General features: G+C 52.1%; 50 protein-coding genes and 1 tRNA gene (1 of these 51 only partly in view). 27 read left to right on the plus strand and 24 right to left on the minus strand.

Features of this window, described 5'->3' with window-relative positions:
- Positions 1–98: 98 nt before the first annotated feature.
- From coaD to AC6I7T_RS21910, 6 genes are all read left to right on the plus strand, one after another.
- Entirely contained in the window at positions 99–584 is a 486-nt protein-coding gene (gene coaD / locus AC6I7T_RS21885; RefSeq protein WP_497789796.1) for a pantetheine-phosphate adenylyltransferase, read from the plus strand.
- 129 nt (positions 585–713) lie between these two features.
- On the plus strand, positions 714–1,910 hold the full coding sequence (locus AC6I7T_RS21890) for a pyridoxal phosphate-dependent aminotransferase (RefSeq protein WP_497789797.1): 1,197 nt from the start codon (positions 714–716) through the stop codon (positions 1,908–1,910).
- 108 nt (positions 1,911–2,018) lie between these two features.
- A complete protein-coding gene (locus tag AC6I7T_RS21895) occupies positions 2,019–3,128 on the plus strand; it encodes a mannose-1-phosphate guanylyltransferase (protein ID WP_497789798.1) in 1,110 nt (369 codons plus the stop codon).
- A gap of 125 nt (positions 3,129–3,253) precedes the next feature.
- Positions 3,254–4,681 carry a phosphoglucomutase/phosphomannomutase family protein gene (locus AC6I7T_RS21900; protein WP_497789799.1) on the plus strand — a complete coding sequence of 476 codons (1,428 nt, stop codon included), beginning with the start codon at positions 3,254–3,256 and terminating at the stop codon, positions 4,679–4,681.
- Between the two features lie 136 nt (positions 4,682–4,817).
- Positions 4,818–5,492, plus strand: a complete 675-nt coding sequence (locus AC6I7T_RS21905) for an HAD-IA family hydrolase (protein ID WP_497789800.1) — start codon at positions 4,818–4,820, stop codon at positions 5,490–5,492.
- A gap of 128 nt (positions 5,493–5,620) precedes the next feature.
- Complete coding sequence (locus AC6I7T_RS21910; protein WP_497789801.1) at positions 5,621–6,523, plus strand: alpha/beta fold hydrolase; 903 nt, start codon at positions 5,621–5,623, stop codon at positions 6,521–6,523.
- Between the two features lie 34 nt (positions 6,524–6,557).
- On the opposite strand, the gene AC6I7T_RS21915 is transcribed toward AC6I7T_RS21910, so the two are convergent.
- The 4 genes from AC6I7T_RS21915 to metG all read right to left on the minus strand — a co-directional run bounded on the left by AC6I7T_RS21915 (position 6,558) and on the right by metG (position 11,191).
- Complete coding sequence (locus AC6I7T_RS21915) at positions 6,558–7,547, minus strand: polyprenyl synthetase family protein (RefSeq protein ID WP_497789802.1); 990 nt, start codon at positions 7,545–7,547, stop codon at positions 6,558–6,560.
- Positions 7,548–7,609: 62 nt separating this feature from the next.
- Entirely contained in the window at positions 7,610–8,110 is a 501-nt protein-coding gene (locus AC6I7T_RS21920; protein ID WP_497789803.1) for a YajQ family cyclic di-GMP-binding protein, read from the minus strand.
- 44 nt (positions 8,111–8,154) lie between these two features.
- Positions 8,155–9,024 (minus strand): TatD family hydrolase, encoded by an 870-nt coding sequence (locus AC6I7T_RS21925; protein ID WP_497789804.1) that lies wholly within the window; start codon positions 9,022–9,024, stop codon positions 8,155–8,157.
- Positions 9,025–9,049: 25 nt separating this feature from the next.
- The gene (metG, locus tag AC6I7T_RS21930; RefSeq protein WP_497789805.1) at positions 9,050–11,191 is read right to left on the minus strand and encodes a methionine--tRNA ligase; all 2,142 of its coding nucleotides are present in this window, start codon (positions 11,189–11,191) and stop codon (positions 9,050–9,052) included.
- Between the two features lie 219 nt (positions 11,192–11,410).
- On the opposite strand from metG, the gene AC6I7T_RS21935 reads away from it, so the two are divergent.
- Positions 11,411–13,396: an arginine--tRNA ligase gene (locus tag AC6I7T_RS21935; protein ID WP_497789806.1), complete on the plus strand. Its 1,986-nt coding sequence runs from the start codon at positions 11,411–11,413 to the stop codon at positions 13,394–13,396.
- Positions 13,397–13,492: 96 nt separating this feature from the next.
- On the opposite strand, the gene pstS is transcribed toward AC6I7T_RS21935, so the two are convergent.
- Positions 13,493–14,563, minus strand: coding sequence for a phosphate ABC transporter substrate-binding protein PstS (gene pstS, locus AC6I7T_RS21940; RefSeq protein WP_497789808.1), 1,071 nt, complete (start codon positions 14,561–14,563; stop codon positions 13,493–13,495).
- A gap of 172 nt (positions 14,564–14,735) precedes the next feature.
- Between pstS and AC6I7T_RS21945 the strand changes: the two genes are divergently transcribed.
- Both AC6I7T_RS21945 and AC6I7T_RS21950 read left to right on the plus strand, forming a co-directional pair.
- The gene (locus AC6I7T_RS21945) at positions 14,736–15,056 is read left to right on the plus strand and encodes a DJ-1/PfpI family protein (RefSeq protein ID WP_497789809.1); all 321 of its coding nucleotides are present in this window, start codon (positions 14,736–14,738) and stop codon (positions 15,054–15,056) included.
- 13 nt (positions 15,057–15,069) lie between these two features.
- Positions 15,070–15,303: a DJ-1/PfpI family protein gene (locus tag AC6I7T_RS21950; RefSeq protein WP_497794636.1), complete on the plus strand. Its 234-nt coding sequence runs from the start codon at positions 15,070–15,072 to the stop codon at positions 15,301–15,303.
- Positions 15,304–15,413: 110 nt separating this feature from the next.
- Here AC6I7T_RS21950 and AC6I7T_RS21955 read toward each other — a convergent pair whose 3' ends face one another.
- A complete protein-coding gene (locus tag AC6I7T_RS21955; protein WP_497789811.1) occupies positions 15,414–16,919 on the minus strand; it encodes a leucyl aminopeptidase in 1,506 nt (501 codons plus the stop codon).
- 56 nt (positions 16,920–16,975) lie between these two features.
- The gene (gene smpB / locus AC6I7T_RS21960) at positions 16,976–17,512 is read right to left on the minus strand and encodes an SsrA-binding protein SmpB (RefSeq protein ID WP_497789812.1); all 537 of its coding nucleotides are present in this window, start codon (positions 17,510–17,512) and stop codon (positions 16,976–16,978) included.
- Between the two features lie 215 nt (positions 17,513–17,727).
- On the opposite strand from smpB, the gene AC6I7T_RS21965 reads away from it, so the two are divergent.
- Genes AC6I7T_RS21965 through AC6I7T_RS21975 form a run of 3 tightly spaced genes read left to right on the plus strand, consistent with a single transcriptional unit; the run spans position 17,728 to position 21,003 of the window.
- Positions 17,728–20,082, plus strand: a complete 2,355-nt coding sequence (locus tag AC6I7T_RS21965) for a secretin GspD/PilQ domain-containing protein (protein WP_497789814.1) — start codon at positions 17,728–17,730, stop codon at positions 20,080–20,082.
- A gap of 16 nt (positions 20,083–20,098) precedes the next feature.
- Entirely contained in the window at positions 20,099–20,575 is a 477-nt protein-coding gene (locus AC6I7T_RS21970) for a type II secretion system protein (protein WP_497789815.1), read from the plus strand.
- A gap of 8 nt (positions 20,576–20,583) precedes the next feature.
- The gene (locus AC6I7T_RS21975) at positions 20,584–21,003 is read left to right on the plus strand and encodes a type II secretion system protein (protein WP_497789817.1); all 420 of its coding nucleotides are present in this window, start codon (positions 20,584–20,586) and stop codon (positions 21,001–21,003) included.
- Positions 21,004–21,616: 613 nt separating this feature from the next.
- Here the strand turns inward: AC6I7T_RS21975 and AC6I7T_RS21980 are convergent.
- Positions 21,617–22,165 (minus strand): peroxiredoxin family protein, encoded by a 549-nt coding sequence (locus tag AC6I7T_RS21980; RefSeq protein ID WP_497789818.1) that lies wholly within the window; start codon positions 22,163–22,165, stop codon positions 21,617–21,619.
- Between the two features lie 1,869 nt (positions 22,166–24,034).
- Here AC6I7T_RS21980 and AC6I7T_RS21985 point away from each other — a divergent pair.
- Positions 24,035–24,883, plus strand: coding sequence for a flagellin (locus tag AC6I7T_RS21985; protein WP_497789820.1), 849 nt, complete (start codon positions 24,035–24,037; stop codon positions 24,881–24,883).
- A gap of 112 nt (positions 24,884–24,995) precedes the next feature.
- Here the strand turns inward: AC6I7T_RS21985 and AC6I7T_RS21990 are convergent, their stop codons facing one another.
- The 3 genes from AC6I7T_RS21990 to AC6I7T_RS22000 all read right to left on the minus strand — a co-directional run bounded on the left by AC6I7T_RS21990 (position 24,996) and on the right by AC6I7T_RS22000 (position 26,840).
- On the minus strand, positions 24,996–25,613 hold the full coding sequence (locus AC6I7T_RS21990; RefSeq protein ID WP_497789821.1) for an FMN-dependent NADH-azoreductase: 618 nt from the start codon (positions 25,611–25,613) through the stop codon (positions 24,996–24,998).
- 323 nt (positions 25,614–25,936) lie between these two features.
- Positions 25,937–26,686, minus strand: a complete 750-nt coding sequence (gene kdsB, locus AC6I7T_RS21995; RefSeq protein WP_497789823.1) for a 3-deoxy-manno-octulosonate cytidylyltransferase — start codon at positions 26,684–26,686, stop codon at positions 25,937–25,939.
- A 77-nt stretch (positions 26,687–26,763) separates the two neighbouring features.
- Positions 26,764–26,840, minus strand: a tRNA-Met gene (locus AC6I7T_RS22000).
- Between the two features lie 240 nt (positions 26,841–27,080).
- On the opposite strand from AC6I7T_RS22000, the gene AC6I7T_RS22005 reads away from it, so the two are divergent.
- The 4 genes from AC6I7T_RS22005 to AC6I7T_RS22020 all read left to right on the plus strand — a co-directional run bounded on the left by AC6I7T_RS22005 (position 27,081) and on the right by AC6I7T_RS22020 (position 34,263).
- Positions 27,081–28,049, plus strand: a complete 969-nt coding sequence (locus AC6I7T_RS22005; protein ID WP_497789824.1) for an ankyrin repeat domain-containing protein — start codon at positions 27,081–27,083, stop codon at positions 28,047–28,049.
- Between the two features lie 167 nt (positions 28,050–28,216).
- Complete coding sequence (locus tag AC6I7T_RS22010) at positions 28,217–29,443, plus strand: S41 family peptidase (protein ID WP_497789826.1); 1,227 nt, start codon at positions 28,217–28,219, stop codon at positions 29,441–29,443.
- A 253-nt stretch (positions 29,444–29,696) separates the two neighbouring features.
- A complete protein-coding gene (locus AC6I7T_RS22015) occupies positions 29,697–32,171 on the plus strand; it encodes a PBP1A family penicillin-binding protein (protein WP_497789828.1) in 2,475 nt (824 codons plus the stop codon).
- Positions 32,172–32,226: 55 nt separating this feature from the next.
- A complete protein-coding gene (locus AC6I7T_RS22020) occupies positions 32,227–34,263 on the plus strand; it encodes a fused MFS/spermidine synthase (RefSeq protein ID WP_497789830.1) in 2,037 nt (678 codons plus the stop codon).
- Positions 34,264–34,341: 78 nt separating this feature from the next.
- Here AC6I7T_RS22020 and AC6I7T_RS22025 read toward each other — a convergent pair whose 3' ends face one another.
- Genes AC6I7T_RS22025 through ygfZ form a run of 6 tightly spaced genes read right to left on the minus strand, consistent with a single transcriptional unit; the run spans position 34,342 to position 39,999 of the window.
- Entirely contained in the window at positions 34,342–35,484 is a 1,143-nt protein-coding gene (locus tag AC6I7T_RS22025) for a glycosyltransferase (protein ID WP_497789831.1), read from the minus strand.
- Between the two features lie 16 nt (positions 35,485–35,500).
- Positions 35,501–36,433, minus strand: a complete 933-nt coding sequence (locus AC6I7T_RS22030) for a DUF1186 domain-containing protein (protein ID WP_497789832.1) — start codon at positions 36,431–36,433, stop codon at positions 35,501–35,503.
- A 26-nt stretch (positions 36,434–36,459) separates the two neighbouring features.
- A complete protein-coding gene (locus tag AC6I7T_RS22035) occupies positions 36,460–37,419 on the minus strand; it encodes a bifunctional riboflavin kinase/FAD synthetase (protein WP_497789834.1) in 960 nt (319 codons plus the stop codon).
- The gene (locus AC6I7T_RS22040; protein ID WP_497789835.1) at positions 37,416–38,189 is read right to left on the minus strand and encodes an MBL fold metallo-hydrolase; all 774 of its coding nucleotides are present in this window, start codon (positions 38,187–38,189) and stop codon (positions 37,416–37,418) included. Before AC6I7T_RS22040 ends, AC6I7T_RS22035 begins: the two co-directional genes overlap by 4 nt.
- Before the next feature lie 5 nt (positions 38,190–38,194).
- Positions 38,195–38,863, minus strand: a complete 669-nt coding sequence (locus AC6I7T_RS22045; RefSeq protein ID WP_497789837.1) for a DUF1844 domain-containing protein — start codon at positions 38,861–38,863, stop codon at positions 38,195–38,197.
- 44 nt (positions 38,864–38,907) lie between these two features.
- A complete protein-coding gene (gene ygfZ, locus AC6I7T_RS22050) occupies positions 38,908–39,999 on the minus strand; it encodes a CAF17-like 4Fe-4S cluster assembly/insertion protein YgfZ (RefSeq protein WP_497789839.1) in 1,092 nt (363 codons plus the stop codon).
- Between the two features lie 74 nt (positions 40,000–40,073).
- Here ygfZ and AC6I7T_RS22055 point away from each other — a divergent pair, with 74 nt between their 5' ends.
- The 9 genes from AC6I7T_RS22055 to AC6I7T_RS22095 all read left to right on the plus strand — a co-directional run bounded on the left by AC6I7T_RS22055 (position 40,074) and on the right by AC6I7T_RS22095 (position 49,824).
- Positions 40,074–41,621 (plus strand): hypothetical protein, encoded by a 1,548-nt coding sequence (locus tag AC6I7T_RS22055; RefSeq protein ID WP_497789840.1) that lies wholly within the window; start codon positions 40,074–40,076, stop codon positions 41,619–41,621.
- 98 nt (positions 41,622–41,719) lie between these two features.
- Complete coding sequence (gene mtnP / locus AC6I7T_RS22060) at positions 41,720–42,586, plus strand: S-methyl-5'-thioadenosine phosphorylase (RefSeq protein ID WP_497789842.1); 867 nt, start codon at positions 41,720–41,722, stop codon at positions 42,584–42,586.
- Between the two features lie 15 nt (positions 42,587–42,601).
- A complete protein-coding gene (locus tag AC6I7T_RS22065) occupies positions 42,602–43,534 on the plus strand; it encodes a PfkB family carbohydrate kinase (RefSeq protein ID WP_497789844.1) in 933 nt (310 codons plus the stop codon).
- Complete coding sequence (locus AC6I7T_RS22070) at positions 43,527–45,170, plus strand: ArnT family glycosyltransferase (protein ID WP_497789845.1); 1,644 nt, start codon at positions 43,527–43,529, stop codon at positions 45,168–45,170. Before AC6I7T_RS22065 ends, AC6I7T_RS22070 begins: the two co-directional genes overlap by 8 nt.
- 17 nt (positions 45,171–45,187) lie before the next feature.
- Positions 45,188–45,916, plus strand: coding sequence for an MgtC/SapB family protein (locus AC6I7T_RS22075; RefSeq protein WP_497789846.1), 729 nt, complete (start codon positions 45,188–45,190; stop codon positions 45,914–45,916).
- Positions 45,913–46,725, plus strand: a complete 813-nt coding sequence (gene dapF / locus AC6I7T_RS22080) for a diaminopimelate epimerase (protein WP_497789847.1) — start codon at positions 45,913–45,915, stop codon at positions 46,723–46,725. Before AC6I7T_RS22075 ends, dapF begins: the two co-directional genes overlap by 4 nt.
- Entirely contained in the window at positions 46,726–47,661 is a 936-nt protein-coding gene (locus tag AC6I7T_RS22085; RefSeq protein ID WP_497789848.1) for a S66 peptidase family protein, read from the plus strand.
- Positions 47,655–49,076, plus strand: a complete 1,422-nt coding sequence (gene mpl, locus AC6I7T_RS22090) for a UDP-N-acetylmuramate:L-alanyl-gamma-D-glutamyl-meso-diaminopimelate ligase (protein ID WP_497789850.1) — start codon at positions 47,655–47,657, stop codon at positions 49,074–49,076. Before AC6I7T_RS22085 ends, mpl begins: the two co-directional genes overlap by 7 nt.
- Positions 49,077–49,092: 16 nt before the next feature.
- Positions 49,093–49,824: a lysophospholipid acyltransferase family protein gene (locus AC6I7T_RS22095; protein ID WP_497789851.1), complete on the plus strand. Its 732-nt coding sequence runs from the start codon at positions 49,093–49,095 to the stop codon at positions 49,822–49,824.
- Positions 49,825–49,901: 77 nt separating this feature from the next.
- Here the strand turns inward: AC6I7T_RS22095 and AC6I7T_RS22100 are convergent, their stop codons facing one another.
- The 7 genes from AC6I7T_RS22100 to AC6I7T_RS22130 form a co-directional block, all read right to left on the minus strand.
- The gene (locus AC6I7T_RS22100) at positions 49,902–50,666 is read right to left on the minus strand and encodes an SPOR domain-containing protein (RefSeq protein ID WP_497789853.1); all 765 of its coding nucleotides are present in this window, start codon (positions 50,664–50,666) and stop codon (positions 49,902–49,904) included.
- Positions 50,663–51,445 (minus strand): slipin family protein, encoded by a 783-nt coding sequence (locus AC6I7T_RS22105; RefSeq protein WP_497789854.1) that lies wholly within the window; start codon positions 51,443–51,445, stop codon positions 50,663–50,665. Before AC6I7T_RS22105 ends, AC6I7T_RS22100 begins: the two co-directional genes overlap by 4 nt.
- 58 nt (positions 51,446–51,503) lie before the next feature.
- On the minus strand, positions 51,504–52,856 hold the full coding sequence (locus AC6I7T_RS22110) for an NfeD family protein (protein ID WP_497789856.1): 1,353 nt from the start codon (positions 52,854–52,856) through the stop codon (positions 51,504–51,506).
- 77 nt (positions 52,857–52,933) lie between these two features.
- On the minus strand, positions 52,934–54,724 hold the full coding sequence (locus AC6I7T_RS22115) for a tetratricopeptide repeat protein (RefSeq protein WP_497789857.1): 1,791 nt from the start codon (positions 54,722–54,724) through the stop codon (positions 52,934–52,936).
- Complete coding sequence (locus AC6I7T_RS22120) at positions 54,654–56,249, minus strand: glycosyltransferase (RefSeq protein WP_497789859.1); 1,596 nt, start codon at positions 56,247–56,249, stop codon at positions 54,654–54,656. Before AC6I7T_RS22120 ends, AC6I7T_RS22115 begins: the two co-directional genes overlap by 71 nt.
- A gap of 73 nt (positions 56,250–56,322) precedes the next feature.
- Positions 56,323–56,628, minus strand: a complete 306-nt coding sequence (locus AC6I7T_RS22125; RefSeq protein ID WP_497789860.1) for a DUF3467 domain-containing protein — start codon at positions 56,626–56,628, stop codon at positions 56,323–56,325.
- A 12-nt stretch (positions 56,629–56,640) separates the two neighbouring features.
- Positions 56,641–56,769 carry a hypothetical protein gene (locus AC6I7T_RS22130; RefSeq protein WP_497789861.1) on the minus strand — a complete coding sequence of 43 codons (129 nt, stop codon included), beginning with the start codon at positions 56,767–56,769 and terminating at the stop codon, positions 56,641–56,643.
- Positions 56,770–57,153: 384 nt separating this feature from the next.
- Between AC6I7T_RS22130 and AC6I7T_RS22135 the strand changes: the two genes are divergently transcribed.
- Positions 57,154–57,671 carry the start of an AsmA family protein gene (locus AC6I7T_RS22135; RefSeq protein ID WP_497789862.1) on the plus strand. Its footprint extends 1,126 nt past the window's final position, so the window shows 518 of its 1,644 coding nt (coding positions 1–518); its start codon is at positions 57,154–57,156; the stop codon falls past the right edge of the window.

Consider the following 57,671-nt stretch of genomic DNA (forward strand, 5'->3'; position numbering starts at 1 on the left):
GTAACGTATGTGCTGGCATGAATCATTCGTTTTGCCCGTCCTCTATATGAGACCCCTTTTCAAAACTTGAGCCCTATTCGAGTACAATCCCTTTAGCCGTGAGCGTTAAAGCTATTTATCCGGGCAGTTTTGATCCTCCAACTAATGGTCACCTCGATCTTATTGCTCGTGGTGCGCGACTCTTCGATCATCTGGTCGTAGCCATTCTCAACAACCCTCAAAAGCAGCCTCTGTTTTCGGTGGACGAGAGGGTGGAGATGTTGCGGGAGGCGACGGTTGCTTTTGGAAATGTCACGGTCGCGACCTTCGGTGGATTGATGGTTGATTTTGCCCGCCAGCAGGGTGTTCAGGCTGTCTTACGTGGAATCCGCGCCATTTCGGACTATGAGTACGAGTTTCAGATGGCTTTGATGAACCGGCGTCTGGCTCCCGAACTAGAGACGGTATTTCTTCAGCCAGCTGGCCGGTATTCTTTCGTTAGTTCTCGCCTTGTGAAGGACGTTTTCAGCAGCGGTGGATCGATAGAGGGTCTTGTCCCTTCCGTTGTTCTTGCTCGATTGCGAAAGCGTATTTCTTCCCAATAACCAGGTTCCCTCATCATCCTTTTTAGAATGGGTATGACCCTCCGGAGCAGCAGTCAATTGCCATGAAGTTGAGCGGCATAGGCTGGCACGGGGTTTCCTGCAAGGGCAAAAATCTGCAAAGATAAGTGTATGACTGTCTCTGCAGCTCGCAAGGTTTTTGCCGATCGCATCGGTCGCATTGAGGTCTCTGCCACCATGGCTGTTGCTGCCGAAGCCGCCAAACTGCGCGGCCAAGGCGTCAATTTGGTTGATTTCGGTGCCGGTGAACCTCATTTCCCCACGCCCCGTCATATTAAGGACGCCGCAATTGCTGCCATAGAAGCCAATTTCACCCGCTATACCGTGGTTGCAGGTATCCCGGATGTGCGCAAGGCCATTGTGGATCGCCATTCGGCTGATTTCGGCTCGGATTATGCTGTAGACGAAGCTGTCTTCACTACTGGTGGTAAGCTGGCTCTTTTCAACGCCTTACAGGTATTGATCGATCACGGGGACGAGGTGATTCTGCCCGTTCCGTATTGGGTGAGCTTTAAGGACATCATTCGGTATGCCGGTGGCAAGGTTGTTTTTCTGCCCACGAATGAGTCTGAGAATTTCCGGATCACAGCTGACGCCATCGAGAAGGCAATCACCCCCAAAACGAAGGCGATTATTCTGAATTCTCCATCGAATCCAGCGGGGTCGGTAGTTTCTGCAGGAGATCTGGAGCGTATCGTCAACCTCGCCCATGAGCGCGGAATCTACCTGCTGCTCGATGAATGCTATGTCTACTTGAACTATGCGGGGAAGCCGGTTTCCGGTGGTAGCTATACCTTTGCCAAGGAGCACGTCATCGTGCTCGGGTCGCTTTCCAAGACCTACTCTATGACCGGCTGGAGAGCAGGTTTTGCGCTCGGCCCCAAGCCTGTGATTGCAAATATGAGCAAGCTGCAGAGCCAATCCACCTCCAACACAACTTCTTTTGTTCAGAAGGCGGCAATTGCAGCTCTTTCCGGTTCCCAGGAATGTGTTGCCGAATTTCGCTCGGAATTTATAAAGCTGCGGGATCATATGCTGAAGCGGTTGGCGGAAATTCCAGGGGTTACCTGCACGAAACCCGAAGGGGCGTTCTACGTTTATCCCAATATTTCGGCATTTCTGGGCAAGGGGATTCGGACTGCGACAGAGCTGGCAACCCGCTTGTTACACGAGGCTCACGTAGTGGCAGTTCCCGGGGAGGCCTTTGGAACTTCGGAGCATATTCGACTTTCTTACCCTGTTACCCCAGAAAATATCGACGAAGGTACCCGTCGTATGAAAGACTTTTTCGCCAAGCTAGGTGAATAGCCTGGGAAGGGAGCGTATTCCAAACCGCTCCCGATTACCGGCAATTGCTGTGAAAGGCTTCGCTTCCCGCAAGACTCCAGCATCCGGTAGCATTGAGGGAAGATAGCTATGCAAAAATCCGTGGACTTCCGCCCTATTATTTTGGCCGGGGGAAGTGGTACTCGTTTTTGGCCTCGCAGTCGTAAGGCTCGAGCAAAGCAGGTTTTGGCTTTGGACGGGGACCGCAGCATGATTCAGCAGACGGTGGAGCGCTTGAAGCCCCTCGCTGCGTTAGATAGTATTTGGGTCTTCACTAACGATCTGCTCGCGCCGGAGATCTGCGAGCAGCTTTCGACGATCCCATGTGAGCAGATCATCTGTGAGCCGGCAGCACGCAATACGGCTCCGGCCTGTGGTCTAGCTGCATTTCTGATCGAACGCATTAATCCAGATGCTGTATTAGGTATATTCCCGTCCGATCACGCTGTTGGCGACGAGCCGAGGTTCCTGCGCGCAATTCAACGCGGAATCGATCTGGCAGCAGCCGGTGAAAACATCGTTGTGTTGGGAATTGAGCCCAAACATCCGGAGACAGGCTACGGATATATAGAAACCGGAGCTTCAACGGAAGGCGGTGTTCTCCGGGTTCGTCGTTTCACCGAAAAACCGAATCAGGTGAAGGCAGAGGAGTTCGTAAGTGCAGGGAATTACTACTGGAACAGTGGAATGTTTCTGTGGTCTGCTCGGACTTTGGCGAATGCCATACGTGAGCACCTCTCCGAGACGGCACCTCTGCTCGAAGAGATAGCTGGAGCTTTCGGTACACCAGAGTTCAAAGAGGTCTTCGCTGAGCTTTATCCAAAGTGCGAAAACATCTCGGTGGACTACGCCATCCTGGAGCCACGATCTGCCAAGGGAGAAAGCAGTTCCAAGCTCTTTTGCGTGCCGGCTGAATTTGGCTGGAACGATCTTGGTTCTTGGGCGTCTCTTTACGAGTATCACTTGGATGCTCGTGGAGACGACAGCGGCAATGTCACCGATGCGGTGGAGCACATCAGCCTCAATGCCTCGAACAACTACGTATTTAGCCCCAAGAAGTTCGTCGCGCTTATCGGCGTCGAAGATCTTGTGGTGGTAGAGACAGAGGATGCCATCCTCATTGCAAATCGTAACCAGGCGCAAGATGTCGGCAAAGTCGTTAAAGAGCTTGCCGCGTCTGGCCATCATGAGTTGATTTAAGGAAGCTTGATCGGGTTACAGTGGCCCCCTGCGATAGAGATACTTGATGGCCTGTCTTTGTGACAGGCTGTGCATCTTTGCCGCCGCAGCTCGATCAGCTTTCATTAGGAGAAAGCCCTCACTACATGTCACATCCCGTCATCAAGTTTGGTACCGACGGCTGGCGTGGCGTCATTGCCGATGATTTCACCTTCGAAAATGTACGCATTGCTGCCGCCGCCATTGCAAATTACATCCACCGCAAAGAAGATCCGAAAAAAGGAGTCTGTATCGGTTACGATACCCGCTTCGGCTCGCGAGCTTTCGCGCAGGCCGTTGCAGAGGTTCTCTCCGGTACCGGCATTCCAGTTCGTTTCTCCGACCGGATTACGCCGACGCCAGCCCTTTCTTTTGCTGTGAAGCATCTTGGAGCTGCTGGCGGAGTAATGATTACCTCCAGTCACAATCCCTGTGAATGGAATGGGGTAAAGTACAAAGCCTGGTATGGCGGTTCCGGTAAACCTTCGATCATTGCTGAAATCGAGAGCTATCTAGGGCAAGCGGCTCCGGTCGCGGAGCAACGCGCTTCCATTACGGAAGAAGATTTTGTTACTCCCTATGTGCAGGCTATCCGCAAGTTTGTAGACCTGGATTTGATTGCGAAATCCGGACTCAAGTTTGGAATCGACTGTATGTATGGTTCAGGTCGAGGCATTCTCGCCGAGATCTTCCGCTCTATCGGTGTTGAACACGTTGAGATCAGGGCTGAGCTCAATCCGCTCTTTCCCGGGATAAATCCTGAACCGATTGAGCCACACATTCGCGCCTTAGGCGAGACTGTGGTTGCGAATAAATGTCAGGCAGGCTTGTGCACAGATGGCGATGCGGATCGTATCGGTGCTGTCGATGAGCATGGAAATTTTGTCGATCCTCATAAGATCTTCTCCGTGCTCCTTCGTTGGGTCCTTGAGCGGAAGAAGTGGCCGGGAGATGTAACCCGCGCCTTCAATACGACCAAAATGCTGGATCGGATTTGCGCCAAGTATGGCCGTACTCTGCATGAGCATGGAATCGGCTTTAAGTATGTTTGCGATCTGATGCTTGAGAAAGAAATCCTCATGGGCGGGGAAGAGTCGGGTGGAATTGGTTTCCAGCGGCATCTCCCTGAACGCGACGGATTGCTGAACGCATTGCTGATTGCCAATGTGATGGCAGAAGAAGGCAAGACGCTGGGGCAGCTTGTGGCCGATTTGCAAGCGGAGTATGGCGAGCATCAATACGGCCGTATCGATCTTCATATACCGGATGCAATCAAGAACGCTGCAATTGCCCGCGCCAGAAATGGAGTAGCGGAATTGGCCGGGATGAAGGTTCTTCGTGTTGAAACCCTCGATGGGGTGAAGTTCTTCCTGGAGAATCCAGAGGCAAAGACAAAACCGAATGCTGCCGAGACCTGGCTACTGATGCGTGCCAGTGGAACAGAGCCTCTGATGCGCATTTATTCCGAGTCCTGTTCTAAAGAATCGGTACAGAAACTGCTGGAAGCTGCGCGGGCTTTTGCCTTGTCCAACTAGGAGGGATCGCATCCTTCCTCTAATCTATGAGAGGGGCAGTCTTTTACGGCATGTCCCTCTCCGGTCTTCCTGAAGGTCGAATCTAAATACTTAAATTGCAGAAAAGGAGTCTGTTCTGACACAGCTACTCGATCGTTTGCCTCTTGTTCGCGTCCAATGCCGCGGACTGCTTTTTGACATGGATGGTGTCTTGATCAGTTCGATCGGATCGGTAGAGAGAACCTGGACGAAGTGGGCAATCCGGCACGGAATGGATCCTGCATATGCCATTAAGGCTGTTCATGGCCGGCGTGCTTTTGAGAGTGTGCAGTTTTTGCGTCCCGATCTCGATCCCTGGCCCGAGCACAAGTGGATTGAGGATACGGAGGTTGCGGATACCGAAGATATCGAGACGCTCCGTGGAGTGCGAGAACTCCTCACTACGCTTCCGGAGAAGTATTGGACTATCGTGACTTCGGCAACGAACCGTTTGGCTCGGGTTCGTCTGGAGGCGGGGCAGGTTCCTGTTCCAGAGAAGATCATTACTGGCGACGATGTTGTAAACGGCAAGCCCGATCCGGAGCCTTATCGCAAGGGCGCGGAATTACTGGGGTTTGCCCCTCAGGATTGCATCGTAGTTGAGGATGCAGCCTCAGGTGTCGGAGCGGGGAAGGCAGCTGGCAGCCGCGTTCTGGCTACGACCTTTTCTCATTCCATCGACAGACTCTCGGCTGCAGATTGGGTGATTGAAGCGCTAGAAGATGTAAAAGTGACAGTATTGCCTGACGATCAAGGTTTGGAGTTGGAGTTTTCGCCTCTTGCCAGGAATTGATGGTTCAGGTATTTCCTCGGACAGGATGCTCCCACTAGGGATGTCAACCCATTTCCTCGATGTCACATCGAACTCGAAAAGCCTCATGACCTGTCTCTTTGCAGGTCCAGGAGACGGCGAGGAGAGCGATGGACTTTGGTCGTCTGGAGGTCAGGCATCGTAAGCTTGAGATTTCTGGTACTCAGATTTTCTATCGTGAAGCAGGTAATCCGGAATCTCCGAGCATACTGCTTTTGCATGGCTTCCCTTGTTCCTCACATCAGTACCGGCATTTGCTGGTTGCGTTGGCCGATCGCTACCATCTGATAGCTCCGGATTTTCCGGGCTTTGGCTTTAGCGATCACCCGTCCCGGAGCCAGTACGCTTATACCTTTGATCATTATGCCGACACGATCCAGGCCTTGACCGAGGCTCTTGGGTTGATGCGCTATGCCCTCTATGCACATGACTATGGAGCGCAGGTAGGATTCCGCCTGGCAATGCGGTTCCCGGAGCGGCTCGCCGCTTTAATCGTGCAGAATAGCGAAGCCTATTACCGGGAAGGCCGCAGCCCGATCTGGTCAGCAGCAGAGGCCTATTGGCGTGATTCTTCTCTTCCGAAACGGGAAGAGTTCCGACGGAAGCTATTTACCCGGGAAGGGATACGACAGGAGTTCGTAGAGCAGCTACCATTCGAGATCGTAGAACTCCTCGATCCAGGAACGATTGAATTGGCATGGATACAGATCTGTCGTCCAGGGGTGATTGAGGCGCTACTGGATTTGCATCATGACTATCGTCGTAATGTTGAACTGTATCCCTCTTTTCAGGAATTTTTCCGCAAGCATCGGCCTCCGACGCTCATCCTGTGGGGTAGACATGATCAGTATTACTCTGCAGAAGCAGCGTTAGCCTATAAACGCGATCTACCGGATGCAGAGGTTCACATTCTTGATGGAGGACATTGGCTGCTGGAGACGCATGGACTGCGGGTAGCTCATCTGATGCGCCAATTCCTGACACGTCAGAATCAGTCCCAGCTTGCAGCATGAGCAGCTGTGCGGAAGAATGAATCGCTATAGCGGATTACTTATCGCGAGCTACTACAAACTCCGGCACCCAAAGCAGAGCCCGGCGAAATTCGTTATCAGGTAAGACAGAGAGCGTGATGCGCGCCTCTTCGGCATAGCGGAAGGCTGCCGCCATTGCGTAATCTACCGAACCATTGCGAGTGAGTATCTCAACGATCTGCTCGTGTTTCACCCTCTCGAAATTGCGGTCATCGAGAACCCTCTGGATGGCCTTGCGATCGGCAGCTGTTCCATGTTCCATGGAGTGAATGACCGGCAGAGTCGCTTTCCCTTCACGCAGGTCGCTTGCTACCGGCTTCCCTAGAATCTCTTCTGTTGCGGTCAGGTCCAATACGTCGTCGACAATCTGGAAGGCCAGTCCAATATTGCGGCCATAACTACCCAGGGACTCTTCAACGTCGGCAGAGGAGTTTGTCAGCACGCTGCCAAGCCTCATTGAGGTAGCAAACAAACAAGCCGTCTTGCGATAGATGAGATCGAAGTATTCGGCTTCAACTACTGCCCGGCCTAGCTTTTCTATTTGCAGTAACTCGCCTTCCACCATTTGCTGGGTCAGCAATGTGAGCAGGTCCAGAACCTTTAGATTCTGTTCTTCCAGTGCAACGCGAAAGGCTTGCATGTAGAGCCAATCGCCCGCCAGTACACATTTTTCATTTCCCCAGGTGGTATTGGCTGAAGGACGTCCACGACGGGTATCGGCACCATCGATGATATCGTCATGCACGAGCGTTGCGGTATGTACAAGCTCGACGACGGCGCCTAACCGGATAGCGCCGGAGCCCTGGTAGCCAAGTGCCTTGGCTGCGAGAAGCAAAAGAGAGGGACGAAGTCGCTTTCCTCCGCTCTGGCGGAGGTAGTCAGCGATATCGGTAATGATGTTGACCTTGGAGATGGAGTCGCGACCAAGTTCGCGTTCGACAGCTGCGAGGTCGTCTCGAAGTAGGTCAAAGAGCTCTTTTGCCGTCGCTATTGCAAGTGTACTCAACTCTTCTCCTGTACTTCGAGCGGTCTCGCGAAACTTCAATTCGTATTACGTACTACCAGGTTCTAGTTCGAGCGGTAATTCGTGAACTGCATGTCGATGCCGAAATCGTGACCCTTCAGCAACGCGATGGTCTCTTGTAGAGTATCGCGATCCTTGCTACTAATTCGAACCGTATCTCCTTGAATCGAAGCTTGTACCTTTTTCTTCGAGTCCTTCACGATACGCACAATCTCTTTGGCCTTCTCAGTAGGGATACCCTGCTGAAGAGTAATTTTTTGCCTTACGCTCTGCCCTGATGCGGGTTCTACTTTGCCATAGGTCAGAGCCTTTAGGGAAATGTTTCGCTTGACCAGCTTCTGCCCAAGTATCTCAGTTACGGCTTTGAGCTTGTATTCATCTGCCGAAGCAAGCTGGATAGCATCATTTCCTTCCACTGTGATTTCCGAACGAGAATCTTTCAAATCGAAACGAGCCCGGATCTCTTTTATCGCCTGATCGATGGCATTTCGTACTTCCTGAATATCTACTTTGCTCACAATATCAAAGGAATTGTCCTGAGCCATTAGCCTTCTGTCCTTTGGAAGCGCATGCTTCCTGTTCTTATTTCCTACTTCCCATTCTTGATGTCCGCCAGGAGGGAACGGTCGCTCTCTATCGCTGCGTCTGGCGTGATATCAAAAAGCCGGAAGAAATTGTTTGTTGTCGTGGAAGTCACAACTTCCAACTCTAGACCTTTCTCCTCTGCAATCTGTCGCGCTACCTCAGCGACCCATGCCGGTTCATTACGCTTACCCCGATAAGGAGTGGGCGCCAGGTATGGAGAATCGGTCTCAAGGACAATATTGTCCAGTGGAATTTTAGCTGCTACATCGCGGATGGATTGCGCTTTGGGAAAGGTAATATTCCCCGCAAACGAAACCAGAAATCCAAGATCCATGCCCCGACGAGCCTGCTCCCAATTACCGCTGAAGCAATGGAGAATGCCTCCGAGTCCTGCAGGACGCCATTCAGATTCCAGTAAGGCCAGAGTGTCTTCCCAGGCGTCGTTGCTGTCCTGGGATGGACGGCAATGAATCAGGATCGGACGTTTCCTCTTGGCTGCGATCTCCATCTGTTGCAAGAAAACCCGTTTCTGAAGGTCGTGCGGAGTCCCTTGATGAAAGTAATCAAGGCCAATTTCTCCACAAGCAATGACCTCAGGCTCGGAAAGAAGACGATCGAGCTTATCAAGCGCTTCTTTGTTCACCTTCTCGCCTTCGTGGGGATACACACCTGCGGAAGCCAGAATCCGCGGGATTCCGGGCTTACCTGCAAACTCACGGCTGATCTCAAGGGCCTGATGCATCTCTTCCGGACCTTCTCCGATCCCGATGGACAGGATTGTACGCACACCTGTTTCCCAAGCCCGCATAAGCATTGCTTCGCGATCCTCGGTATAACGTGGGCTGTCCAGATGGGCATGAGAGTCAATCAACAACGAGGCATCTCCCAATTCTCAATTTCTATTTCAGACGTGAACCGATTTCGACGTCTTCCAGGAAGCTGGCCAGAACGGGCTTGCCTTTTTCTCCTATGGAAGCAGCAACAATCATGCCATTCGATTCATAGCCGCGCAGCTTGCGAGGTGCCAGATTGGCGACGATTACGACCTTGCGTCCGATCAAGGACTCCGGTTCATAGGCTTCGGCAATACCGGCCAGAATCTGGCGTGTCTCATAGCCCAGATCTACTTCCAGGCGCAATAGCTTATCGGCTTTTGGGATGCGCTCTGCGACCTTGACTTGGGCTACGCGCAGTTCGACCTTAGCGAAATCGTCAATGGTGATCTTCTCGGAAACCGGCGCCTCTGTTGCTGGCGCTTTCTCCTGCGGCTTTGCCTCAGCAGCTGGTGCTGCCGCTGCCGGAACTTCAGGTGTAGCCGCTTGGTTTGCAACACTGGCGACTGCATTGGCATTGTTCTGTTGTTCGAGGTCCTGCATACGTTGGATCGCGTCCTTTTCTGCTCTGGGGAAGACCGGACCAATCTCGTCAAGTTTGGTCTCCGGCTTAAGCTGGCCCCATTGAATTTTCTTCAGGTCGGCCTTCTCGATTTCGCCTAACCCTAGCTGTTTCCATATCTTTGCTGCCGATTCAGGAAGGATCGGGTATACCAATGCTGTGATGATGCGTAATGCCTCAGCGCAGGTATAAAGAATCGCTGCAAGTTGCTTGCGGCAGGCTTCATCGTTAGCTGCGCCCAGTTTCCAGGGAGCGGTAGCCGTGATCGTTCCATCGACTGTAGCGATTAGTTTCCACAGAGCTTCGAGTGCCTGGGAGAAATTGAGCTTCTCGAATTCGTTGGCAAAGTCTCCAATTGCTCTCTCAGCGTGCTGTGCGATTTCCTTGAGCGCCGCTTCTAGAGCTTCATTCCCGGTAGGGGAGGCAGCAGGAACAACGCCATCGAAATACTTCTGAATCATCGTCAGCGTGCGGCTGGCGAGATTACCGTAACCATTTGCCAAATCCGAGTTATAACGCTGAACCAGTGCGTCGAAAGAGAAGCTGCCATCCTGGCCGAAAACTACTTCGCGCATCAAGAAGTAGCGCAGAGCGTCTGCTCCGAGAATCTCAAGAATGGTTTCTGCCCGGACGATATTGCCCCGGGACTTGGACATCTTGCTCTGTTCGAAGAGCAGCCAGCCGTGAGCAACGATGCTTTTGGGCAGGGCGAGTCCGGCGGCGAGCAGGAATGCAGGCCAGTAGACGCAGTGGAAGCGGCTGATTTCTTTGCCGATCAAGTGAACGTCTGCAGGCCAATACCGCTCAAAGCGGGCCTTGTCTTCGGGAGCATTGCTACCGTAGCCCAGCGCTGTGATGTAGTTGGCGAGGGCATCCATCCAGACATAGATGACGTGCTTCTCGTCTCCGGGAACCGGAATTCCCCAGCTGAAACTAGTCCGGCTGACGGAGAGATCCTTAAGCCCACCACGCACAAAAGAAAGGACTTCGTTCCGCCGGGCCATGGGCTGGATAACGATCTTCCCGTCGGTATTGTCGCCATCGCGTTCCGGATCCCAATAGAGATCCAACAGTTTGCGCTCGAAGGCGGAAAGCTTGAAGAAATAGTTCTCTTCCGTGACGGTCTCGGTAATACGTCCGCAATCCGGGCAGGGCGATCCCGGAGGTGCATCTACATAGAGTTCGCAGGAGACACAATATTGTCCAGTGTAGGTTCCTTTGTAGATGTAGCCCTGCTCCTTCAGATGGCTAAAGAGCTTCTGCACTCCGCGGCGATGCCGTGATTCCGTAGTCCGGATGTAGTCGTCGTAACCAATCTTCATCCGATCCCAGAGGGTATGGAATTCGCCGGAGATGGTGTCGGCAAATTCCTGTGGGGTTCGTTCGGCAAGCTTGGCAGAACGCTCGATTTTTTGCCCGTGCTCATCGGTGCCGGTCAAAAACCGGGTATCGAACCCGAGAGCCTTCTTACGGCGCATGATTGCATCGCCAACGATCGTCGTATAGGTGTGGCCCAGGTGTGGGCGTGCGTTGACGTAATAAATCGGCGTCGTGAGATAAAACTTTGATGAATTGGACATGGCGTGCGAAAACCGCGCAGCCCTTCTTACAGGCTTTGTTGTGCGGATCAGTAACTCTGTCTTCATCTTACCCGTTTCTGTACCTGCTGTGTTCAGCTGGGGCAAACTAGCGCTGTTAAGCCGGTTCTCTCCCCAATTGGGGCGCTCAGAATACTCCTGGCAGACACGCGAAACGGCAAAACGCCTGAACCGGATGAGTTCCGGATCCCTGCCCCGATCTCCGATTCTGCTAGAATCACTAGAAAAATCAGGTGTTTTCGCCCTGCTCCTATCGGTGATCTTGACGTGTATCTAAAACAGCAACGCAGGCTTTTGGAGCGACTCCGCTCCGTCCTTAAAACGAAGTACGATATTGAGCTCGATACCATTGCTATTGAGCAGCCCCCTGAGATTCGTTTCGGGGAATATGCTTTGCCGGTAGCCTTCGAACTGGCCAGGAAGCTTAGAAAGGCTCCTCGTGCCATCGCTACCGAATTGGTGTCCGAGTTTGGCTCGGTGGAGGGCTTTTCCGGTTTCGAAGTTGCTGGTGCCGGATATATCAATGCCCATCTGGATCGTGGTGTGGCGGCACTTGCGGCTGCTACGGACGATGAGCGTGAGCCTCTAGATCCCGGTACCCATTCTCTGGTCGAACATACCAGCATCAATCCCAACAAAGCTGCTCATATTGGCCATTTGCGGAATGCCATCCTCGGGGATACCTTCGTACGCCTGCTGCGTGCCTCCGGACAGAAAGTCGATATTCAGAACTACATCGACAACACTGGCGTTCAGGTTGCAGACGTGGTTGTGGGTTTCCTTCATTTGGAAGGGATGTCGGCTGATCAGGTAAAGGCTTTGCTCGCTGAACTGAAAGCGAAGGGCGAGCGGATCGACTATTACTGCTGGGATCTCTATGCCCGGGTTTCTCAGTGGTATGGGATTGGAACAGAAGAAGAGCAGAAGGCGCATAAACAGGTTCGTCTGGATACCCTTCACAAGATCGAGCATGGCGGAAATGAGACGGCAGAAATTGCCGAGCTGATTTCTACGGCCGTGCTGCAGCGGCATCTCGAAACCATGCTGCGTCTGGACATCGAGTACGATTTCTTGCCGCGTGAGAGCGAGATTCTGCACCTTCACTTCTGGGAGATGGCCTTCGAGCTGCTGAAGTCCTCCGGAGTGCTTTATTTCGAAAGCGAAGGCAAGAATAAGGGCTGTTGGGTAATGAAGCGTGCAGGAACAGCGGAAACTGCACCGGAAGACGGCCCAGATGAAGATGCCAAGGTCATTGTCCGTTCCAATGGAACTGTCACTTATGTGGGCAAGGACATTGCCTATCACCTGTGGAAATTCGGTTTGTTGGGTCGCGACTTCGGGTATCGTCCCTTCTTTCAATATCCGAATCACGAATGCTGGATCTCGGCTGAAGATGGATCGGCTCAACATCCTCATTTCGGGGGAGCGCAGAGTATCTACAACGTCATCGACAGCCGCCAGAGTGACCCGCAGAGCAATGTGATCGAAGCTTTGCGCGGAATGGGGCATGTCGATGCTGCAAACCGTTATACCCACTTCTCCTATGAGATGGTGGCTCTCACTCCACGTTGCGCGATGGAGCTGGGGTACGACGTTTCGGAAGAAGACCAAAGCCGTCCATACATCGAGGTTTCAGGACGTAAAGGTTTCGGTGTAAAGGCAGACGATCTGATTGACAAGTTGATCGCTGCGACACGAAAGGAAGTAGACAGCCGTCAGACTGAGCGCAGCGAAGAAGAGCGTGCTCAGATTGCCAAGGAAATTGCAGTTGGAGCGCTACGGTACTTCATGCTGAAGTACACCCGCAATTCCGTTATTGCCTTCGACTTTAAGGATGCGCTCAGCTTCGAAGGGGAAACGGGGCCTTATGTCCAGTATGCCGTGGTTCGTGCCAGGAACATCTTCCGCAAAGCCGGGCTTACTCCCGAGGAAGTACTGGCCAAGTTCTCTGCTTCCGATGCAGGTAAGTATATGTCTGAAGAAGATGGATCAGATATTTGGTCCTTGTGGCTGCGAGCTTCGAAAAGAACTCTCCTGTTAGAACAATGTATTTCCACTGCGGAGCCTGCGTATCTGGCTAAGCATGCGTTTCAGTTGGCGCAGGAGTTCAACAACTTCTACCACAAGCATCACATCCTTACTGAAGGGGACGAGAAGAAGAAACTCTTCCTGTTGGCAACAGCTGCAGTTTCCCTGCGGGAGTTAATTCAGGCTCTTGCGTGGTTGGGGATTGCGGCTCCGGAGGCGATGTAGACGGTAGCTTTTCGTTCTTGAAGTCTCAGTTCAAAAGGCCGCAAGATCTGCTCAATAAGTAGATCTTGCGGCCTTAGTCTTTAATACTTCATTTCTTTACTGGATTGGCTGACCAGCTGTGGTCAATTTCTCCAAGGCCTGTTTGTCGAATTGTTTTACGCCATCAGGTAAAGGGGCATAGTTTAACTTTCCTGCTGCGACCTGTCCCTGGTCGATGACGTAGGCAACAAATTGCTTCAGAGCCTTTCTCTTCGAAGCATCCTGTCCATCCTTAGGCAATATGAGGAAGGTGAGTCCTGCGATCGGATAGGCATCTGCTGCCGTGGCCGGAGGGTTAACAACTGGGAGGCGCGGATCTTTTGCCAACTCATTTTTGAAGGCATCGATAGCGGCTGTCGTGCTGCTTGTGCCGGGCAGTACATATTTACCGGCAAGATTCTTGATCGCAGCTACAGGCAATTTATTCTGCTCTGCGTAAGTCAGCTCGACATAGCCGATTGCACCGGGAGACTGACGTACCTGACCGGTGACACCTTCGCTGCCTTTCCCACCTAGACCAATAGGCCAGTTTATCGATGCTCCCTTACCGACCTTGGCCTTCCATTCGTCACTTATCGCGGCCAGATAGGTTGTGAAAATATTCGTTGTTCCGCTGCCTTCTGCTCGATGGGCTACTACAACCGGCTGATTGGGAATCTGCACGCCAGGATTATCTTTGGCAATGATGGGATCCTGCCAAGACTTAATCTTTCCTAGAAAGATTCCTGCCAGTGCCTCCGAGGAGAGTTGCAGCGGCTTGCTGAGTCCGGGAAGATTGTAGATCAGGCAAACAGGGCCGGCACTCTCGGGAATTTGAAGGATCGGAGGCATGCTTGCAAGCTGTTCATCGGTTAGGGTGACGTCGGAAGCACCAAAATCAACGGTTCCCGCTTTAACCTGCTGAATGCCCCCTCCCGAGCCAATCGATTGGTAATTGACGTGAACATTCGGGTGGGTTTGTTGGAAATCCTGAACCCAGCGTGTCATGACCGGGTTCACAAAGGTGCTTCCCGCTCCGGAGATCGTGATCGTCTCGGAAGCGCCTTTGGATTTACAGGCCCAAAGTCCGGTGAGCATCAATCCGCATGCTGCTGCCAGAGCTATGTTCTTTCCATAATTACGCGACACGTTTATGCCTCCTAAGGCAAATTCGTTGAGGATAGGACACGCTGAGATGTCTCTGGCCGGCAGAATTCATCGAGAATTGAGGCTGCGATCCTTGGCAACAATTTTTCCTGCGCCGTCCTTCCTACAGAACTATAAGCGATTGAATCCGCGAAAGGGACCGGAGGTTCATCCTATGGCGCAAGGTTCTTTGAAGGGCAAGAAAATAGCAATTCTAGCTACAGATGGATTTGAACAGGTAGAGCTGCTCGAGCCCAGAAAGGCTCTGGAAGAAGCTGGTGCCACGACTCACGTTGTTTCGCCAAAGGACGGTGAGATTAAAGGCTGGAACTTTAAGGAGTGGGGGCAGAGTGTACGTGTCGACAAGACCCTAGACCAGGTGAATCCGGATGAGTATGACGTCCTGGTTCTACCGGGCGGCGTCATGAATCCCGACCATCTCCGTATGGAAAATAAGGCCATAAACTTTCGTTCGCGGCTTTGTACAGGAAGGTAAACCGATAGCGGCCATCTGCCACGGTACGTGGACATTGATCGAAGCCGATGCCGTGCGGGGACGGACAGTCACTTCCTGGCCATCCTTGAAGACAGATCTTCAAAACGCCGGGGCTCATTGGGTAGATCAGGCAGTTGTCACGGATAAAAACCTGATTACCAGCCGGAAGCCGGACGATATTCCTGCGTTTTGCGACAAGATTATTGAAGAGGTATCACAGGGAAACTATCTGAAAGCCGCAAGTTGAAAGCGTGGGTTTCTATTGTGAGGCTGATTTCATGAGAGTGTGGCCGTTCCATCAAAGAACGGCCGCACTCTTGTAATTCACCGATGCAGCGAACAAAAAATTCAAATGCTCTAGCTGCTGTAGCTGCGAACCCATTCCACAATGCTGCGAACGGAGATTCCCGAGGGACCTTTCGCAATCCAGGGTTTCTGATCTTCGATCCAGGCAGTTCCAGCGATGTCCAGGTGAATCCACGGTGTATCTTCCGCAAACTCCTTCAGGAACATGGCTGCTGTAATGGCTCCACCCCAGCGTCCGCCGGTGTTCATGATGTCGGCGATTCCGGAACGGATCAAATCCCGATATTCGTCTTCAACGGGTAGGCGCCAGAACTTTTCTCCTGAGTTTTCGAGCGCCTTAGCGAATTTCCCATAGGACTCGTCGTCATTTGAGAAGACTCCGGCATTGATATGGCCGAGAGCGACGACACAGGCCCCGGTGAGGGTAGCCGCATCGATCAAATGCGTCGCACCGAGCTGCTTGGCATAGGTGATTCCGTCAGCCAGAACCAGGCGGCCTTCCGCATCAGTGTTGATAATCTCGATGCTCTTGCCCGACATAGAAATCTGAACGTCCCCGGGCTTTTGGGCTTTGCCGGAAGGCATATTTTCAGTGGCGCAAACCACGCAGATGACCTTCACCTTGGGCTTCAGCTGGGAAATTGCCTTCATGGCTCCGATCATGGAGGCTCCGCCAGCCATGTCGTACTTCATCTTCTCCATGTTGTCGCCCGGCTTAAGGGAGATGCCACCGCTGTCAAAGGTAATGCCTTTGCCCACTAATCCTAGAACTGGCTCCTGAGGTGCACCTTCCGGCTCGTAAGTGAGTACGATCAGTGCCGGGGGTTCGTCTGAACCTTGGGCTACGCTCCAGAATGAGCCCATCTTGAGCTCTTTGATCTTTTCGGTGCTGTAGATTTCGCACTTCAGACCTTGCTCTTTGGCCATTGTGGCGGCGCGCTGCCCCATGATTGTCGGAGTCAGCTTATTCCCTGGTTCATTCACCATCGAGCGGGTGAAGTTCTGGGATTCTCCGAGGATCACTCCTTCGCTGTAGCCTGCTTCGGCTTGAGCCTTGTCTGCAGTCTTGGGCGCAAGAACTCGCAGGATATCGATGCTTTGATCTTTCCTGTCGGATTTATATGTATCCGGGTCAAAATCTCCAACGTAAGCACCCTCTACCACCGCTCGGACTGTGCCCTTGACGTCGAAGTCTTCCGGCACAACGATGGATACCTCTTTGATTCCGCGAGGTTTAGCAAAGCGGATAGCCGTTCCGGCACCTTTGCGGACTTCATGATTTCCAGCTTTGGATGCTTTACCCAGACCGATGATGAGAAGACGGGTAGCTTTCAGGGACTGCGGGGCGTGGAGAAGTAAAGTCTCCATCGATCCGGCCTTGAATTCTCCGTTTGCCAGAACAGACGCCGCTGCCGTTTGCAGTCCCTGATTGGACGTCAGGAGCAAGGGTTCGGGTTTGGCATCCGACCCTTTGGCGGTGGACTGGTCAACAGCGAAGACGGCGAGAAGTTCCGTCGCCTGATTCTGCGCTTCACTCAACAGTAGTTCTGTTTTCATAGTCCTCTTTCAGGTCACGCGGTGAACCGCGGAGAATCCTTATCTTGGGAGAGCTCTCACTGTCCGTTCCGGGCGCGATTTTGGGCAATAGCAGCTTTGGCTTCCTTATCTGCCTCGCGGCGGCGCTCTGTTTCTCGCTTATCCCAATCTTGCTTGCCCTTGGCTACGGCAATTTCGCATTTTACCCGGCCATTTCGGAAATAAAGACGGGTTGGGATGAGCGTAAAGCCCTTTTGCTGCGTCTTGCTGATTAGTTTGCGTAATTCTTCCTGATGCAGAAGGAGTTTCCGTGTGCGCAAGGCATCATGGTTGGAAATGTTGCCGTGCGAGTAGGGTCCGATATGGGCGTTCAGCAAAAATGCTTCGCCATCCTTGATAATTCCATAGGAGTCTTTGAGATTGGCTTTCCCCTCGCGGATGGACTTTACTTCTGTCCCTCGCAGGGCTACGCCAGCTTCAAATTTGTCCAACAGAAAATAGTTATGGCCCGCCGCGCGGTTTACCGCGGCGTCGCGACTGCCAGCTGCTACGGGATCACGGGGCTTGCTGGATTTCGGACCTGGAACGATGGAATGGCTGGATTGCCGAGACATAAAAATAATAAAAACGGAATTAACAAAAGACGAATAGACTCACGAAAGTCCATGGTAGCACTAGCATCCGTAATCTGTAGATCCTGGAACCACTTTGCTATAATCGGGCAGCATTGGGCAATGAATAGAACTGTTTCCCACGCAACAGGTGTGCCCGGCAGATCGCGCTTGTCCATCTCCTCTTCGGCTAAAGCCCTTTGCCATTCTGGAGTTTCATGAATCGCCGCACGTTGAATTGGTTTCTGGTAGTCATCCTTTGTCTTGGTGCCATGGCAGTGGCATCCCAGGCTCACGCTCAATCTGCAGCTACGCTCTATAAACGCGGAATTCTGGCCGAGGATAAGGAAGATCTGGATGCTGCCTACGAGAATTTCAGCAAGGCCCGGCAAAAGAAGCCTCAAGATCTGAGATACCGTGCCGCCTACTATCGCGCTCGGTTATCAGCAGCGGCTTTGCATGTGAAGCGTGGCGAGACTTTGCGGAGCCAGGGTGATGACACTAGAGCTCTCACGGAATTTCTTCGCGCTCTGGAAATTGATCCCAGCAACGAACTGGCGCAGCAGGACATCGTAGCCATTCGTCTGAAGATGGCTGCAGCACCGAGTAATCAAGAGAGTTCAGTGCCCCCTTCCAACCCGCTGGAGTCGGCAGGTTCTCCTCCAGAACTGAAGCCTGTCTCCAACGAGCCCATAACCCTGCATATGTCGGAGGATTCCAAGGTCGTTTATCAGGCAGTGGGCAAGGCTGCCGGAATCAATGTACTCTTCGATCCCGAATACAATTCGAAGAGAATCCTGATCGACCTTAATAATGTCTCGCTTTATGAGGCGTTACGTATTATTGGCACTATCTCAGGAACCTTCTGGCGTCCGGTAACTTCAAATACGATCTTCGTTGCACAAAATACCCGGGCCAAACGTACCGAACTGGATGAGCAGGCTGTTCAGACCTTTTATTTGGAGAATGCGTCTCAGCAGACGGACCTAAACGATGTTGTGACCGCACTGAGAAACCTGCTGACCAATGCCAGACTCTATGGTGTTCCCAGTCAAAATGCCATTGTCATGCGCGCGACTCCTGACGAGTTACTTCTGGCGCAGAAGTTGATTGACGATCTGGATCGAGCAAAGCCGGAAGTTGTCGTGGATGTTTCGGTCTTGTCCGTGAACAAGGACAAGATACGGAAGATCGGATTGAACATGCCGGGTAGTATTGCTTTTCAGTTGCAATCGGCTACTGCCTCAACTAGTGGCACTGGTACAGGTACAGGTACTGGGACCGGCACCACCAGCAATCTGACGTTGAATGATCTTGGAAACCTGAACGCCAAAAATTTTGCGGTAACCGTCGATAAGGCTACCGCCGACTTGATGCTGTCCGATTCCGATGCCAAGATTCTTCAGAATCCCAGAGTTCGTGCAACCGACGGGCAGAATGCCAAGCTAAAAATCGGATCTCGTATTCCTATCGCAACTGGTTCTTATTCGACTGGAACCACAGCGACTTCAGTTGCAGGATTGGTCAATACCCAGTTCCAGTACACCGATATTGGTGTAACAATCGAAATTACCCCGACAGTTCACTTCAATCATGACGTCACCTTGAAGGTAAAGGTAGAACTCACCTCTCACCTCTATGACACAACGATCAGTGGTATTTCCGAGCCTGTTATCGGTCAGAACTCGGTTGAACAGGTGGTTCGTCTTAAAGAAGGGGAAGTAAACATCCTTGCTGGCCTGCTAAACAAGACTGATAACCGGACAACAGGTGGCACACCTTTTCTGGGTGAGATTCCCATCCTGAAATATCTCTTTAGCTCAACCAACAAGGAAGTTCAGGACCAAGAGATTGTCTTCATGCTGACGCCACATGTGGTTCGTGCTTCGATCCTGAGTCCACTCAATCTACGCAGTATCGATACTGGGACAGGAACGAATGTTGAAATCCGGCATTTGCAACCAATCAGCATGGAAAAGCCGGAGTCACAGACTGCACCCCGATCCTCGACGAATCAGCCTGGGGGAACACCGCCCGGAGCTCGAATTCCTGCTGGGACACAGCCCGGTCAGTCCCAACAACCGGGGCAGCCTGGAGTTCCACCTGCCGCAGGGCCAGGAGTGCCTCCAGGAGCCTCAAATTCTCCAGCCCCTCCGGGAGAGCCGGTAGCATTCTCTCTGGTTGGGCCCCAAACGCAACAACCGGTGGGATCGACTTTTCAGGTAGCGGTCAATCTTGCCGGGGGAAAAGACGTCTTTTCCGTCCCCTTGCAGCTTCAATATGACGCTGCTCGCCTGACACTGGTGAATGTGGATTCCGGTAACTACCTGGGTAAAGATGGACAAGCCGTGGCTGTAGTTCATCGCGACGATGGAAATGGTGGTCTGGCTGTCTCTGCTTCCCGGCCGCCGGGAACCTCCGGGATTACAGGTACGGGAACGGTCTGTGTGCTTACCTTCCAGGCAAAGGCAGCAGGAGACGCATCCATTTCGATTACTCGCCCTGGTGCGGTCAATAGCGCACAGCAGCAACTTCCTGCGCGAGGCGCACAAGTGCTGCTTCATGTGAAGTAGAGGTGCAGTGGGCTCTATGACCGTTGATATGACCCGTTCTTCGAGACGTCGCCGTCAGGGAGGCCTGACGCTCGTAGAGCTTATTGTTACCGTCGCTATTCTGGCGATCCTGGCTGGAGCTGCTGTACCTATCTCGATCTTTAAGGTGAAACGGGAAAAAGAACGGGAGCTTCGGCGGGATCTTTGGGAGATGCGTGATGCCATTGACCATTACAAGGACGCGTCTGACAAAGGACTCATTATGACGAAGGTGGACAGCTTCGGCTATCCGCCAGATCTGGAAACCTTGGTTAAAGGAGTGGACATTCAGAGTCATAAAGTGAAATTTCTGCGCCGAATTCCTGTCGATCCTTTGACCGGCCAGTCGGATTGGGGGCTGCGTTCCATGCAGGATGATCCCAACAGTTCGTCTTGGGGTGGACAGAATGTATTCGATGTCTTTTCAAAATCGACAGGTACTGCCCTGGACGGAACGAAGTACTCAGAGTGGTGATGGGAAAGATGAAAACAACACGGCAGCGCAAGGGGGGCTCGTCTCGTTCCTCCGGCTTTACTCTGATCGAACTGATGGTCGTCATGCTCATCATCGGTGTGCTTGTGGCCATTGCCGTGCCGAATTACATCTCGTCCATTAAGGCCGCAAAGGAAGCAGTGCTTAAGGAAGACTTGCACGTCTTAAGACAGGCAATCGACTCCTATACGATGGATAAGGAGAAAGCTCCTCAATCTCTCGATGATTTGGTGCAGGCTGGTTATCTCAAAAAGATACCTGAAGATCCTATGACCCACCGCACTGACACTTGGGTTCCAGAGCAAAGTGATGCACTACATAGCCTCGACCAGACTGATCCTGGTATTGATGATGTGCACAGTGGGGCGCAAGAGACCGGAAGTAATGGCCAGCCTTATTCCACCTGGTAGTTGGAATAAGGCCGTATCTGGATACAGTGTTTGAACTGTGTCGAATGAGTCTGTTCAAAGATAGCTTGGCTCGGTGGGCTGTCTATCAGAAATATGCGATGGCGAGGACGACTAAGTACTTTATCCCGTCTTCAACGGTTTCATTGAACATAAGAAGAGGAGGGGTAATCCTAAGGCCTAGGCAGAATTTCCCCCTTCTCTGGAGTTCGAATCATACATCTCTCTGCTTAATGGTCACGACTACAGTATGGATTCTGCTCTGTACGGAAAGATGATAAGTGCGCCGTTTGCTTCCGACGATCTTGATCTGATGGTAAACAGTCCTTCCTTGCATCTATGGCATGCGGCTGTTAGTAGGTTTTCATGGCGTTCGTAGCTTTCACAACTAGTTTTTGCGGGACAAGACAAATCCTGTGTGCGATCTCCATTGGAAAGTTTTGGCATTCAAAACAGATGTTGCGATACTGTTATATAGATTAATCGGGTCTGCTGCTGTCTCCCTATTCCACGGTGTGTGGAGTGCTAAGATCCCATTGCCAGAAGAATGGTCATTATCTATTCAGATACGACATTTATAACTGTCGGTTATCTCTGTATTTGATTTTTTGTACTTTTAAGGCTGTGCAATATCGGGTAATCGCAGATGAAATATTCCTTCTATTTCTGTTCGGTTGCTCCCATCGTAAGCTCCTATCCAGTGCTGTTCAACTTGGCCTTCTGTATTGACGAGAAATGTTTGCGGTGTTCCAGTTAGCTCAAGATCGCGAGTGATGTTTTCAGATTTGATGACAAATATAGTGCTATCTGGCAAGTGCGTCTTTGCCGAAAATTCATCTAGATGATTTGCTTGTGACGATAAAACGACAACCCTTATCCCCCTTGAGGGGAGGCTGCGTGCAAGTGTGTTGAAGCTTGCAGCGTTTGCGCTACACCACCTACACGCGGGATTTATATAGTAAATGAGCGTCGGTCTATCTGCGCGAAGGGAAAAAGTGTGAGGGTTGCCCGACAGATCAGTTGCCTGAAAAGAGTCAACACGCCTTCCAATTATGTTGTCATGGTGCGGCGGTCCCTGTATTGCTTTTAGCCTCCATGCTAGGGAAAGATTTATCCCAAGAGAAGCAGTCAAAATAACCAAGACAAAAACGAATGAACGAGGCATTAGGCACTCCTTTACGTGCAGGGGAAACTACCCACTAGATCAGCCATTCGAAGTATCGGCTTTGCTTTTCGAGATGGAGAGCCCCTGAGATAAGCTTTCAGGAGCTCTGTTCTATGCCATTGTGTATCTGTTATAACGTGCACGATCCACAATAGCTCCAGTGTGGGGTCCCTCCTGCTGCAGTGCAGAGCATGCCCATTCGTGTGCCTGTACTACAGGAATAGCAAGTTCCTACACTAAAAAAGTTGCCCCCCATCGTGCATCCAGATGCTTGTGCACTTGCTGTGTATGGAGTAATAGAGAGGTATAGTGCTAATGTTAAGAGCGATAGCCCCGATGCTCCTATGTACATTACCTTATCGCTGAATTTCACTGTGTATTCTCCTTTAGTTCATAAACACAGCTAGGGAAAAGCAGCGGAAGCCAAGTACAACAAGAAAAATACTTCTTGAAGACACATGGAGAAAAGATCCTGCGGCTCTGTCCCGTACCATACGGGTTTCTGCAGTGAATCTATTCTGTATGCATAGCTTTGTACTCTTGCCTGAAGTTGTTGTCAAATTAAGCGATCTTAGGGGCTGGACGTTGTCTCTCGGATTGGCTAGGTTGTACGTGTAAGATGCCAAGATAGATTGGTCCCGCTGTCATTTGTGTTATTTACAACTGTCATAATTGACAAGTATCTTCTTGAGCGCTATAGTTCCGGCGAAGGTTTGTTATCTCATTCTCTTCCCAATCTGAATCAATGGCTAGTTCAAGTATCTGGGGTAGGAGCTTGGTCTCATCTTTGTGTTAGTAACCTATAGGGGTTGCTATTTCTGTTGAAGAACAAGGGCTTTAATTCGTTACCCATCACGTGATGATATATGCGGACATCTTGCTGCTATTTGTATCGCCAGACTTTTTAAATGCCTTATTAATAACGTCGTCGTGACAAGTCGAAGTGATAGATCGGATAACAACTATCAGTATAGTTGTGGCAGACTTTTCGGAGCTTATGTAGTCAACTTCAATGTTGATATTGCTCTACCACCCGGGTGTACAACGAGTGTGGTACTGGCTGCTCCTGTACCAGTGGTAGATCACGAGTACATGCTGAGGACGGACGTCGCCCATTATGCTTAATGCTCTATTCCCGAGGTTCGCCATAGATCTTTCGAATTTAGTCATTCTGGAGCGGAACCAAGGTTACAGTGTTCGATCCGGCAAGGGTTAAGTGCAGCTTTTCTGGTAAGAAACAAACCTGCGTTTTCGCGATCTGAGGTCGGTCTCACCGGTGCCAGACTTGACGGAAAAGCTGCGCAGTCCTCTGTGGCTTGTGGATACAGCTACCCTGGTTCCGTTCTAGCCTTGAAGCTTTCGCTTTACTTTGGCTACGACTTGAAAGATCTCCAGACAGCTATTTAGACTCAGAAATGACCAGAATGTCCTTCTTTGGGATCGAACTGTTTAATTTTGGGAAACATGCTTGTAAGTTTTTCTTCGAAAGATCGTTAATGATTCTTGGTAAATTCCTAGTCTTGTCTCTCTGATTTTGAGAAGAACCTAATACTTCTTTGGCCGTTTCTCTTGCTTTGATTGGGACACTCTATTCTTTTTCCTCGTAGGCCCAGTTGTCCGATAACTCTGACGCGATTCCTTTGCTGTTTGTGTCAATCTGCCTGAAAATGGCAGCTTGAATGTGGATGCAATAGAAAATCTTAATAAGAAATCCATAAGTCTTATGTACATAAGTGCTTGATTCTTATAAATTTGTACGAATTTTAGTTGGTAAAGGGTTTGATAACAGTTCCGATACAGAGGATGAAACAAGAACGTCCTCACCCCCGCTGGGCGTAAATGTCTTCGTGTTTGAGGATAAAAACTGTTATGAGCTTATTGAATATGCGGGAGAATATTCCCGCACTCTATACCGAGGGACTATTAGCCTCCAACTATCGGAAACAGCAGTCCGCAATACAGCAGATTGCAACCGGGGAGCGCATTAATTCGAGTGCAGACGACGCTGCCGGTCTCTCTCTGGTGGATAGGCTGAAAGCTAGCGGTTTAGCTATGGCTCAGTCTGAGTCGAATGCTGTAGAAGGCGTAGATCTACTGCAAGTTGCCGATCAGACTCTCGCGCAAGTAACAAACATGCTTACCAGGGCCATCACCCTTGCTACTGAGGCTTCCAACGGAACGCTCAATGGCGCGCAGGAATCTGCTGCCAACAGCGAGTATCAGAAGATCTTACAGGAGATAGATAAGCTCGGTACGAATACCACCTACAACACAATACAAATTTTCAGCGGCAATGCAGCCGGAATCGACATCTTCACAACCTTCGGAACTTATAGTAGTGGGAGCGGACAGATAACGAATGTTGTCTTTGACAAGCTCGCTTCCAATTCCGTAGGCTCTGTCGATCTTTCCACTACAGATCTATTGACACAGACGAACGCGCAACAGGCGCTTACAAGTGTTACGCAGGCCGTTACCAGTGTTGCTGCGCAAAGAGGGTATCTTGGCGCCAAAATGAACACACTCGATGCAACGCATTCTGTTCTGCAAACGGGTGTTGCGAATCTAGAGCGAGCTCAGGATACAGTGGAAGCTACCGATTTCGGATCGGCTACCTCGGATATGTCCAAATACCAAATCCTGTGCCAATCAGCGGTTTCTGCGTTGGCTCAATGCAACAACATCCGGAAACAGGTGGCGAACCTGCTGACACAGTAGTTCCGATTCCGCGGAGGCCTGGTGCTGGAGAGACACAGCATTCACCGAGGTTCTGCATCGTGTCTTCTTTTGAAGGGGCAGTACCTAGATACTGCCCCTTAGCTCAGATCTGCTACCTGATTCGTAGGGGCTGCTCTGTAAGCCACTCTTGTGCAGTTTCGCGTGAGACCCTGGCAACTTCCGGCGTCATACCTTGGTTTTCCGCATTGACAAAACGAATATCGCGAAGTCCAAGTAGACGGAAGAAGGCCCGTAAATAAGGCTCCTGAAAATCGAACATCGCCGATCCGTACTCATATGAGCCGCCACGGGAGGTGAAGATTACCACCTGCTTGTTTGGGCTTAGCAGGCCAACGGGGGCTGTGTTGGTGAATTTGAAAGTGCGATCAAGTCGAGCGATTTGATCGATCCAGGCCTTTAGCGAAGCTGGAACGCTCAAATTCCACATCGGAGCAGCAATAACCAACACGTCGGCCGCAATCAATTCATCGACCAGTTGGTCTGAGACGGATAATGCGGCGCGTTGTTCTGGAGTGCGATTTGCCTCAGGCGTATAAGCTGCCTCAATCCATGCCTCATCAAGCAACGGAACGGGCTCTATGCTTACGTTACGACGGATGACGATTCCGTTTTCATGTCCTGATTGCCAGTGATCGATAAAACGCTCAGCCAGGTTTGTCGATACAGAAGTGGCTCGTGGACTGGCTTCGATTGCTAACAGCGTTGCCATTTTCAAAGAGTCCTCCCAGGGGAACGTTCAATGGATACCTCACAGAGGCCCTCTCTAGCAAGAGTCCTTTATCCTTTCTCCTCAAAACTTTTCTGATTCCCATTCCGGCGCTACATACTTCGGAGTCTTGTCTGCTTTTGGGTGTGATCCAACCAGAATACGGTTGTGCTTTGACGGGAAGGCGGCGAAGGCCTAGCTTCTAACCTCATGAACTTCAGGAGTTTTGTTTATGTTGATCGCTCATAGGGGGAAAAACCTCAGATGAGCGAGATAACTCGACGGCTCTCCGAGATGCTCGGAAAGCACGGCGAGGATGGTGTCTTCTAGATTGCCTGCTTTTTGAGGAGTTGGGCTTCGGCTGCCAGCAGATCCTTTTCGGTATCGACGCCTACGGTGTCGTAAGGAGATTCGGCTACATACAAGGGAATTCCGTTTTCGAGCAATCGAAGTTGCTCCAGCTTCTCGATTTGCTCCAGTTGCGACGGCGGAAGCATTGAGAAGCGCTTTAGAGCTTCCTTGCGATAGGCGTAAAGTCCCAGATGTTTGCGATAGCCTTTGAAGCCGCTCACGTCCCGGTCGTATGGAATAGCTGCCCGGGAGAAGTAGAGAGCCTTCCCGTCGTTTGCCGTAACCACCTTAACTACATTGGGGTTGATTACGTCTTCGTCCGAACAGGGAACTGAGAGGGTTGTTACCTGCGCCTCGGTCTTTTGGAAGGGCGATAAGAGCGCTTCTATATGGCCGGGTTGCAGGAGTGGCTCGTCCCCCTGAATATTGACGTAGATCTCAGCGTCAATCGACTGGGAGATTTCATAGACACGATCACTTCCGCTTGCACAAGTCGGGGATGTGAGCCGGGCTTCAATCTCGCGGGAGCGGCAGATCTCCAGAACCTCTTCTGAATCCGTTGCGACAACAACATAGTCAAGCAGGGGAGAGGCCTTTGCGGCACGATATACCCACTCAATGAGCGGACGTCCAGCAAGCATACGCAGGACTTTACGCGGCAGGCGTGTCGAACCCAGTCGTGCGGGAATGACTGCAGTAATCCGAAATTCCGATTGGTTGTCCAAGCTCCAAGTGTATGAGATTAAAGGCTGGAGTGAAAGTGGTCAGAAGATTTTCAGGCTGAACTTAAGGAGGGGGTAGGTGGTGCCTGGGGGCGGGATCGAACCGCCGACCTTGGGGTTATGAATCCCACGCTCTAACCATCTGAGCTACCCAGGCTTAGCATCTAGATTATCAAAGATTAGCGACCTTGGGAAAGGGCTGGACGCAGCATCTACACAGGTTCGCTCCATAGAGAATACATGGCCGAATTGTGGATAATAGGGCAGACCCGGCACTGAAGTGCCTTATCGGGTATCGATAATTGCGGCTCTCCCCCGGTCTACACCCGGGCAGGTTCTAAATCTCTGTTTTTTGTCAGCAGTTTGCATTCCACTTCAGACATCTCAGCTGATGAATATGCTTGATGAGAAATCGGCTTCTTCGGTCTTCGAATCGTCTGCCGATGCGATCGTTGCGGGCGAAATTACCTTCCTTCAGCGTCAATTGCAGGAGAATCCCGGATTAGTTCACGCACGTTCTTCCAGAGAACATCGAGCTACGTTATTGCACTATGTCGCGGCTAATGGAGTAGAGGACTATCGCCAGCGAACACCGTCGAATGCCGTACAGATAGCATCGTTCCTACTCGCTTCCGGCGCAGAGGTGAATGCAGAGGCGGATCTCTATGGCGGAGGGGCTACAGCTCTCGGGCTGGTAGCCACAAGCGTCCATACTGAGCGGGCTGGATTACAGGAAGAGCTTATGCAGGTGCTGCTGGATTATGGTGCCCGTATTGAGTCGCCAGTCGGGAGCGGCATTATCAACAGCTGCCTGGCGAATGGCCGGAAAGGTGCCGCCGAGTTCTTGGCGAAGCGAGGAGCGAGGGTGGATCTCGAGGCGGCAGCTGGATTGGGCCAGCTCGATCTTGTCCAAAGCTATTTCGACAACGACGGGAAGCTGGGGAAAGAGGCATCGAAGGCGCAGATGCATAGGGGGTTTCTCTGGGCCTGCGAGTATGGCCGTACTGCTGTCGTCGATTTTCTCTTAGGGAAGGAACCGGATTTTCATGAGCAAGCAGGAACCGGGCAAACCTGTCTGCATTGGGCTGTGATCGGTGGTCATGTAGAGATTATCCAGAGGTTGGTTGAAAGTGGAGCCTCCCTGGAAGCTCGTAATTCATATGGCGGTACGGCTCTAGGGCAGGCTTTCTGGTCGCTTGCAAATAACGATTATGGGACGAATCACGTCCCCGTTATCGAAGCCTTGCTGGAATCCGGGGCCAAGATCGAAAAGGGATCATTGAAGTGGCTGGAGGAGCAAAGAATCAGTCCCCCAGCGAAAAAGCAACTCATGGGATTGTTTCGGAGCTATGGTGCTGATTCCTGAGCTCGCGAGAGCAGGCTTTCAATGGTAATTATCAGAAAAATTGAAGGTTAATGGCGGCTCACTCTCCAAATTCCTGATATGCGGAAGAAGTCTCCGCTCCGAGTCCTATTGGGATTTTCGAAAGCGAATCCTTCACGGAGCCCAACGAGAATTTCGTAGATTGGGATATGATTCCGGTATCGGTGGAGAAATCCAGCCGTCCAATAGTTATGTCGAAAACCTTCAAGCGTTTTGTACTCGGAATCTCCCTCGTCCTCATAGCCGTCATCTTTGTTGGCGGATTCGGCTTGAAAGGTGTTCGAGCCGGTAGCCAGAAGGATGGCGCCTACCAGGAGATTGAGGTCTATAGCGAAGTTCTCAAGAAGATCCAGACCGACTACGTCTCCGAACCCAGTATTAACAAGGTGACCAACGGAGCGCTTCACGGTCTGCTCGAATCGCTGGATCCGAACTCCAGCTACCTGACTCCGGAAGAGTACAAGATCTATAAAGAACACATGTCCGAGGGTAGTGCTCAGGTTGGACTCAACATGTCCAAACGCTCCGGATATGCGGCAGTTGTTTCGGTACTTCCGGGTAGTCCTGCAGACAAACAGCAGATTCAGGACGGAGACATTATCGAGTCGATCGATAATCAGAGCACCTATGAGATGTCCTTGGCTCTGATTCGTCTATTGTTGGAAGGCAAGCCTGGAACCAACGTTACGATCTCTGTAATACGTCCTCGGAAGCCGGATCCTGAGAAAGTCACTCTCACCCGCGCCGCAGTTTCTGTACCACCACTCGGCGAGCAGCAGTATGAAAGCTCGACGATTCTCTATCTCAAGCCCATTGTTTTGAACGAAGAGCGGGTGAAGGAGATGGAGTCCCGTATCAAAAATATGGGGCATAACGGTAATAAGAAAATATTGCTCGATTTGCGCGATGTGGCTGAAGGCAATCAGGCTCAGGCAGTGCGGTTAGCGAATGATTTTCTCTCCACCGGAACTATCGCTACGCTGGAAGGACAAAAGTTTGCCCGCCAGGTCTTTACCGCCGATTCTTCCAAGACCCTTACCCCGGCACCGCTAGTCGTACTGGTAAATCATGGGACTGCGGGACCTGGAGAGCTGGTTGCTGCAGCAATCATGGATAACAAGCGCGGTGATGTGGTTGGTGATCGCACCTTCGGAGACGGTACTGTTCAGAAGACGATTGAGCTTCCCAATGGATCTGCTGTGATTCTCTCAATCGCGAAGTACTCAACTCCTTCGGGAAAGAAGATCCAGGACGATGCCGTTACCCCGAATGTTGTAGTTGCTTCGAATGACGATAACGACGATGAGGGGAAAAATGGTCCAGCTGCAGATGATCAGCTGAACAAGGCTCTGGAGCTTCTCAAGAAGAAAGCTTAGAAGACGCCCTCTATAGGACTAAATGCCTGCCGATATTGACGTTATCGGCAGGCATTTCCCGTTTTTGTCCCATATCTGGAATGACCGAATCACATGATGCTATTGGAAGCACTCTGTGTCCGGGAACGGGGAAACTGGGTGCCTGTCCATGCTATCCTCGGCATCAGGCGGATCTATTTCATTGCCTTCTTTTCGCCAAGATACGGTTCCCTCGCGTAGTCGAGAATTTCGTCCTCCTGCTGCAAGAACTCCCATGTCCTCATCCTCCGGAGGTGGAGCTCCAAGGCACCGGAAAATTGCCGGCAACTTTGCGCTGATCGCATTGTTGTTACTGGCCGTTGTCGCCGGTTCTCTCAGTGGGCTGATGATGGTGTATTCCGTGGATCTTCCACAGATCCATGACTTGGAACGGTATCGTCCCAGTACTACGACAGATCTCTACGATGTGCACGGGCGAATCTTCGGCTCCTTTGCTCTAGAGCGGAGAATCGTCGTAAATTATGACGATTTTGCACCTGTTCTGCGACAGGCTGTTATCTCTATAGAAGACAAGAACTTCGAGAGCCATTGGGGTATCAATGTCTTCCGAGTTTTGGGAGCAGCGATTCGTGATCTGACGTCCAATAATCGCGCTCAAGGCGCATCGACCCTAACCATGCAGCTGGCCCGCAATCTTTTTCTTTCCGCGGAGCGCAGTTTCGGTCGCAAGCTGCAAGAGATTTTTCTCACCATTCAGATTGAGAGAACCTTCACCAAGCAGCAGATCTTTACCCTTTATGCCAATCAGATTTACCTCGGACATGGCATGTATGGCTTTGAAGCAGCTTCACAGTATTACTTCAGCAAGCATGCGAAGGATCTGAACCTTACGGAAGCTGCTCTGCTGGCTGGGTTGCCCAAGGGGCCCGTTGGCTACTCGCCGATTCTTAATCCGGACAAGGCCCTCCGCCGCCGCAATCTGGTGATCAACAACATGCTGGAGGATGGAGTCATTACGGCTGCTCAGGCAAACGCAGCGAAGGCCGCTCCGTTGGGGCTTCATCTTCAGACTCCTCCTAACTCGGTTGCACCCTGGTTCGTAGAGGAAGTTCGCCGGACGCTTGAAAAGAAATTTGGTACGGAGCAAGTGCATGCTGCCGGGCTCCGCGTCTATACCACGCTTGATCTGGATCTGCAGACGGTTGCTAACCGCGCTGTTCTTCAGGGATTGGCTACCTATGAGCGGAGACATGGCTGGAAGGGACATCTTCTGAATGTGTATGCTGCCGGATATTCTCCCGAGCAATTCCGGCATCCTGACTGGTCAACGCCTCCCGATCCGGGACGCTATGAGCATGTGTTGGTCACCGGAGTTCTTCCGTACCAGATCACAGCGCGAATAGGGGACCACCAGCTTGTTCTAACTCCTGAAGATTGGACCTGGACTGGCGAGAAGATGGCTGACGCCTTCATCAAGCCCGGGGACATCCTTTATGTCCATTTGGCCGATAAACAGCAGGGGCCGGTTTTGCACGGAACTCTGGAGCAGGATTCCGGTGCAGAGGGTGCCTTGCTGGCAATGGACAATGCTTCGGGCGATGTCCTGGCAATGGTGGGCGGACGCGATTTCAATCTATCCCAATTCAATCGCTCGACACAAGCCGAACGTCAGACCGGTTCTTCTTTCAAGCCGTATGTCTATGCGGCAGCAGTAGAAGAAGGTGCCAAGCCGGAAGACACCATCCTGGATACTCCTGTCAGCTTCGGGTCTTATACCCCGCACAACTATGACGGGAAATATCTGGGAGCCATCTCCTTGATGCATGCCTTTGCGGATTCCCGGAATATTCCAGCCTTGAGGCTTGCCGAGCGGGTAGGTATTCACAAGGTCATTGCAACGGCACATCAATTCGGCATCACGAGCAATATCCCTGCATTTCTTCCCGTGGCTCTGGGATCGGTGGAAGTAACTTTGGCCGAGCAGGTGGCGGGATACTCGGTGTTTCCCAATGACGGTATTCGCCTTACGCCTCGGCTAATTCGTAAGGTAACAAATTCTGACGGGATCACTGTGATGGAAGATCCTCCGCAAGTGGCTGAGGCGACCAGTGCAAAGACAGCACGAGTCATGATGTCGATGTTGCGGGAAGTAACCCGGAGCGGTACGGGGGCAGCAGCTTCGACATTGAATCATCCTTTCGGAGGCAAGACAGGTACTACTAACGATTTCACCGATGCATGGTTTATGGGCTTCTCTCCTTCTGTTACCTGTGGCGTTTGGGTTGGATACGATAGCCGTCAGTCGTTGGGCGAGAAGGAGACAGGAGCACGCGCTGCACTACCAATCTGGATGGAGTTTATGAGGGCCGCTATTTCAGGAAGAGATGGAGAAAACTTCCTGATGGACACGAGTCCTCTCCCTAAAGAGGAGCCGCAAGCGCAGCAACCCGTGGGACAAACTCTGCCCGCAACAGCCACGCCTCAGGCACCAACCCAGCCACAGCCTGCGATGAACGTAGCTCCGAAACCTGCGGCTACTTCCATACAGAAACCCGTGGCAAACGAAAGTCCTAAACCAGCCACCGCTGCTGCACCGCGTTCGTCTGCCGCCAATTCTCCTGCTTCGGCGACAAAGCCAACTACGCCTGCATCTGCACCCATTCGGCGAACTCCTCCGGTACCGCCTGCGCCTAAAGCGGCACCACCACCACCTCCTCCGGCGCCCAGACCGACTTCTTTTCGCCAATAACAGGGCAAAATCTCATTGGACTTGCCGCTTCGTTTAGAATGCGAGGCGAATCACTATGTCCTTGTCACGATTGCTCTATGGTGGAACTATCTTTCTCGGAGCGTTCCTTCTCTTCCTTGTTGAGCCTATGGCGGCGAAGCAACTGCTCCCCCATTTAGGCGGATCTTCAGCTGTTTGGATTACCTGTCTGGTGTTCTTTCAGGTGGTTTTGTTTCTGGGTTACCTGTATGCCCATTGGCTGACGAGGAACAAAAGCCAGAGAACTCCTGCGCTTATCCACTCTGTATTCCTTGCACTATGTGGGATTGTGGTTGTTCTGCAATTCCATCCCGTATTACCTCATGCAGAGATGTGGCCCGTTACAGCTATCTTTCTTGGCCTAGGGGCCGCAATAGGACTGCCGTTTCTGGCCTTATCGGCGACCAGCCCCTTATTGCAGGTTTGGATGGCCCAAACGGAAGGCAACAAAGTTCCGTATAAGCTTTTCGCTCTTTCGAATCTTGGATCGTTGCTGGCCCTTGGTTTTTATCCAACCTTGATTGAGCCTCGGATTTCGCTAGGTAATCAATGGCTGCTATGGCGTTTGGGTTTTCTGTTCTATTTATTCCTTTGCGTCCTGGTGGCCTGGAGAACAAAGAACGTATCCGATATTGCTGCGAATCCAGAAAATGAAGGCCAGCAAGTTGAACCGTCCGTTTCCAGGAAGAGTCATCTCCTCTGGTTCCTGTTGCCTGCAGCAGCTGCAGTGCAGCTGTGTGCGATCACCAGCCATCTGAGCCAGAACATTGCCGCTATCCCACTACTGTGGATTGTTCCGCTTGCCGTCTATCTGCTGACCTTTATCCTCGCATTTGAGTTTCCATGGCTTTATCGCCGTGCAATTGTCATTCGCCTGCTTGTCGTTTTTCTTGCAGGCTTGGGGTATGCACTCTCCAAGGCGTATACCCACATCCCAATCTCTATAAGCATTACATTCTTTCTCATCGAGCTTTTTGTGGCCTGTTATTTTTGCCATGCTGAACTGCATGCGCTTAGGCCACATGGAGTCAGGCAGGCCACGACCTTCTATCTGATGATTGTCGCTGGAGGAGCAGCTGGCACCTTCTTCGTCGGGATTGTCAGTCCACTATTGTCCAGCTCAAATTACGATGTGCCTCTGTCGTTCTTTGCTGTGGCCGCGCTTGCGCTGATAGTTACCTGGGAGGATGGATGGGCACAGCGTCTGTTGTGGTCCGCTGGGACGGTAATGCTGATCGTCTTGATAGGCATGCTCCACATTGCTTATGGACGAAATGTTGTCGTGACAGTGCGGAATTTTTACGGTGTACTCCGGGTAAAGGAATCTCATCTCCCGGCTACCGCGGGCACGACCCGCACATTGGTGAATGGAGCAATCGAACATGGAACCGAATGGTTTGCTCCTGAGTTTCGCGATAAACCGACAACTTATTATGCCGAGGATTCAGGTGTGGGGCTGGCTCTGCGCTTTTGTTGCGGCGATGCTTCTCGCAAGATCGGAGTGATTGGATTAGGAACTGGAACTCTGGCTGCTTACGGGAAACCTGGCGACCGCATCTATTTTTACGAGATCAATCCGATGGTCGAGCGGTTGGCCCGTCACTTCTTCACTTACATGCATGATTCTCCTGCAAAGATAGAAGTTGTCGATGGAGATGCCCGGCTTTCGCTAGCGAATGCGCAGCCAGAGAATTTTAACGTGCTGGTTGTGGATGCTTTCTCTGGCGATGCCATTCCTGTCCATCTGCTGACGAAAGAGGCAATGGATCTTTATCGGAGACATCTGGCTGCTAACGGGATTCTGGCTTTTCACATCTCCAACCAGTATCTGAACCTTGCACCGGTAGTCCTTCGTTTAGCTCAGTCTTCGGGGATGAAGACCAAGGTCATTCATTCTTTCAATAACGATAGTAAAGGTGAGTTCTCGGCAACCTGGGTATTAGTATCCAATAACGATGTTTTCTGGGCGCAACCTGAGGTAGCGCAGACAGTGACAGAGAATCCCACGATGACAAACGTGAGGTTATGGACAGATAACTACTCCAGCTTATTGCCCATTCTTCGGCACCAGTAATCGGGTGGAGGTTCTGCTCAGTTAGAGAGCACTCACGAAGTTGAGCAATAGTCGAAAATGAAGTCCCTCGATTTGCTGCTACCGTGTTTGAATTTCATTCTGCTCGGGATAGACGCGATCTTTCCAAGCTCCGCCCTTTCCTCTGTAGTGGCGGATTGCGGATGCGATGGTAGCTGCGAGGTAATAAAGACCGATGAGTGGCAGGGCTAGTCCCCAGAAGGGCAATCGGCGATAGCGCTGTAGCGTTGGTAGAAAGCTGAAAGCCATCATTCCCCAAGCGATCATTCCGAGAATGATCTTCCAGCCATGAGCAAACAACAGTAGCGGCGGGGCTAGATAGATAAGTAGCATGCCAACACAGGTACCCAGCAGCAGCAATGGAGAGTGATTGAGCTGCACGTAAGCTGTGCGAGCAATCATATTCCAGATCTCGTCGGAGTCTTTATAGACTCGCAGGCTTGTTGCCTCTTCGGAATGTCCGAGCCAGATCTTACCTATACTCTTAACTTCGCGAGCAAGAGCAACGTCGTCAATCAGATTATGACGGATGCGATTGACTCCGTCGATGCGATCGAGTGCAGAACGGGAGACGAGAATCGTTCCACCTGCTGCTGCCGCTAACTTCTTCTTCGAATTGTTAGCCCATGCGAAGGGATAGAGCATCTGGAAGAAGAAGATAAATGCAGGAATCAGCGCTCGTTCCGGTAATGTTTCGCAATGAAGCTTCACCATCTCAGAGACAAGATCGAGATTCTCCGATTCTGCTTTTGCTACTAGACTCGAGATATGGCTCGATGCGTGGGCGATGTCTGCATCGGTCAGGAGTACATAGTCTGCCTGCATGGCGTCGGGATGCTGTAGGCCCTGAGAAACAGCCCACAGTTTCCCGCTCCAGCCTGGAGCAAGCGGTTTTCCTTGAAGAATCGTTAGCCGGGAATCTAGCGAAGCCAGATTATGTGCTATCTCGCCGGTTCCATCTGTGCTGTTGTCATCTACAAGGATGATGGATAACTTTCCCGGATAATCTTGCGCCAGGAGAGATGTGAGTGTCCGCTGAATGGACTCAGCTTCATCACGTGCGGGAATAACAACCGCGATTTTTGCTTTGCCACTCGGTCGTTTGTGACCTTGTAAAACAGGTGTAGATCGCCAGAAATTTCCGTGACAAACGAGAAGCCAACACCAGATAGAAAAAGTTGCAATAGCAAGAACACTCATCATAAAAAGTGAATTGGCCTCAATTTTGCTTGTCTATGCAGCATTTTTTGTATTTCTTTCCGCTGCCGCAGGGACAAATCTCATTCCTGCCCACTTTGGGCTGAGTTCTGACAAAGGGCATTGCCTGTTTATCCCACTCTAGAATCGTAGACAACGGCACGTCTTCCATTTCGGATAGCCAGGCTTCATCGATGTCTTCATCGTCTATTTTCGATTGATCTTGGAAGCATTGCATCCAGTTCATCGATTTTTCGACATCATTGATCAAGTGGTAAGTGGACGAAAATTTGCGCAACGAGACTTCCTTATCCTCAACCAGTGCCTTTTTAACTTCTTCCCAGTTCATGAACGTCGGATCTGTCAAGTTTCGATCGAAGGCCTTTCGGATTTCCGAAAAGGCCTCTTGGGGATGTAAATCGACGCATGCACCTACGAGTCCATCCCATTGCGCTCCGGGTGTGGGGTCAAGACGCTGGAATAACTTTAGGAAGTAATCCATCACGGAATCCCGTTCCAAAACTTTTTCGGTCACCAGGAGCACTAATGTGTCCATTGCAACCGAGCGTACATACTCGTCGCCTGCTTCGTTTTCAATGAGCTGCTTGATCCCGGAAAGGTTGCCATCGTAGACGGAGGCCAATATAGCTGCCAAATCCATCGTGGCGACGTCGCCAGCTATTGCATCCGGAGTATCTGGGGGACCGGAAAAAATCTTTACCAGTAGAGGGTAGGCTCTTTTCTCGCGAAAGGAAGCCAGCAGGTACATGGCAAAGATGTGCTCCATTGTGGCGTCGTTCCCGATAACGCGACTGGGGTCTTTAGCCACATCTTCAAGCACATTAAGAAGGATAGGAGTCAACTCTTCCCGTCGCGCAATTGCTTCCGCGGTGAGAGTAGTAGGAAACGAACCGCGGTGTTTATCGAGCGCGGCAAGAAGTTCCTTGGGTTGCATGGCCAATCTCCTATTAAAGAGCTTCACTATCTGGATGGTTTGGTCAAAGACTTCATCAGAGCAAAGTAGCGCCGGGAACGGGCGACGTCTTTCATAATCTGCTCTTTTAAGGCTTCGGGAGAGGGCCACTTCTTTTCTCCACGCAGTCTATGGAGGAAGCTGACTTCGACAGGTGTTGCTTCGGTTATTTCTATCTCATGGAAGTTTAAGATGTGTGATTCAATGGCGAAAGATTCTTCTCCGAAGGTAGGACGATAGCCGGCGTTTGTGACGGCTTCAAAGCGCTCATCGCCGATTCTTACGTTTGTTACATAAACTCCTGCACCCGGCAATAGTTCATTGTAGGGGGCGAGATTGACCGTCGGTACGAGCAACTTTTTGCCGACGCCGCGCCCACGAGCCTGAGTGGAACCGATTTTGAAAGGACGGCCCATGAGCGAACGGGCTTGACTGAGATCTCCCGTACTGATCAGTTCACGAATTCGCGTACTCGAAACCACCGTGCCGCGCAATGTAAGCGAGGAGTGAATGTGTACTCCAAAGCCGAATTCCTGACCAAACTGCTTGAGTTCCTGGACGCCTGCTTCAGCACGGCGTCCAAAACGGAAGGAATCTCCTTCATAGACCTCTACCGCATGAAGACCGTCGCGAAGGACCGTTGCTGCAAAGTCTCTGCCACTGGTTTGAGCTAATTCGTGATTGAAGGGGAGCACGACAACAGCGTCGACTTCTGTTCCTGCCAGTAGGCGGATGCGCAGATCGAGAGGAGTAATTAGCTTCGGTGCCTTATCTGGGCGGAGAAACTGTAACGGATGCGGATCGAAGGTAACAACGACAGAGCGTCCTTGTAGCTCCTGAGCTCTTTGGCGCAAATCGGAAAGAACTGCCTGGTGGCCGCGATGGACCCCATCGAAATTGCCAATAGTGACTACAGACGGGCCGAAGCCCGTGGGTATTTCTGCGAGGCTGCGGAAAACGTGCATCATGCGATGGTGAAGGGAACCTTTAGTCCGTCGTAGGCCAACCACATGCCTTCGGGAAGAGTATTTTGAGTTTCGATGTGACCCAAATCATGTGACATGTGGGTGAAGTAAGTTTGTTGCGGTTGAATCTTACGCGACCACTCAATAGAAGATGGCAAAGCTGAATGGCTGGGATGATGTTTGCGCCGTAGCGCATCGAGTACCAGCACTTCCAGGTCGTTCAGGAGAGGAAGGCTTTCATCCGGAATAACACTCATGTCTGTCAGATATGCAGCTTTTCCGAAGCGAAAGCCCGCTACCTCCAGATCTCCGTGAAGTAAACGGATGCGCTGAAAGGGAATACCGAAGATCTCGACGCAGTCGTCTAGGCGCTTCAACTCTACACGGGCGCGGTTCACGTAGGTAGCGTCGGGTGCAAAGGTATAGTCGTAGATCTTTTCGAGTACCTGTGCTGTTGCTTCTTCTGCGTAGAGAGGTATTTTGCCTTCCCGCAAGAAACTCAGAGGGCGAAGATCGTCGAGTCCGAGAATGTGATCGGCATGGGCGTGGGTGTAGAACACCGCATCGACATGCCGGATTTTGTTTCGCAGTGCCTGCTCACGAAAATCCGGACCTGTATCGATAAGGACGCAGTGATCTGCCCACCTGACCATTACGGACGGGCGTAGGCGTTTATCTCTAGGGTCGGTAGAAGTACATACTCTACAGTCACAGCCCAGGGTGGGAACTCCCATCGAGGTACCGCTGCCAAGAAAGACTAGTTCTCCCTCCATCGGTGTTAGCGCTTACCTCCCGGAGGCGGTTGCGTGGCCGATTTGGAGATCATGTTGGTCAGTTCCAGGAAGTTCATTCGCAGCTCAAATAGAGCGCTCTGCGCCATGCTGTCTTCCTTTTCACTCAGATTTCCCTTTGTCTTCTCGACTAGAACACTCATAAGGTCAACAGTCTGGCGAGCTCCGAGGATATCGACACGAGGCCGCTCACCCTCAGGAGTTCCGGCTCCCATCTGCATCATGGCCGAGAGATAGAGCTGCTGAACCAGATGCTCGAAGGTGATCTGCTGAGAAGATGGCATTCCTGGATTCGCAGCCCGAAGCATGTTGTCCAAATCTGCAGTGGACTTTTCGTAGTCGGATTGTTGCTTGTTTCTCTCTTGCACGCTCGGGGGCGGTGGAAGCTCGGGATCGTTGTCTTCGTCGAGTTCTCCCTCGACTTCGATCGCTTCTTCCTCATGCGCAGGGCTGGGCATGGTGATCAGGCGCGGGCCGTTGCTGTGAGGCGTATCGCTCTCCGGTTGTTGTTCCTTCTGCGGCTCTTCTGCCTGCTCTTTTGCCTGTGTTGATGGCGCCTGTTCTTGCGATGATTGTTCTTGTTCGTTACGGAGAATTCCGTCCATCGTGAACTTGCGGCGGTCAACAACGGTGAATTTGGAGGGGGTATCGCTCATTTCGAATCTCTCTTCCTAACACTCTATTTCGTTGCGCGTCAGCTTTATTGAAGGTCTACGGTTGGAGGGACTTCCAGAACTTCTGCCGTACCACCGTCATACTCCAGTGGAAGCTTACGCACGAATGCTTCTGCGCGTACTATGCCCAAGGAGAGGAGCAGATCGCCGCTCTTCTGCGGAATCCTGATCAGGCTCGTCAATTGGCCCACAACAGCTTCTCCTTGCTTTAGCTCTACTTCTGTTTGTGAGGGGAATGCCCCTTTCAACCGAAATTGTCTCAAGCTGCGGTGGACATTTCCACGAGACCGAATGCGCTCTACGATCTCCTGTCCGATATAGCAGCCTTTGGAGAAATGGAGTGCCCGTACCTGTGAGGACTCCTGGGGCAGATCCTTTTCTCCCAGATCTATTCCATAGACCGGGATGCCCTCCAGAACTCGAAGCTGCTCGAGAGCATCGAGCCCACAAGGGGACGCTCCGGCTTTCTGCAGTTCCCGCCAGAGGGTTTCCAGATTCTCAGTTTTAAACCAAAGCTCATAGTGCGGGACGAGAACTCCAAATGCTCTCTGAATGGTGACTGCAATTCCACCGATGCTGGCCGTCATAAGGGCCAGCGGTTCAAGTACCGAGACATCCGCTCCAAGAGCGGAGAGAATTGCTGTTGCCTTTGGTCCGGTCAGCCCAAGAGCGGTTTCGTCCTCCAAGTGCTTCAATTCAACATCGTCCATGATGATGTAGCGGTCCAGATGGACGATTACGCGGCTCATCTGTGCAGCCGTGGTCTCCAGGAGGAAGAGATCGTCCTGCTGCCAAGTGTATAAATCTCCCTGAATACGGCCTTGGGCACTGAGAATGAAGTTATAGCTGCCTCTATTGGCGTCAGGAATGATATTGGTGACCATGCCGCTCAACCATCGCTGGCGGTCTTTTCCCGTCACAACGATGCGTCTTAACCAGCCCAGATCGTGTACCGCGGCACCTTCCAGCAGGAGTGCCAGTTCATTCTTTTGAACGTCCAATACACGAGGTGTCTGGACGGATTGCCAGTTGGCCAACTCCAATGTACTGTTGGCGGCTCCAACTAGCGAAGCAAGAGATGTCGGCTCAATTATTTGCAGTGTCTGCGGTTCACTCATAGCACAACTGTCCATAAAAATTATAGCCTTGGAGTGGTTATCAACAACGGCACCTTGAAAGTAGACCGATTCGCATGAATCTTCGTTCCCGTACCGCTTTCCTTGTCGCAGCTTTAGTAGGGGGCCTGGTTTGTGGCCCTGTTTTCTCGCAGCAAACCCCAACTCAGATGCCACCGGCACAATCTGAGACTCAAGAAAAGCTGGAACCGGAACAGAAGATCACTCCCCAGCAGGCGAAAGAATTATTTCGCTCTGTAGATGAGATCCTGCACTTTGCCTCGGAGGATTCTAAATATCCGATCAAAAAGCAGGTAAAGCGCCGCTTGACGACCCGGGATGAGGTTGAAAAGTACATTCTGCAGAAGTTTAACGAGGATGAAGATGCCAAGCGGATGCAGCGTGCCGAAATCGTGCTCAAGAAATTTGGCTTGCTGGATCGGGACTTCCAGTTACGACCCTTCCTGGTAAGCCTTTTAAAGGAGCAAGTTGCTGGATACTACGACAATAAGACCAAAACGGTGAACCTGCTGGACTGGATCGAACCTGAGTCCCAAAAGCCGGTATTGGCGCATGAACTGACCCATGCACTACAGGATCAACACACCGATCTTGAAAAATGGGGGCAGAGAGCCGTCATCAGCACTCCAAAGAACGTTTCCGAAGACAACAAGCACTTAGCTTCCGACGAGGAAGATTCTGCCCGGGAGGCGGTACTGGAAGGCCAAGCCATGGTGGTTTTCCTGGACTACAGTTTGAAGCCATTGGGAAAGACCCTGCTTACAGCTCCCGACATGGTCGAGATGATGAAGGATCATATGGGTGACAGCAGCGGCTCTCCGGTTCTTGCTCGTGCTCCTTTGCTGTTGGAGGAATCCATGATCTTTCCCTATCGGGAAGGGCTCAATTTTGAGCAACAGTTGTTGCAAGATCGTGGGGCGGGAGCAGCCTTTGCCGGGACCCTGGATAATCCTCCGTCGACCAGTTACGAGATTCTCAATCCCCGTGCTTACGAGCAGGGGAAAAAGCCTCCGGTACTGATCATGCCGGATGTGCACGCGCTTCTGGATGCCTCGTATGAACCCTATGACGTAGGCGCCGTTGGCCAGCTGGATATTCGCATCCTGGCAAAGCTCTTTGCCGGCGATGAGGCTTCCGCCCAATTGACCCCGGCCTGGGATGGCGGTATTTACTGGGCAGGGCAGTCCCGGGAGGCAAAAACTGCTCAGGAAAAGGCTTCCACCGGTTCTTTGGCGATGTTTTACCTCTCCGCCTGGAAGACCCCCGAAGCGGCTAAGGCCTTTGCCAAGCTCTATGCTGCTTCCTTGGACAAAAAGTATGCCGATGTGGGCCGGGATAAGCCGGATTCCGACAATCCCGAGGAGCGGATCTGGCATACCAGCGAGGGAGCCGTGCTGATTGCTGTGCATGGGAAGCAGGTTTTCGTCAGTGAGAGCTTCGATTTGGCTACAGCCAGAAAGCTGGAAGTGATGCTTACCGGGGTACAGCCAAGCGGGGAATTACAGACCGCCTCTTTTCGTGCGGTTCCGGAGGAGCTGACCTCCAGTTGGAGGCGTTTTTTTACCGGATGCGGGGTAATGAAAGCTGCACTACCGCATTTCTAGAAGAAGATAGAAGAAGTCGCTCCCGTTATACTTAAACGGGTTCATTCAATCTTCTGAAGAGCATCTTTCCACCCGGAAAGGCGCGGCGGAGTGCGGTTTTGCAGCAAGCAGAAATCGGAATTATCGGTGGTAGCGGGCTTTACAGTATGCCCGGCTTTACCAATGTGCGCGAGGAGCGCGTTACGACGCCTTTTGGCGATCCTTCGGATGTCTTCGTTTTCGGCGAGCTCGAAGGCCGTAAAGTCGTCTTCCTTGCCCGGCATGGACGTGGACACCGGATTCTGCCCTCCGAGTTGAACTTCCGTGCCAACATCTATGCGCTGAAGAGCTTCGGAGTGGAGCGCATTTTGTCGGTTTCAGCTGTAGGTTCCCTCAAGGAAGAACATCGTCCTACAGACTTCGTTATTCCCGATCAGTTCATCGACCGTACTTTCCACCGCCAATCGACCTTCTTTGGCGAGGGAATCGTGGGGCATGTTGCTTTTGGAGATCCGGTCTGCCCAACTGTGGCCAAGACCCTGGTAGCCGCCTGCCAGTCCGCCGGTGTGGTAGGGAAGAACGGTGGAACCTACGTTTGCATGGAAGGACCTCAATTCTCTACTCGTGCAGAGTCCAATCTTTACCGCAGCTGGAAGGCGGATGTGATCGGAATGACCAATCTTCAGGAAGCCAAGCTGGCCCGAGAAGCCGAGATCTGTTATGCAACGGTAGCTATGGTGACCGACTATGACTGTTGGCACGAAGGCCACGACGACGTTACTGTCGATCAAATTGTTGCCGTCCTCAACCAGAATGCTGCAAACGCGGCGAAGGTAGTTCGCGAAGCGGTAGCCGCGATGCCGAAGGAACGTAAGTGCATCTGCACCTCAGCTTTGCAGTACGCAATTCTCACGAATCCGGATGTCATTCCGGCAGCGACCAGGGCCAAGCTCGATCTGTTGATCGGTAAATATCTCAATAAGTAACTTTAGGGAGTTTCAATGTCCATTCTTGTCGTCGGTAGTGTGGCCTTCGATTCCATCGAATCCCCATCGGGCCGTGCTGAGCATAGTTTGGGAGGAGCGGCGACGTTCTTCTCTCTAGCTGCAAGCTACTTCACAAAGGTTCGCGTGATTGCCGTAGTCGGTGAAGATTTCACCGCGAAAGAAGAGGCTGTTTTCCAGCGTCGGGATATTGACTTGGAGGGTCTGGAACGCGCTAAGGGCAAGACCTTCCACTGGAAAGGGAATTATCTCGAGAACCTGAACGAAGCAAAGACCCTGCAAACCGATTTGAATGTTTTTGAGACCTTTGCGCCGAAGATTCCGGCTTCCTATCAGGATTCGGATTTTCTCTTCCTGGCTAATATCGATCCGGTCTTGCAGCATCACGTCCGCAGCCAGATGCCGAAGGTGAAGATGGTTGGCGGCGACACGATGAACTATTGGATCAATGGTCATCGCGACAATCTCAAGAAGGTCTTGGGCACTATCGATGCGTTGTTGATCAATGACGGCGAAGCGAAGATGCTGGGCGAGGATGCCAACCTGGTATGCGCGGCAAAGCGGATTCTGGAGTTTGGTCCGAAGTCGCTCATCATCAAGCATGGCGAGTATGGGGCTACGGCTTTCTTTAGCGAGCGTAGCTTCCCTGGTGTGCAGACGGTAAAGCTGCCCTTCCGGGCACCGGCGCTTCCTCTGGCCGAAGTTGTTGATCCTACGGGTGCTGGAGACTCTTTTGCCGGAGGCTTCTTCGGTTATCTTGCTTCGCAGAAGGAGATTACCCCCGCTACCTTCAAGAAAGCGATGTTCTATGGCGGAGTCATGGGCTCCTTCGCTGTCGAGCGCTTTGGTACTGAACGTATGCAGTCGTTAACGCGCGACGAAATCGACGCGCGATTTGCTCTCTTCCGCGAGTTGTCGCACCTTGAATAGGAAGACCCCAAAGCATAGTGATCTGGCGGCAGAGACCCGTGTTGTCGCCTGCATTGCTGTGCTGCTTTCTGTGGTTGCTCTGGGCTATAGCTATACCCACGGGTTGCTGCTGCTTTATGGAGATGCCGTTGCGCATCTCCATATCGCGCGGCGCGTCTTTGACTCGTTGAATCCCGGTTTTCGTCAGCTCGGCTCGGTATGGCTGCCGCTGTCGCATATTCTGCTGATTCCCTTTGTGCAAAGCATGGAGTGGTGGCAGAACGGATTGGCGGGCGCCTGGCCTTCCATGGCCTGCTACATCGTAAGCTGCATAGGCTTTTATCGTCTGGCCCGCCTATGGCTGAGTCCGCGTCCCGCTATTGTCAGTCTTGCGTTTCTCGCTCTGAATCCCGGCTTTCTGTATCTGCAGACGACTGCAATGACAGAGCCCCTCTTCCTGGCGGAGATGATCTGGAGCACTTATCTGCTGGCCAGAGTTTCCAGAGATCTCGATGTGGAAGTTTCCATCGCCAGACAGCGCCATGCCTGTGGAAGGCTCATTGCTGCAGGACTGGTTCTGGTTGCAGCAGTTTACACGCGCTATGACGGATGGATTTTCGGCTGCTTTGCCTGGTTATTGATTGCGGTCAAGATGCGTCATTGGCGCCGCTGGAAGCAGCCCATCGGCGGTGCCTTTGTTCTGTTTACGGCAATATTGGTTGCTGCTCCTACGCTCTGGATGGCCTATAACGCCAAGCAGTTTGGCGATCCCTTGGATTTTATGAGGGGACCCTATTCGGCCAAGGCGATTGAGGAAAGAACGGCCGATCCTCATTCTGCACACTACCCTGGTTATCACCACATGGGGGTTGCGGGGCTGCATTTTCTGAAATCGTCCGAGATGGATGCTGTTCCCGTCGAGTTCTCCCAATATCTGTTTGTGATTGCTCTGATGGGAACTGCCTTGGCGCTAACTGGCCGCAAGGGGCTGGCCATCGGGGCTTCTCTGCTTCTTTGGATTCCACTGCCGTTTTATGCCTATTCGGTTGCCTATGGCTCTGTCCCCATCTTTATTCCGATCTGGTGGCCATTCTCCTGGTACAACACCCGCTACGGAATGGAGATGCTGCCTTGTTTCGCCCTTTTCCTGGGCTTTGTGGCGGCGGTTCTTTTTGCGGTTGTTCAGGTGAAGGCTCCTAAGCTGCTATGGCTGGTTTCCTGTGTTCTGCTAGGACTGGTGGCCGCAAATAGTGCGATCCTCTTCCTGCGGAAACCTTTGGTGCTTCAGGAAGCGATTGCCAATTCAAAGACACGTATTCCCTTTGAAAGTGCGTTGGCTGCTGCCCTTATCCGTATTCCTCCCGAGGGAAGCATTTTGATGTACACCTCGGAGCACATTGGAGCAATGCAGCGGGCAGGAATTCCTTTGCGGCGCACAATTAACGAAACGGATTATTATCACTTTGCACCGGCAATCGCCGCGCCAGCTAAGTCGGCGGCCTGGGTGGTTGGAATCGGAGACGATGAGGTGGCAAAGGCAGTCAAGCAGCATCCGGAGAACCTGGAACTGGTAGACCTTATCTGCTCGACAGGCCAGCCATGTGCGCGTATTTACCGTTCCAATACGCCACCCTCAACATTGCCTGGTCAGCGATGATAGCATCAGCTTCATTTATGCAGCCTTTTTCTTTAACACTTCCGCAACCCGGACACACCTTCAGCTTCAATGATATTGAGCAGATGCTGATTGCCAGCGATGTCGCCAAGCGACTTTTGCTGGCCTGTGTCCTGGGTGGTGCGATCGGGCTGGAACGTGAGTATCACAAGAAGCCTTCCGGCATCCGTACAAACCTGCTTATCTGCCTGGGTTGTGCCTTCTTCACGTTGCTTTCGGCAGTCTTGGCCGGAGAAGGGAATCCCGATAAAGGGCGTGTGGCCTCCAATATCGTTCAGGGCATCGGCTTTCTTGGTGCCGGGCTGATTCTTCACAACCGCAGCCGGATACGTGGGCTTACCAGTGCGGCGAGCGTCTTTGTCGTTGCCAGTATCGGCATGGCTTGCGGTGCCGGACTTTATGTTCCGGCGGTTCTGGCTGCTGTGATTGCTCTGCTGGCCTTGGAACTCGTCGGCATGATGGAGACTAGACTTAACCTGAAAAACGTTCCCGTAACCTATGAAGCTCGGGGTAAGGATGAAGGACTTCTGTTGGAGGCCATTCTTCGAGCTATGGACGATGTTCAGGAAAGATTAAGTGTTACTGAACGCGATATGATCGGCGGCATTTATCGCATCACCTTTGCTCTCGAGACGAAGCTACGCAATCACGCACGTCTGAAAGAGCGTTTAATTGCAGACTCTCATATTGAAAAACTTAAGATTTTTTACGAACAGGAGGACGATTGATTCCTTTTGCAAAGGCTCATGCCTGTGGAAACGATTTTCTGGTTGTAGAGCGACGGCATGTTGCCGAGAAGAATTTGGCGGAGTTAGCGCAACACCTCTGTGCTCGTAATACGAGTGTTGGCGCAGATGGAGTCGAATTTTTTGAGTGGACCGGAGACCGGTCCGGCAAGATTCTTCTGCATAATGCCGATGGTTCGATAGCTGAGATATCCGGTAACGGTACGCGTTGCGTTGCGGTCTGGATGGCATCCCAGAGGAATGCGAAAACGGGAGATATTCTCACCATCGATACAGATGCGGGTTCACGTCAGTGCACGATTATCGAGGTGGATGGAAATAAGTATCAGATCTCGTCAGGCATGGGGATTCCTACCGTTGCAAGGAAGACCGTCGCTCTTTCTGATGGCACGAGCGTTGAGGGTGTTGTGATCTCTACCGGAAATCCACACTTCGTGATCTTCTGCAAAGACGAGAACTTTGTTATGAATGGGCGTAGCTGGCAGGAGATAGGAAACGAGATTTGCCATCACGCCGATTTTCATCCGTCGCAGACGAATGTCGAATTTGCGCACGTGCTTTCTTCGGGAGAGATAGCGATTCGTATCTTTGAGAGAGGTGTCGGGCCCACGACTTCCTCCGGCACTGGAACCTGTGCCACCGCTACAGCTTCTATATCCTTCGGTGGATGTAAGTCTCCATTGCGCGTCGTGGCTCCCGGTGGAGCACAGACAATCGAATGGGGTGGAGTTGGAACTGAGCTTCGCCTGACTGGTCCTGCGGAATTAATCGCCCAGGGAGAAGCCTACTAAATGGCCGTGTCTCTTCGAAAACCTCTGGCTATTTCGCCAGATTCAGCTTGGGCCGTGCTTTCGATGGCCAGCTACGCAAATCCAGAGAGGATCGAAAAAGGCGTTGCCAGCCTCACATCACTGGGCTACCGGATGTGGCCTTCAGCGCATATGAATCTCCGTGGCCCGCAGTACCTGGCGGGTACTGCACAGGAGCGTTTAAGCGATCTGCATTGCGCTTTTGCGGATCCGGAGATTTCCGCACTCATCTGTACCCGGGGCGGTTACGGAGTCAACTACCTGATGGATGGCCTAAAGATGGATTTGATTGCCAGCCATCCGAAGCCGCTGTTTGGCTATAGCGATATGACCTGTCTGCAAACCTGGCTTCTAGATCAGCTAGGTTTGCCAACATTCCATGGTCCTATGGTTGCAGCGGATTTTGCGTTAGCGGAGGGCGTGCATCTCTCCAGCTTCAAGGCAGCTATAAGCGGTGAGCCTTATTCCGTTGGTACGGCTGAAGGCTTGCGGGTACTGCGTCCCGGCAAGGCGTCGGGAACTCTTTATGGCGGTTGTCTTACCTTGCTGACCGCTTCCTTGGGCACTCGTTATGCACCGCAAATGGAAGGAAAGCTTCTCTTCCTGGAGGATGTTGGAGCAAAACCCTATCAGATCGATAGAATGCTGCGCCAGCTCATCCTTGCGGGCAAATTGGATGGAGTAAAAGGAATCGTCTTCGGCGAGATGTTGGATTGCGTTTCTCCGGGAACTTCAGAGTCATTTCTGGAGGAAGTGATTTTACGTGTCCTGCAGGACTTTCCGGGTCCGATTGCTATTGGGCTTCGTTCCGGACACGTTTCCCGGGATAACGTCACGCTCCTGTTTGGAACGCAAGCAGAATTGGATTTGGAAGGAGAGCCGGTCCTGAACTTATTGGAACCGGCAGTGACATGGTAAACAAGCATATTCATCTCAGCGGCATTTGTGGCACTGCAATGGCCTCTCTGGCCGGAATGCTGCAGTTGCAGGGACATCGTGTTACAGGTTCGGATGTGGCTGCATATCCGCCAATGTCCGACCTGCTGCAGTCTTTAGGAATTCCGATTGCCCAACCCTATTCGGTAAAGAATCTGGAACCTCGTCCGGATTTGGTGATTATTGGAAATGCTCTTTCCCGTGGGAATGAAGAGGTTGAATATGTGCTCGATGAGCGCATTCCCTTTGCTTCTCTGGCAGCGACAATTCACGATGAATTCCTTCGTAACCGCGACTCGTATGTCGTAGCCGGTACACATGGCAAGACAACCACGACCAGCATGCTGGCCTGGATCTTTGAGGTTGCTTCACGGAAGAAGCCTGAGCTGGCGCCTTCCTTTTTGATTGGAGGCGTGGCCGAAAACTTTCATACCAGCTTCCAACTTCGCCAGACACGCCCGTTTATCTTGGAGGGCGATGAGTACGATACGGCCTTCTTCGACAAAGGGCCTAAGTTCATGCACTACTTTCCGGATGCCGCGATCCTGACGCATGTGGAATTCGACCATGCCGATATCTACAAGGATCTCGATGCGGTAAAGACAGCTTTCAAGCGACTGGTGAATCTGGTGCCGCGACGTGGTCGCATCGTTGCCTACGATGCCAGCGCGAATGTAACTGAGTGCGTTTCAAAAGCACAATGTCCGGTGGAACGCTATGGGTTTGATTCTGCTTCCGATTGGCGTATTGCAGATCTCCGCTATCAAGAGGGACGAGCCCATTGGAAGGTCTATCGGAAAAGCCTGCTCTGGGCCGAGTTTGAGATGGGAATTGCGGGTGAGCACAACGCACTGAATGCTACGGCTGCAGCTGCATTGGCTGCGGGACAGGGTGTTGAACTTACTGCGATCCAGGAGGCTCTATCGACATTCCAGAGTGTGAAGCGCCGTCTGGAGGTTCGTGCCGTTGTCAATGGAATCACGATTATTGACGATTTTGCTCACCACCCGACAGCCATTCGAGAGACGCTGAAGGCATTGCGCGCTTCCTATCCAAATGCCCGCTTGTGGGCAATTCTGGAGCCGCGTTCGAATACCTTGCGCCGGAATGTCTTTCAAAACGAATTGGTTGAGAGCCTGACTCTTGCGGACCAGGTGGTATTGGCAAATGTCTATCAGCAGCAGAATATTCCCGAGATGGAACGGCTTCACCCTGAAGCTGTGGTTGCCGGTCTGGTAAAAGCTGGAAAACCAGCGCTTCTTGCGGCCAATGCCGATACTATTGTCGAGACGATAGTTCCTCAATTGCGTGAAGGCGACGTCGTGGCAATTCTTTCCAATGGCGGTTTTGAGGGAATCTACGAAAAACTTCCAGCGCGTTTGAAGTTAGTACAGTAAGGCTTGTTGCACCTGAATGATTGCTTCTCTGACTCTGTTGTTTGTTTATATAACGTTGGGGCTTCCCATCGGTTTATGGGGAATCCCTTGGACCCTGGCAACCGGCAATATTACCTGGCTCTACAACAGCTCCATGTGGCTAGTTCGCCTTGGAGTACGACTTGCAGGTATTAAGTTGGATGTTTCGGGGCTTGAAGATGTTCCGGCAAATACGGCATGCATATTCATGTCGAATCATGTGTCGAATCTCGATCCCCCGATTTTGATTCCGCTGATTCCGGTACGGACCTCTGTCTTCCTGAAACGCTCTCTGATGAAGATTCCTGTTCTCGGTTATGGAATGCGTCTGGGAGAATTCATTCCCGTCGACAGAGCTGGAAATATAAAAGAGGCACAGGCCAGTATTCGCTTTGCGGCCAAGGTAATGGCGAAGGGGATTCATGTGACTTCGTTTATCGAAGGCACGCGTTCACGCGACGGCCGTTTGCTGCCCTTCAAAAAAGGCCCCTTCTATCTCGCAATGGAGACCCAATTCCCCTGTATCCCTGTTTCGATCTGGGGAACAGAAACGATGATGCGGAAGGGAAGCCTCAAGGTCATGCCTGGCACCGCTCATGTCGTTTTTCATCCACCGCTTTATCCAAAGGATTTTGCCAGCCGCGAGGATTTGATGGCAGCTGTGCGCGCGTCGATTGCGTCTGCTCTTCCAGAGTGGATGGTTGAAGCGTCGCCTGTAAATGTTCATTAAGCGGGGTTTTCAGAAGTAGCAGACAAAAATAAAGGGGTGCCAATGACATGGCACCCCTTCACTATAGGTAGCAAGACCTATCTAATGAACGCGTTATACCCTTCACCAATGAGCTTCTGCTTTACAGCCAGTGCCTCAGTGCGAGATGCCAATGGGCCGACCTGGATGTGCAGTAGCTTGTCCTGGCCTCCGTTACGAATCACGGCGTTGTAGCCCTTCTTTTTGAGCGCAGCTACTAGAGCCTCAGCATCCGGCTGATGCGATACCGCTGCTACCTGCACCATGACTGGCCCCGATGCAGCTGGCGCAGCCGCAGCGGGTACCTGAGGCGCTGCTGCTGCCGGGGCTGTCGTTGCTGTCGGGCGTGGAGCCGCAGCTGGAGGCGTTGCTGCCCGAACCGGCTTCGGCGGCCTTTGCGCCGTGGGTACAGGTGTCAAGCTTGGGCTCGTACTCTGCACGACTTGTTGAGGACGTGCGGGAGCTGGTTGTTCAACAACGGTCTCTGGTTGAGCCGCTGTCGGCTGCTCTTCAGGAACAGCTGCCGCTGTGGGTACCTGTGAGGCTACGACCGGGGGCTGTGCTGGCATCTGTTCTCCGGGCGAGGGCTTTGGCACGGTCGATCCGCCAAGAGTATCGGATGTTTGAGTCGCATTCTGTGCGGCGGCCAGTGCCTTCGCCTCGCCAGAACGGCGTCCCATCGAATATCCGATTCCAAAGAAAATGCCACAAAGCAGCACAATTCCAAAGAAGATTCCAAGTAGAACCGGAGTGCTGAGTGTCAGCTCACTTTCGTGCGATTCGGACTCATCTAGATCTTCGTCTTGTGCGTAGCGCGTATTCATTGACTCTCCGTTGATTTCTTATCTCCTAGGCTTTTCTGCAGCATCGCGAGGATGTCGATGGGCAACGGGAAGACGATCGTTGTATTCTTCTCTACCCCAATCTCCGTCAGTGTCTGCAGATAACGCAATTGCAGGGTTACAGGCTGTTTCGCCAACAGGTCTGCTGCTTCAACTAAGCGCTGAGCGGCGGAGTATTCACCTTCGGCATGGATTACTTTGGAACGCTTTTCGCGTTCTGCTTCAGCCTGTTTGGCCATCGCGCGTAACATCTGTTCCGGTAAATCGACCTGCTTCACTTCAACGCTAACGACCTTTACACCCCAGGGTTCTGTCCGCTGGTCGATAATTGTCTGAATGCGGAGATTCAGGCTGTCGCGATGTGAGAGCAGTTCGTCCAGCTCTACTTCGCCTAGCACCGAACGCAAGGTCGTCTGCGCGAACTGCGAGGTTTGATAGACGTAGTTTGAAACTTCAATGACTGCGCGTTTCGGGTCAAGCACTCTCAGCGTGACTACGGCATTGACCTTGATGGTCACGTTGTCCCGCGTGATGACATCTTGCGAAGGAACTTCAAGAACCTCTTGCCTTAGGGAAACACGCACTATCTGGTCAAATGGTCGGAAGACCAGAATGATTCCCGGCCCTTTGGGTTCAGGAAGAGCGCGTCCCAGTCGGAAGATCACGCCACGCTCATACTCCCTGAGAATCTTGATGGAGTTCAATAAATAGAGCAGGACGATGATTACAATGATCAGGCCCGGCAAACCAAGTGTTTCCATAAGAAAAGCCCTCGTTCAGGTGGGATTTTACTCCAGAGACAAGGATTTTCGAGGATTACTAAGGCCTTTGCGCGTTTGTGGGAACCCTCTCCACCAATAGCCGCAACTCTTTCGAGCCTCTTACCTGGATCTTTTCTCCTGCCTGCAGCGGTTCGGAGGCCTCCGCCTGCCACAGCTCACCGTGGACAAGCACCTGACCTACCGGATCCAAGGCTTGAATGACCTTGCCGCTTTCTCCGATGAGGGCCTCAATACCCGTTTTACTTTTATTTCGCCGTGCCATAATTGCCAGCCGAACGAGAACCAGGGTAATGATGCCAAAGCCGATTGCCAGACCTACTGCGGTGGCGGGATGTACGCGCAGCTCCGGTATCGGAGCGTTAACCAGTGTGATGGAGCCAAAGACAAGGGCCACAATGCCTGCCGTTGCAACAATCCCATGACTGGCGAACTTCGCCTCTAAAACCAATAGAACAAAGCCGGTAAGCAGAAGCATCACGGCCGTAAAGCGGATGGGCAGCAGGTTTAGCGCAAAGAGCGCTACCAGAATAAGGAGTGCTCCAAGGGAGCCGGGAATGATGGTTCCGGGAGTGTTGAATTCCAAATAAACAAGCAATGCGCCGGCAACCAGGAACAAAAGAGCCAGATCGGGGCTCATTAGCATGTCCAGCAGCCGCTCTCGTGGAGAGAGTCCCATCCGGATCAAAGGAGCATTCTTTGTATGCAGCGTGAGAGTCGAGCCGTCGAAACGAACAACCTGTTTTCCCTCCAGCGCGGTCATCAATTCGTATTCGCTATTGGCTACAAGATCGATCAGTCCGAGCTGTTTGGCTTCCGCCTCCGTATAGGATTTTGAGCTTCTGACAGCATCTTCCGCGGCTTGTGCATTTCTTTTTCGTCGTTCGACGTAGGAGCGCAGGAAAGCTGCCGCATCGTTTTCGAGCTTTTGTTTCCTAACCTCGTCGAGTTGGCCCGACTGAAGCACCGGATGGGCTGCTCCAGCATTGGTTCCCGGAGCCATGGCAGCTATATCCGCAGCTTCCAAGAGATAAAACCCGGCAGACCCGGCTCGCGCACCTGTGGGGGAAATATAGATGATGACCGGTGTGGGCGAGGAAAGAATGGCGCCTACCATCTCCCGCGTAGATTCGAAGAGGCCTCCGGGAGTATCGAGTTCTATCAGAACGGCGGTGGCATGTTCCTGTTGAGCCTGACTCAGTCCCCTCTTGAGATATTCAGCACTAACTGGCTGAACCGTGTCCTTCATTGCAATGACCAGGACATGCGGCGAGGAAGTTGCTTGGCTAAGGAGGGTCTGGGAGAGACAGGTGAAGAAAGCAAATAGGAGGCTTAGGAGTATCGCTTTCTTGCTGTTTTTCCGATGGCGATGTTCTCTGGAGAAACTTCGCAACGTAATTTCCTGCTGCGAAGCCTGGTCTGAATCTTTCTCTCTCGGAATATCGCAATCGGAAAAACAGTGTGACGATCTCATGGTATTTTCTGCCCCCTGGCTGCCAGGGCTTCCTTCATGCCTTTCGCAGCAGCATTATTGGGTTCTACCTTTAACGCGTTGCTTACGTCGGCGGCAGCTTCAGAGAGGCTGTTGGCCGCCAGATCGAGGCGGGCCAAGACTAAATAGGCCGGGACATTGGGAGCAAGCGATATAGATTGTTGCGCTTCCTTTCGTGCTGCCTCGGATTCGCCGCTATGTTCACGAACCTGGGCCAGGCCAGCGTGAGCCAGGGCATTGGAAGAGTCTGCCGAAAGCGCCGCCTGGAACTCTCTTTCTGCTTCCAGCACAAATCCGCGATTCAGGTATTGGGTGCCCTGCTGGGCCAAAGCTTTGGCGCGGGCAGCCGGGGGCAGACTTTCCATCTGCAGCTGCTGCATCTGCTCCAGCTCGAAAGCAGCCTGACGGAAGGATGCTTCGTTATAACCACGCTTGATGCGCTCCAGTGGCTGATCGATAGCCGCACCGCTTGCTACCGTGAATTTAGCTCCCTCCGGCCTGATGCGGTCGGCCATGCTCTGAGCCTCACCATCGTTGGGGTGAAGCTTTAGGCATTGGGCGATTTCCCGATTGGCTCCGGCCAAATCTCCCTTTTTCTGCAGGGCGACGGCCAGGTTGAAGTGATAATCGGCATCGTTGGGATCGGAAGAAACTGCCTGCTGGAACTGAGGCGCTCCGTCTCTACCATGGCGGCTTGCTGCAACTCCTTGATCATTAACGACTTCCGGGAGGGGGAGCAGCTTTCCGACAGCAGCAAAGCTTTCCTCGGCTTGAATATAGCGGCCGGTATTGAAATAAGCGAGTCCTCGATAAAACCCTGCTTCTGTCCCCAGGCGTTCGGATGTAGGAATCTTGGCCAGCGTAGCTGCAGCCTGATCGTATTGCCCGTTGTCAAAATATGCCTTCCCCAGGGCCAGAAGTGCCGGGGCCATGTCGCCGCTCAAACGGACGGCATCTTTCAGATCCCGAATACGGGCGGCCGGGTCCGTTCCGACGATTCCACGGACGTATTTCTCAAAGGAATCGAGGCGGAGACTGGAATCTGACGCTATAAATGTTTGCTCGGCCACTGCATATTTTGGGTCCAACTGTCTGACGATTCGCCAAGCCAAACCGTTCAAAAGGTCCACAACTCGAACCAACTCGGCTTGTTGCTGGAGGGCTGGGCTTAATTTGAGAGACTTTACATCCAGAACCTGCGCCGAAATCGAAAACTGGTTGTTTGTGACCGAATAGGAGCCCAAAACGACGTAATCGGCATCCAGCATTTGAGCCAAACGGAGGGTACTGGCACGCGAGGGGCGAAAATTTAGTGGCAATCCAAGGTGATCCAGAGCGTAGAGCCGGTCTCCTCTTCTGATGGGCAGGAATCCCGCCGAAGTGAAGCGCGGATTCAGGATTTCAGGAACAGCTTCGCTGAGCCAGTCCAGATTTGCTTGAGAGGACTGGTTATCGAAGGGTAGAACCAGAATCAGATGTCCGGCATGAGCCGTGTCCGCGGTGCTTGCGGGATTCGGGGTTTGCTGGTCAGCCTGTGAGGCTGCCGCAGCGGCAGAAGTGCCAGCATTGCTGCTGTCGTTCACATTCTGGCTCGACGCCGGAAGAACCGTCGCCGCGAAGAGGGAAAGCCCAAGGATCGGAAATAGAATATGTCGCCGCACGTCAATGGAGATTATAGTTGGCGCGGCGGCAAAGCGGTCATGGTAAAGCAGGTTGCAATTGCGCCAGCCCCATCCTGGGGAAGCGGAGGATTGCCGCCCATTGCCCATTCCGCTCCACTTGCCAGCGGACCTCACCGTGGAGCAGGGAGGCGATCTCGGACGGCGTCAGATCGTGGTGCAGCCCGAAGTATTTCTCATCCAGTGCCTGGCTCCTGGGGCCAAGACTGAGCGGCAGGTGCGCTGGATCGTATTTTGTGGAAAAGACGACTGCAGCCGAATATCTCTCAGGTTCTTCCGCCGCTTTTTGTATTTCAGGCAATGAAAAATTATCGATGCTTACGGTACGAATCGATTTTTTCACGTAGCCCAACTCCGGCTTGCTCAATTCGTCACTCATGGGCCAAGCCGTCAAAACATCTGCATGGGAGAAATGTGCGGCGATTTGCCCTACTGCCTGCTGATGAAGGCGGATTACATTGCTGTAGGCAAGATTGTCTTCCGGCGCAAAGCGGTAAGGGGGATTCACAAACAGCCCCACCAAAAAGGCGGCTGCCGCAACCGTCGTGAGTAAATACCAGTACCTGACCCGGCGATACAGAGTCGAAACGCACAACAGGAGTACCAAGGGATACATCGGAAGCAGATACCGTGTGAGGAGTGCGCCTCCGAGTACCGAGAAGGCAGCTGCATTGGCCAGCAAAAGCCAATAAATCTTGGTCTGGCTTCCGAGATCGATTCGGGGACGCAGCTTTCCGTCCGCTTGCTTCATGGGTTCCAACATCATGGCAGCCACAGTGAAGAGCACGGGGACAAAAAGATTCATATGGGCTGTCAAATGCAGAATTCGGTGGCCAAAGGCCGCCAACACTCGAATCGCGGTCAGCGTCGAAGTGGCGTTATAGCGGAGATATTCGGGATTTCCGAAGGTAAAGCCGGTCTTTGCTCGATGGTAGGCGTACCAGCACAGGAGCGGCAGAATCGGAGACGAATACCAACAGAGATTACGAAGATGGTTTTTGCGCAGAAGGTCCCGCGAGCTGATTGCTTTCCACAATTCAAAAGCGGCGAGCGCTGCGGGTATAACGATTGCGGTCTCTTTGGCCAGAACGGCGAGCGCGAAGAAGCCTGCTGAGACCCACGGCGTTTGCTTCTCTGCGGGAAGGGCAAAGACCAGCCCCCAAAGGATGGCTGCCGCGGCAAAGATATCGGCATGAGCCAGGGTGCTCTGCGCAAACCAAATGGGATAGAGCCCGGTTAGTAGCGTTGTCCATGCCGCAACGGCTGGTTTTCCATTCAACCGGATAGCGAGTTTCCACACGGCTGCTAATGCCAGCGCCGCCACCAGGCAGACCGAGGTCCGCGTTACTGCCGGCAAAAATCCGGATGCCTTCCACCATAGGGCTAGGTAGATAGAAGGCAGTGGCGGATGTGCGTTGCTCAGTGTGGAATAGGGGATCAGCGTACCTGAACGAAAGAAATCGTAGGCGGCAGGAATGTAGTACCCTGCTTCGTCCCAGTAATAGGGGAGTCGCAATAATGTGAGGTGAGACAGAAAGACCGCAATAAATATCAGCGGAAAAATCGTCCACAAAGGCAGTGGACCATCCTGTCTGGGGTCTAGCAATTGCTTCACTTACGCAACTCTCCTTCTTGCACTAGTCACAGGGATCGCTAAGGGACTCTTTCCTGTAGGGAAAGAGAAGTTCCTAATGAACTGGTCCTTGAGCGGGAGGTACCGGTTGAGGCTCCAGTGCAATAGGACCAAAGGCATCTTCATATTGCGCAAGATTCTGGCCGAGAACATTCCAGAGTGCCTTGGCTTGTTGTGGGCTGAGGTAAACCCCCTGATGATGCTGGATCGTGACATGATCGGGAGCGTCTGGGGTAGCCAATCCGAAAGCCAGCAGGAAGTCCCATACGCTTACGCGTACCTGGACGCTGTTCGAATAGCTTTCGCGATAATCGGTGGCTTGAACTACGGTTACTTTGGGTTGCGGAATTGTCTGACTCATTGTTTCTCCAGCTTACGGCGTTTCCTGCTTCCCGTGAAACTTTCTGGACGGATACAAACGAAATTCACTGGTGAAGGTGATGCCGGTGTTCATGATGGGGAGTCCTGATCCAGCTGTGTATCCATCACCTTCCTTTGCCATAGTGTCCCTTCGTGGACAGATATATCCATTGCGGCGTAGTCCTTTATGCGTCCTTGCAGCCCTGGCTCGGTTTGCCTTTTACTGCTTCAATGGCAGCCTTAGGAAGAACCGCATCAGAATGACAAGAAGGAGGATCATGAACAACCCGCCAACAAACTCCGCCACCGTAAACTGACATCCCATCAAGGATGTCCCGGTTCCTGGCGGCTGTCATCTTCTTGAGGTCTTCAATAACGTAAGCTGCAACTTCCATAACGCCTGGGATGCCGCAGGAGAACAACTGTTGTTGAAAGCTGTAACCGTTAGGAACAAGACAAAGACGAGCAGAGATGTTATGAAAAAGAGCACAATAGAGTTGTAATTCTGTGGGAGAAAGACATGGTAATGACAAAGCGTACCGGGATGGTAATTGCAGGCTTAGTAGCCGTATTGCTGATCGGCTTCTTGGTTGTGCAGCATCTACTGCAGGCAGAGACTTACCATGGACGGATAGAGACTGCGCTGTCCGATTCTTTAGGACGCAGAGTAGAGCTTGGCCATCTCGATGTTTCGTTGTTTTCCGGCAGCATTGTTGCAGAAGGGTTGTCGATTGCGGATGATTCCGCATTCAGCAATCAGCCTTTTGTAACGGCTAAGGATGTGCACATCGGTGTCGAGATGATGCCGCTGCTCTTCCATCGGGAGCTGCATATCACGGGTTTTACTATTAATGAACCCAAGATCACCTTGGTTCGTTCTGAGAATGGTCTCTGGAATTATTCAAGCCTCGGAGGAGAAGGGAAGCGCAAAGCGCCAACTGCTGAAACCAGTTCTCTTATTCCCAACCTGACCGTTCGTAAGGTAGACATCAAGAAAGGTGTCGTGACTCTTAGTGCCCTATCTCGACAGGGACAACCACGCAT

The sequence above is a fragment of the Humiphilus diazotrophicus genome, from assembly GCF_059726315.1.

Excerpts from the sequence above, each read along its gene's own strand:
- AC6I7T_RS21980 (WP_497789818.1), bottom strand. The coding sequence starts at position 22,165 with ATGCCTCGTTCATTCGTTTTTGTCTTGGTTATTTTGACTGCTTCTCTT.
- AC6I7T_RS22075 (WP_497789846.1), top strand. The coding sequence starts at position 45,188 with ATGCAGCCTTTTTCTTTAACACTTCCGCAACCCGGACACACCTTCAGC.
- smpB (WP_497789812.1), bottom strand. The coding sequence starts at position 17,512 with ATGTCTCGGCAATCCAGCCATTCCATCGTTCCAGGTCCGAAATCCAGC.
- AC6I7T_RS22030 (WP_497789832.1), bottom strand. The coding sequence starts at position 36,433 with ATGCAACCCAAGGAACTTCTTGCCGCGCTCGATAAACACCGCGGTTCG.
- AC6I7T_RS22045 (WP_497789837.1), bottom strand. The coding sequence starts at position 38,863 with ATGAGCGATACCCCCTCCAAATTCACCGTTGTTGACCGCCGCAAGTTC.
- AC6I7T_RS21990 (WP_497789821.1), bottom strand. The coding sequence starts at position 25,613 with ATGGCAACGCTGTTAGCAATCGAAGCCAGTCCACGAGCCACTTCTGTA.
- AC6I7T_RS22015 (WP_497789828.1), top strand. The coding sequence starts at position 29,697 with ATGTCCTCATCCTCCGGAGGTGGAGCTCCAAGGCACCGGAAAATTGCC.
- AC6I7T_RS21920 (WP_497789803.1), bottom strand. The coding sequence starts at position 8,110 with ATGGCTCAGGACAATTCCTTTGATATTGTGAGCAAAGTAGATATTCAG.
- AC6I7T_RS22040 (WP_497789835.1), bottom strand. The coding sequence starts at position 38,189 with ATGGAGGGAGAACTAGTCTTTCTTGGCAGCGGTACCTCGATGGGAGTT.
- AC6I7T_RS22085 (WP_497789848.1), top strand. The coding sequence starts at position 46,726 with ATGGCCGTGTCTCTTCGAAAACCTCTGGCTATTTCGCCAGATTCAGCT.
- AC6I7T_RS21970 (WP_497789815.1), top strand. The coding sequence starts at position 20,099 with ATGACCGTTGATATGACCCGTTCTTCGAGACGTCGCCGTCAGGGAGGC.
- AC6I7T_RS22010 (WP_497789826.1), top strand. The coding sequence starts at position 28,217 with ATGATTCCGGTATCGGTGGAGAAATCCAGCCGTCCAATAGTTATGTCG.
- AC6I7T_RS21945 (WP_497789809.1), top strand. The coding sequence starts at position 14,736 with ATGGCGCAAGGTTCTTTGAAGGGCAAGAAAATAGCAATTCTAGCTACA.
- AC6I7T_RS22035 (WP_497789834.1), bottom strand. The coding sequence starts at position 37,419 with ATGATGCACGTTTTCCGCAGCCTCGCAGAAATACCCACGGGCTTCGGC.
- AC6I7T_RS21910 (WP_497789801.1), top strand. The coding sequence starts at position 5,621 with ATGGACTTTGGTCGTCTGGAGGTCAGGCATCGTAAGCTTGAGATTTCT.
- mpl (WP_497789850.1), top strand. The coding sequence starts at position 47,655 with ATGGTAAACAAGCATATTCATCTCAGCGGCATTTGTGGCACTGCAATG.
- AC6I7T_RS22095 (WP_497789851.1), top strand. The coding sequence starts at position 49,093 with ATGATTGCTTCTCTGACTCTGTTGTTTGTTTATATAACGTTGGGGCTT.
- AC6I7T_RS21975 (WP_497789817.1), top strand. The coding sequence starts at position 20,584 with ATGAAAACAACACGGCAGCGCAAGGGGGGCTCGTCTCGTTCCTCCGGC.
- AC6I7T_RS21900 (WP_497789799.1), top strand. The coding sequence starts at position 3,254 with ATGTCACATCCCGTCATCAAGTTTGGTACCGACGGCTGGCGTGGCGTC.
- AC6I7T_RS21965 (WP_497789814.1), top strand. The coding sequence starts at position 17,728 with ATGAATCGCCGCACGTTGAATTGGTTTCTGGTAGTCATCCTTTGTCTT.
- AC6I7T_RS22065 (WP_497789844.1), top strand. The coding sequence starts at position 42,602 with ATGTCCATTCTTGTCGTCGGTAGTGTGGCCTTCGATTCCATCGAATCC.
- AC6I7T_RS21955 (WP_497789811.1), bottom strand. The coding sequence starts at position 16,919 with ATGAAAACAGAACTACTGTTGAGTGAAGCGCAGAATCAGGCGACGGAA.
- AC6I7T_RS21985 (WP_497789820.1), top strand. The coding sequence starts at position 24,035 with ATGAGCTTATTGAATATGCGGGAGAATATTCCCGCACTCTATACCGAG.
- AC6I7T_RS22130 (WP_497789861.1), bottom strand. The coding sequence starts at position 56,769 with ATGGCAAAGGAAGGTGATGGATACACAGCTGGATCAGGACTCCCCATC.
- metG (WP_497789805.1), bottom strand. The coding sequence starts at position 11,191 with ATGAAGACAGAGTTACTGATCCGCACAACAAAGCCTGTAAGAAGGGCT.
- AC6I7T_RS22005 (WP_497789824.1), top strand. The coding sequence starts at position 27,081 with ATGCTTGATGAGAAATCGGCTTCTTCGGTCTTCGAATCGTCTGCCGAT.
- AC6I7T_RS22105 (WP_497789854.1), bottom strand. The coding sequence starts at position 51,445 with ATGGAAACACTTGGTTTGCCGGGCCTGATCATTGTAATCATCGTCCTG.
- AC6I7T_RS21890 (WP_497789797.1), top strand. The coding sequence starts at position 714 with ATGACTGTCTCTGCAGCTCGCAAGGTTTTTGCCGATCGCATCGGTCGC.
- AC6I7T_RS22055 (WP_497789840.1), top strand. The coding sequence starts at position 40,074 with ATGAATCTTCGTTCCCGTACCGCTTTCCTTGTCGCAGCTTTAGTAGGG.
- AC6I7T_RS21895 (WP_497789798.1), top strand. The coding sequence starts at position 2,019 with ATGCAAAAATCCGTGGACTTCCGCCCTATTATTTTGGCCGGGGGAAGT.
- AC6I7T_RS22100 (WP_497789853.1), bottom strand. The coding sequence starts at position 50,666 with ATGAATACGCGCTACGCACAAGACGAAGATCTAGATGAGTCCGAATCG.
- AC6I7T_RS22125 (WP_497789860.1), bottom strand. The coding sequence starts at position 56,628 with ATGAGTCAGACAATTCCGCAACCCAAAGTAACCGTAGTTCAAGCCACC.
- AC6I7T_RS22115 (WP_497789857.1), bottom strand. The coding sequence starts at position 54,724 with ATGGGCAATGGGCGGCAATCCTCCGCTTCCCCAGGATGGGGCTGGCGC.
- AC6I7T_RS22025 (WP_497789831.1), bottom strand. The coding sequence starts at position 35,484 with ATGATGAGTGTTCTTGCTATTGCAACTTTTTCTATCTGGTGTTGGCTT.
- AC6I7T_RS22020 (WP_497789830.1), top strand. The coding sequence starts at position 32,227 with ATGTCCTTGTCACGATTGCTCTATGGTGGAACTATCTTTCTCGGAGCG.
- ygfZ (WP_497789839.1), bottom strand. The coding sequence starts at position 39,999 with ATGAGTGAACCGCAGACACTGCAAATAATTGAGCCGACATCTCTTGCT.